36 protein-coding genes and 1 pseudogene (1 of these 37 running past the window's edge) are annotated in these 57,671 nt (G+C 44.3%); 19 read left to right on the forward strand and 18 right to left on the reverse strand.

Going from position 1 to position 57,671, the window contains the following annotated elements; translation table 11 throughout:
- Nucleotides 1-73 precede the first annotated feature (73 nt).
- Nucleotides 74-12,334 (forward strand): annotated as a pseudogene (locus tag R7F64_RS19395) (DUF5801 repeats-in-toxin domain-containing protein); the annotation flags it as partial.
- Nucleotides 12,335-12,518: 184 nt separating this feature from the next.
- On the opposite strand, the gene R7F64_RS19400 reads toward R7F64_RS19395, so the two are convergent.
- From R7F64_RS19400 to yccS, 3 genes are all read right to left on the reverse strand, one after another.
- Nucleotides 12,519-12,821 carry a hypothetical protein gene (locus R7F64_RS19400; RefSeq protein ID WP_017821544.1) on the reverse strand — a complete coding sequence of 101 codons (303 nt, stop codon included), beginning with the start codon at nucleotides 12,819-12,821 and terminating at the stop codon, nucleotides 12,519-12,521.
- A gap of 80 nt (nucleotides 12,822-12,901) precedes the next feature.
- Nucleotides 12,902-13,132 (reverse strand): hypothetical protein, encoded by a 231-nt coding sequence (locus R7F64_RS19405; RefSeq protein ID WP_005376575.1) that lies wholly within the window; start codon nucleotides 13,130-13,132, stop codon nucleotides 12,902-12,904.
- A gap of 189 nt (nucleotides 13,133-13,321) precedes the next feature.
- Nucleotides 13,322-15,475: a YccS family putative transporter gene (yccS, locus tag R7F64_RS19410; protein ID WP_064354722.1), complete on the reverse strand. Its 2,154-nt coding sequence runs from the start codon at nucleotides 15,473-15,475 to the stop codon at nucleotides 13,322-13,324.
- A 324-nt stretch (nucleotides 15,476-15,799) separates the two neighbouring features.
- On the opposite strand from yccS, the gene helD reads away from it, so the two are divergent.
- Nucleotides 15,800-17,869, forward strand: coding sequence for a DNA helicase IV (gene helD, locus R7F64_RS19415; protein ID WP_318072015.1), 2,070 nt, complete (start codon nucleotides 15,800-15,802; stop codon nucleotides 17,867-17,869).
- A 77-nt stretch (nucleotides 17,870-17,946) separates the two neighbouring features.
- Here the strand turns inward: helD and R7F64_RS19420 are convergent, their stop codons facing one another.
- Together R7F64_RS19420 and torT are read right to left on the reverse strand one after the other, a co-directional pair.
- Nucleotides 17,947-18,402, reverse strand: coding sequence for a methylglyoxal synthase (locus R7F64_RS19420; protein WP_005376571.1), 456 nt, complete (start codon nucleotides 18,400-18,402; stop codon nucleotides 17,947-17,949).
- A 64-nt stretch (nucleotides 18,403-18,466) separates the two neighbouring features.
- Complete coding sequence (torT, locus tag R7F64_RS19425; RefSeq protein WP_080960073.1) at nucleotides 18,467-19,516, reverse strand: TMAO reductase system periplasmic protein TorT; 1,050 nt, start codon at nucleotides 19,514-19,516, stop codon at nucleotides 18,467-18,469.
- A gap of 43 nt (nucleotides 19,517-19,559) precedes the next feature.
- Here torT and torS point away from each other — a divergent pair, with 43 nt between their 5' ends.
- Complete coding sequence (gene torS, locus R7F64_RS19430) at nucleotides 19,560-22,523, forward strand: TMAO reductase system sensor histidine kinase/response regulator TorS (protein ID WP_318072016.1); 2,964 nt, start codon at nucleotides 19,560-19,562, stop codon at nucleotides 22,521-22,523.
- A 49-nt stretch (nucleotides 22,524-22,572) separates the two neighbouring features.
- Here the strand turns inward: torS and R7F64_RS19435 are convergent, their stop codons facing one another.
- From R7F64_RS19435 to R7F64_RS19445, 3 genes are all read right to left on the reverse strand, one after another.
- Nucleotides 22,573-22,764, reverse strand: coding sequence for a hypothetical protein (locus R7F64_RS19435; RefSeq protein WP_005376565.1), 192 nt, complete (start codon nucleotides 22,762-22,764; stop codon nucleotides 22,573-22,575).
- A gap of 18 nt (nucleotides 22,765-22,782) precedes the next feature.
- A complete protein-coding gene (locus tag R7F64_RS19440) occupies nucleotides 22,783-25,137 on the reverse strand; it encodes a fatty acid cis/trans isomerase (protein WP_085569084.1) in 2,355 nt (784 codons plus the stop codon).
- A gap of 80 nt (nucleotides 25,138-25,217) precedes the next feature.
- Complete coding sequence (locus R7F64_RS19445; protein ID WP_017635365.1) at nucleotides 25,218-25,604, reverse strand: winged helix-turn-helix domain-containing protein; 387 nt, start codon at nucleotides 25,602-25,604, stop codon at nucleotides 25,218-25,220.
- A gap of 306 nt (nucleotides 25,605-25,910) precedes the next feature.
- Between R7F64_RS19445 and R7F64_RS19450 the strand changes: the two genes are divergently transcribed.
- Nucleotides 25,911-27,458 carry an arylsulfatase gene (locus R7F64_RS19450; protein ID WP_213967547.1) on the forward strand — a complete coding sequence of 516 codons (1,548 nt, stop codon included), beginning with the start codon at nucleotides 25,911-25,913 and terminating at the stop codon, nucleotides 27,456-27,458.
- A 134-nt stretch (nucleotides 27,459-27,592) separates the two neighbouring features.
- Here R7F64_RS19450 and R7F64_RS19455 read toward each other — a convergent pair whose 3' ends face one another.
- Nucleotides 27,593-28,450: a LysR family transcriptional regulator gene (locus R7F64_RS19455; protein ID WP_025767859.1), complete on the reverse strand. Its 858-nt coding sequence runs from the start codon at nucleotides 28,448-28,450 to the stop codon at nucleotides 27,593-27,595.
- 140 nt (nucleotides 28,451-28,590) lie between these two features.
- Between R7F64_RS19455 and R7F64_RS19460 the strand changes: the two genes are divergently transcribed.
- From R7F64_RS19460 to yegS, 11 genes are all read left to right on the forward strand, one after another.
- Complete coding sequence (locus R7F64_RS19460; protein ID WP_167416077.1) at nucleotides 28,591-30,117, forward strand: arylsulfatase; 1,527 nt, start codon at nucleotides 28,591-28,593, stop codon at nucleotides 30,115-30,117.
- A 106-nt stretch (nucleotides 30,118-30,223) separates the two neighbouring features.
- Complete coding sequence (locus R7F64_RS19465; RefSeq protein WP_318072017.1) at nucleotides 30,224-31,525, forward strand: anaerobic sulfatase maturase; 1,302 nt, start codon at nucleotides 30,224-30,226, stop codon at nucleotides 31,523-31,525.
- Nucleotides 31,526-31,610: 85 nt separating this feature from the next.
- The gene (locus R7F64_RS19470) at nucleotides 31,611-32,594 is read left to right on the forward strand and encodes an AAA family ATPase (RefSeq protein WP_005376549.1); all 984 of its coding nucleotides are present in this window, start codon (nucleotides 31,611-31,613) and stop codon (nucleotides 32,592-32,594) included.
- A 12-nt stretch (nucleotides 32,595-32,606) separates the two neighbouring features.
- Complete coding sequence (locus R7F64_RS19475; RefSeq protein WP_318072018.1) at nucleotides 32,607-33,569, forward strand: DUF58 domain-containing protein; 963 nt, start codon at nucleotides 32,607-32,609, stop codon at nucleotides 33,567-33,569.
- Complete coding sequence (locus R7F64_RS19480; RefSeq protein ID WP_167416076.1) at nucleotides 33,570-34,148, forward strand: DUF4381 domain-containing protein; 579 nt, start codon at nucleotides 33,570-33,572, stop codon at nucleotides 34,146-34,148.
- On the forward strand, nucleotides 34,141-35,211 hold the full coding sequence (locus tag R7F64_RS19485) for a vWA domain-containing protein (protein WP_104980600.1): 1,071 nt from the start codon (nucleotides 34,141-34,143) through the stop codon (nucleotides 35,209-35,211). Before R7F64_RS19480 ends, R7F64_RS19485 begins: the two co-directional genes overlap by 8 nt.
- Nucleotides 35,204-36,934, forward strand: coding sequence for a vWA domain-containing protein (locus tag R7F64_RS19490; protein ID WP_167416074.1), 1,731 nt, complete (start codon nucleotides 35,204-35,206; stop codon nucleotides 36,932-36,934). The genes R7F64_RS19485 and R7F64_RS19490 overlap by 8 nt, the downstream gene beginning before the upstream one ends.
- Nucleotides 36,931-38,232 (forward strand): BatD family protein, encoded by a 1,302-nt coding sequence (locus R7F64_RS19495; protein ID WP_213966175.1) that lies wholly within the window; start codon nucleotides 36,931-36,933, stop codon nucleotides 38,230-38,232. Before R7F64_RS19490 ends, R7F64_RS19495 begins: the two co-directional genes overlap by 4 nt.
- A 49-nt stretch (nucleotides 38,233-38,281) precedes the next feature.
- On the forward strand, nucleotides 38,282-38,707 hold the full coding sequence (locus R7F64_RS19500; protein ID WP_318072019.1) for a bifunctional diaminohydroxyphosphoribosylaminopyrimidine deaminase/5-amino-6-(5-phosphoribosylamino)uracil reductase RibD: 426 nt from the start codon (nucleotides 38,282-38,284) through the stop codon (nucleotides 38,705-38,707).
- Nucleotides 38,708-38,879: 172 nt separating this feature from the next.
- Complete coding sequence (locus R7F64_RS19505; RefSeq protein WP_053349403.1) at nucleotides 38,880-39,785, forward strand: LysR family transcriptional regulator; 906 nt, start codon at nucleotides 38,880-38,882, stop codon at nucleotides 39,783-39,785.
- A gap of 8 nt (nucleotides 39,786-39,793) precedes the next feature.
- The gene (yegS, locus tag R7F64_RS19510) at nucleotides 39,794-40,696 is read left to right on the forward strand and encodes a lipid kinase YegS (protein ID WP_005376540.1); all 903 of its coding nucleotides are present in this window, start codon (nucleotides 39,794-39,796) and stop codon (nucleotides 40,694-40,696) included.
- Nucleotides 40,697-40,777: 81 nt separating this feature from the next.
- On the opposite strand, the gene R7F64_RS19515 is transcribed toward yegS, so the two are convergent.
- From R7F64_RS19515 to R7F64_RS19530, 4 genes are all read right to left on the reverse strand, one after another.
- The gene (locus R7F64_RS19515; RefSeq protein WP_262582038.1) at nucleotides 40,778-41,113 is read right to left on the reverse strand and encodes a YgiW/YdeI family stress tolerance OB fold protein; all 336 of its coding nucleotides are present in this window, start codon (nucleotides 41,111-41,113) and stop codon (nucleotides 40,778-40,780) included.
- A 15-nt stretch (nucleotides 41,114-41,128) separates the two neighbouring features.
- Nucleotides 41,129-41,776, reverse strand: a complete 648-nt coding sequence (locus R7F64_RS19520; protein ID WP_262582036.1) for an AcfA family outer membrane beta-barrel protein — start codon at nucleotides 41,774-41,776, stop codon at nucleotides 41,129-41,131.
- A gap of 165 nt (nucleotides 41,777-41,941) precedes the next feature.
- Nucleotides 41,942-43,555, reverse strand: coding sequence for a VRR-NUC domain-containing protein (locus R7F64_RS19525; protein ID WP_238975390.1), 1,614 nt, complete (start codon nucleotides 43,553-43,555; stop codon nucleotides 41,942-41,944).
- Between the two features lie 67 nt (nucleotides 43,556-43,622).
- Nucleotides 43,623-44,855, reverse strand: coding sequence for an OFA family MFS transporter (locus tag R7F64_RS19530; protein ID WP_017635352.1), 1,233 nt, complete (start codon nucleotides 44,853-44,855; stop codon nucleotides 43,623-43,625).
- A 576-nt stretch (nucleotides 44,856-45,431) separates the two neighbouring features.
- Between R7F64_RS19530 and R7F64_RS19535 the strand changes: the two genes are divergently transcribed.
- Nucleotides 45,432-45,788 (forward strand): hypothetical protein, encoded by a 357-nt coding sequence (locus R7F64_RS19535; RefSeq protein ID WP_005376535.1) that lies wholly within the window; start codon nucleotides 45,432-45,434, stop codon nucleotides 45,786-45,788.
- 103 nt (nucleotides 45,789-45,891) lie between these two features.
- Here the strand turns inward: R7F64_RS19535 and dcuC are convergent, their stop codons facing one another.
- Both dcuC and R7F64_RS19545 read right to left on the reverse strand, forming a co-directional pair.
- The gene (gene dcuC, locus R7F64_RS19540) at nucleotides 45,892-47,259 is read right to left on the reverse strand and encodes an anaerobic C4-dicarboxylate transporter DcuC (protein WP_005376528.1); all 1,368 of its coding nucleotides are present in this window, start codon (nucleotides 47,257-47,259) and stop codon (nucleotides 45,892-45,894) included.
- 359 nt (nucleotides 47,260-47,618) lie between these two features.
- On the reverse strand, nucleotides 47,619-48,743 hold the full coding sequence (locus tag R7F64_RS19545; RefSeq protein WP_104976143.1) for an acyl-CoA desaturase: 1,125 nt from the start codon (nucleotides 48,741-48,743) through the stop codon (nucleotides 47,619-47,621).
- A 271-nt stretch (nucleotides 48,744-49,014) separates the two neighbouring features.
- Here R7F64_RS19545 and R7F64_RS19550 point away from each other — a divergent pair, with 271 nt between their 5' ends.
- Nucleotides 49,015-49,563, forward strand: a complete 549-nt coding sequence (locus R7F64_RS19550) for a GNAT family N-acetyltransferase (protein ID WP_005376525.1) — start codon at nucleotides 49,015-49,017, stop codon at nucleotides 49,561-49,563.
- An 89-nt stretch (nucleotides 49,564-49,652) separates the two neighbouring features.
- Here R7F64_RS19550 and R7F64_RS19555 read toward each other — a convergent pair whose 3' ends face one another.
- Nucleotides 49,653-50,270 (reverse strand): HAD family hydrolase, encoded by a 618-nt coding sequence (locus tag R7F64_RS19555; protein ID WP_017635351.1) that lies wholly within the window; start codon nucleotides 50,268-50,270, stop codon nucleotides 49,653-49,655.
- 363 nt (nucleotides 50,271-50,633) lie between these two features.
- Between R7F64_RS19555 and R7F64_RS19560 the strand changes: the two genes are divergently transcribed.
- Nucleotides 50,634-52,679: a response regulator gene (locus R7F64_RS19560; RefSeq protein ID WP_033906489.1), complete on the forward strand. Its 2,046-nt coding sequence runs from the start codon at nucleotides 50,634-50,636 to the stop codon at nucleotides 52,677-52,679.
- 103 nt (nucleotides 52,680-52,782) lie between these two features.
- On the opposite strand, the gene cqsA is transcribed toward R7F64_RS19560, so the two are convergent.
- On the reverse strand, nucleotides 52,783-53,964 hold the full coding sequence (gene cqsA / locus R7F64_RS19565; protein ID WP_017635350.1) for an alpha-hydroxyketone-type quorum-sensing autoinducer synthase: 1,182 nt from the start codon (nucleotides 53,962-53,964) through the stop codon (nucleotides 52,783-52,785).
- A 336-nt stretch (nucleotides 53,965-54,300) separates the two neighbouring features.
- Entirely contained in the window at nucleotides 54,301-55,245 is a 945-nt protein-coding gene (gene ylqF / locus R7F64_RS19570) for a ribosome biogenesis GTPase YlqF (protein WP_005376521.1), read from the reverse strand.
- A 447-nt stretch (nucleotides 55,246-55,692) separates the two neighbouring features.
- Between ylqF and R7F64_RS19575 the strand changes: the two genes are divergently transcribed.
- Nucleotides 55,693-57,671 carry the 5' portion of an ATP-binding protein gene (locus tag R7F64_RS19575; RefSeq protein ID WP_318072020.1) on the forward strand. The gene runs 1,687 nt beyond the window's last position, so only the first 1,979 of its 3,666 coding nucleotides appear in the window; the start codon lies at nucleotides 55,693-55,695; its stop codon lies off the right edge, out of view.

The raw sequence follows: 57,671 nt of genomic DNA on the forward strand, positions 1-57,671 counted from the left end.
TCTTTTCGATAACCGTTGCAGCACAATGGATTATTGATAATTAATCTAACTTCATGTCTAAGTAATAACCAAGGTTATGGCGCTGACATCTCAAGGTGAGGCGATTACCTTGGTGGAAACCGCGAATGGCGACGGCAGCTTTACCTATGTGGCGACCGCTGACGGTAATCCTGTCTTCACGTTGAATGTCGCAACAGATGGTACGTACGACTTTACGCTGCAAGGCCCGATTGACCATGCCGCTAACAGCGACAGCCTGACGATTGATTTCCCAATTATTGCCACCGATTTTGATGGTGATACGACCACGGCAACCATTCCAGTCACCATTACGGATGATGCGCCAATCATCGATAATGTTGTGCCTCTGGCTGTAGACGAAGATGATTTATCAGGTATTGGCTCAGACCAAAGTGACGCTGTGTTTGTTGAAGGCGCGTTCACCACTACCCAAGGTTCAGACCGTGTAGTGAGCTACCAACTTGATTCAACGGCTGATCCTGTCGCAGGTTTAACTTCTCACGGTGAGCCTGTTACTTTGGTAGAGAATGCGAATGCTGATGGCAGCTTCACTTACGTGGCTACCGCGGATGGCAATCCGGTCTTCACCATGAATGTTAATGCTGATGGCACATACAATTTCCGTCTTGAAGGGCCGGTTGATCATGCGTTAAACAGCGATGAATTAGTTCTTAACTTCCCAATCATTGCAACAGACTTTGATGGCGATACGACGACTGCGACCATTCCAGTCACGATTACTGATGACGTTCCAACCATCGATAACGTTGTCCCACTAACAGTAGACGAAGATGACCTTGCCTCAATAGGCTCAGACCAGAACGATGATGCGTTTATGTCGGGCTCTTTCACCACAACTGAAGGCTCGGACAGTGTTGTTAAATACCAGCTTGATGCAACAGCAGATCCAGTAGCAGGGTTGACCTCTCATGGTGAGCCTGTCGTGCTTACTGAAACTGCTAACGGCGACGGTAGTTTTACTTACACAGCCACAGCAGATGGCAATGCCGTATTTGAATTGGTTGTGAAGCCAGATGGCAGCTACACCTTTACTCTGCAAGGTCCACTAGACCATGCGGTGAACAGCGACAGCCTGCAAATCGACTTCCCGATTATCGCAACAGACTTTGATGGCGACACCTCATCGGAGACGTTACCTGTCACTATCGTTGATGATAAGCCAACCATCACTGACGTAGATGCCATCACGGTTGATGAAGATGACTTAACGACGATTGGCTCTGACGGCTCTGACCCAATTTCCATTGATGGCAACTTCACTACAACGCAAGGCTCTGATGGGGTAGTGAGTTACCAATTGGATGCTTCTGCAACGCCAGTTGATGGCCTAACATCGCAAGGTGTGGCAGTGACGCTGACTGAAACTGCAAACGGTGATGGTAGCTACACTTATGAAGCGACAGCAGGAACTGAAGCCGTATTTACGCTGACCATTAATACGGATGGTTCATACAACTTCACGCTGCAAGGTCCAATCGACCATGCGACGGGTAGTGATGAGCTGACGCTGAACTTCCCAATCATCGCGACGGACTTTGATGGTGATACCACCACAGAAATGATCCCAGTCACCATTGTGGATGATAAGCCGACCATTACCGATGTCGATGCGATTACCGTTGATGAAGATGACCTAGGCACGATTGGTTCAGATCAGACTGGCCCGATTTCAATCGATGGCAACTTCACTACCACACAAGGCTCTGACCGAGTAGTGAGCTATCAGCTTGACGCGTCTGCAACACCAGTGGCTGGCCTTACATCACAAGGCGTGGCAGTCACACTGACGGAAACCGCAAATGGTGATGGCAGCTTTACTTACGAGGCGACAGCGGGTACTGAAGCGGTCTTTACTCTGATAGTGAATACTGATGGTAGTTACAACTTCACGCTTGAAGGTCCAATCGACCACGCAGTAGATAGTGATGAGTTGACACTGAACTTCCCAATCATCGCAACAGACTTTGATGGCGATACCTCTGCTGAGACAATTCCTGTCAAGATCGTTGATGACAAGCCGACACTTGGTGGAATCGAAGCAACAAGTGTGCAAACGGTTGATGAGGACGATATCCCAACAATCGGATCTGATGGTACACAGTCGAACAGCATTGCCGGTAACTTCATCGCGACTGATGGTTCTGATGGCATTGTCGAGTACAGCGTTTCTGACCTAACGACGCCAGTACAAGGCCTGACCTCTGGTGGTCAATCTCTGGTTATGGTTGAAGTATCAAACGCAGGTGGCGTTTCAGTTTACGAAGCTCGTATTGATGGCACGACGACACCAGTATTCCGTGTAACCCTCGATGCCTCTGATGACAGCTACACGTTCGATTTGCTCGCTCGTCTCGATCATCCAAATGCTGATGGCCAGAATGAACTGATCATAAATTTACCGATAAACGCGACTGACTTTGATGGAGACGTGTCGAACAACATCACCTTACCAATTACGGTTGTGGATGATGTTCCGACCATTAATGGTTTGCTAGCAGGCAGCGAACAAACCGTTGATGAAGATGACCTACCAGCAGGTACGGATGCTGCAAGTGCAGAAGATACTGTTATTTCAGGTACTTTTGATATCACCGAAGGTGCTGACCAAGTTGCTTCTATTCAGCTGAGTGACCTGACCACGCCAGTTGCGTCACTGACTTCAGATGGTGACGCTATCACCTTAGTTCTGTCTTCTAGCGCAAACGGCGTGAACGTATACCAAGGTGTCGCTGGCAATCCTGCTGAAGTGGTGTTCGAACTGACGTTGGATGCAACGAACAACACCTACGAGTTCGATTTACAGAAGCCGCTTGATCATCCAGATGGTAATCAGCAAAACGAGATTGTTATTAACCTCCCTGTGACGGCGACAGATAATGATGGTGATACTTCACCAGCCTTCACATTGCCAATTACCGTTGTGGACGATGTTCCAGTTGTTACCAATATTGAAAGTCTACGTGTCGACGAAGATGACTTACCTCTTGGTTCTGATGGCACTAAAGAGCCGTTAACGGTATCAGGTGAATTCGAAGTCACTAGCGCAGATGGTATTGATGCTTTCGAATTGGATCTGAGCTCAAATCCTATCCCGAATCTGAAATCGGGTGGAGAAGAGGTAACACTTTCTCAAGACGTTGGTGCTTCAACTGCTGACGCGCTTGTTTACGTGGGACAAACTCCGGGTGGAGTGACGGTCTTCACGTTGACACTTCATCAAGATGGTAAATACGACTTTGAGTTATCTGGTCAGTTAGATCACGCGGTTAACTCTGATGAGATTTTGTTGAATCTACCTGTGAAGATCACGGATGGCGACAACGATACCATCACTGCGACCTTGCCAGTGACCATCGTAGATGACAAACCAACCATTGATGCTATTAGCTCTGGTAGTACCTTGTCTGTGGATGAGGATGATATTCCAAGCCAAGGTTCGGACGACACGCCAGAATCCAATATCATTGGTGGCAACTTTGACGTTACTGATGGTGCCGATTCTATCGTTAGCTTCCAGTTGGATAGTTTAACATCGCCTGTTTCTGGCCTTACTTCAGGTGGTCAACCGCTTGAGTTGGTTGAGTTTTCAAATTCAAACGGTGTGATTGAGTACCGAGCTTATGTACAAGGTACGACGGACACCGTCTTTAAACTGACGCTAAATGGTTCAGCAGACAGTTATGAATTTGAACTGTTGGGTGCACTTGATCATCCTGCGGGTAACGATGAAAACTCGTTAGTCATCAACTTCCCAGTCAACGCGACTGATTTTGATGGCGATGTTTCAAATAATATCACCTTGCCGATCACAGTGGTGGACGATGTTCCTGCGATTGTGAAAGTGACAGACTCTAGCCAACAAACCGTTGATGAAGATGATCTTGCCGGTGGCTCTGACACGACAAGTAATGATTCTACGGTATTGAACGGTGGATTTGAGGTCGTTGCTGGTGCAGACAAGATTGTCAGCTACCAAGTTTCAGACCTCGATGCAGCCGTGTCTGGTTTAACGTCGAATGGCAGCAGCATCGAGTTGAATCTAGTAAGCACGAATGGTGGAGTAACCAGTTACGAAGCGGTTATTACTGGCACATCAACTAAGATCTTCACGCTGTCTCTTGATGCGAATAATGACAGCTACCAATTTGAGCTGTTGGGACCAATCGACCATGACGCTGTTCAAGGTGAAAACAACCTTGTCATTGATATTCCAATTACAGTAACAGACTTTGATGGTGACACGTCATCATCACTGAATCTTCCAATTACCGTAGTTGATGACATTCCCGAAATTAAATCAGCAGATGCTTTGGCTGTTGATGAGGATGACCTTGCCAACGGCTCTCAGGCAACCAACAAAGACAGCCTAGAAGCAACGGGCAATTTCGATACGGTGGAAGGGGCAGATACCGTTGTCTCTTATCAGCTGGATCTTACTTCTAACCCGATACCAGGAGTAACTTCAGGTGGTTTTGCGGTGACGTTAGTTCAAACCGCGGTAAGCAACAACAACTTTACTTATCAAGGTCAAACACCTGATGGTAACTCAGTGTTCACACTAGTTTTGAACGCTGACGGCTCTTACAAGTTTACGCTTGAGGGTGCGCTAGATCACTCAACTCAAGGCGAAGATACACTCATACTTGATCTCCCAGTCTTTGCGACCGATGTCGATGGTGATACGGCAGGTATTAACTTACCAGTGACGATTACCGATGATGTTCCAACCTTGCACGATGCATCTATTTCGCGTGTTGAGGGGCAAGGCAGCCGCACGGTTCGTTTATTCCGAGACCCTGTAGAGGGGGATGATGACCTTGGTGCTGACGGCGCACAAGTGACTTCATTCTCGGCTGATGATTCAGGCATTTACTTTAAGCAAAATGGTGTTGATTCTGATTCTGTCGATTTGAACGGCAGCGACCAAGTCGTATTTGTTCACAAGGTTCTTGACGGAGTGGATACTGAAATCGGTCGTTTGGTTGTTCGAACCGATGGCAGTGTGTCATTCCGTCCGAATGACGACCTTGACCATACCGAAACCGACTCGATTGATTTCACCATCAACGTTGTTGCAACCGATGGTGATGGCGATATCGCAGATGCCGATGTGGATATCTCGATAAGAGACCGCAATGCGCAAATTGACACGTCTACCGTTACTGCGTTCGAAGACCAAGGGCGTGATGGTGTCGTTGTGGGCGTTGACTCTGCAAATACTCAGGACAACTTGTCGACGCTGGATGTTAGCCCTGCGAAAGTCGACTTGGTTATCAATTTACACGATATCGACCGTAACGAGAGCTTAGGTGACATCACTATTCGAGATGCTGATACTCACAACGGTACGTTCTACTACAGAGACGGCAGTGGCAACTACATTGAATTAACATCTGTGGGCAATACGGTTGTTCTCGACGCATCAAATGTTGAGCAGTCATTCAATGGTGAGCTTGTCTCGTTAGATAACTTGTACTTCGTACCAGATCGTCATACATCAACCGATGCTTCTGGTATCGATCCTCGTATCCGCGTGGAAATTCTTAACAATGGTACGCCAGATCATACGATTAATGGTCGTTTAGACATTGAAGTTGCTGCCGTCGCAGATATTGCAACGTGGACGGCAAGCAGCGAATTTAACTACTCGGTTGATGAAGATGGAAACAATGTCGCACTTAACATCACGGCTGAAACCCAAGACACTAGTAACCCAGAAGGCATTGTGTACGAGCTTGTCTTTACACAAGGAGAAGGTAACGCAGAGTTAGTCTATTCAGATGGTAGTGCGATACCAAAATCCGGTGGTGTTTATCTGGTGGATGCAAGCCGAATTGATGAAGTTCAAGTTGATCCGATAGATAACTTCTCGGGCGAAATCAGAATTGATGTCACCGCTATTACGACGGAAAACAACAATCCACTGCTTGGGAAAGATACCGCTCGCTCAGAAACCGAAACCATCATTATTGATGTAAACCCAGTTGCGGATAAAGGTAGTTTTACTGTAAACCGAATTAATGTGTTTGAGGATAATGCTCGAACTCAAAATACGGTAGACCCTGTCACTGATCACGACCCACTCCAATTAAGTGAAGTGATCACCATGAAACCATCAGCGGACTTAGATGGTTCTGAAGCGTTATTTGTGCGCATTTCTAACTTCTCAATTGATGGGGTTACTTTGGTGTGGCTGGACTCAGCAAACCCAAGTCAGATAGTAGAAGTGACCGATTCAGGCGGCAATGTACTTTATTACGAAGTGCCAGAGTCTGAATTAGCGAACGTCGAAGTTCTTCCTCCTTTGCACAGCAATGATGACTTTACTTTCAATGTCGAAGGAATTGTGAAAGACACAGCATCATTGTCTACCGGTACGACAGAAGATGTGTTGTCACTGGGCAGTAAGACCGTCATCGTTGGTGTAAAAGGTGTTGCTGACATACCAGACACGGTATTAATTGACGCGGGGAACGTTTGGAACCGATTCGTAGACGGAGATGTGGCCGGGATAGAGACGACTATTGAAGAGAATGCTGTTGTAAACCTCAACTTCTCGGTTGTATCAGGTGAAGTTGCCGATAGACCACAGGATGATTCAGAAGCCATTACTGTTATCCTGTCCAACATCCCCGACGGTGTTCGTGTCGTAGATTCAGACGGTTCAAGCGTTGACCTCACCTTTGTTGGCTATGATGGTAACGGTCAACCGATTTACGAAGCAAACATCACTGGGCTGAATTTTAATTCCGGTATTCAAATTATTCCGGAAGCCTCTTCAACTGAAAACATTGCGATTACAGGGACGATCATTGTTACCGAGAATGATGGTCATAGTCGTGTGATTGAAAGAGAGGTAAGGATCAAGGTCGAACCCGTTATTGACGCTCAAGATAACTACGTTGTCCGATCGGAGGGAGATGAAGATACGCGCTTTGACATCGATTGGAAACCGACGCTCGTACAAAGCCCTGATACCGATGAATTCTTTAGTGATGTAACCATCTCTGGATTTCCTCCAGGCAGCACGGTCTATGTAGATGGTGTGGCACAAACGCTTGTTTCTGGAACACTAACGCTTTCACCGCAAGCCGGTGAATCAGAACAAGATTTTTCCGCTAAAATCTCTCAAAGTGGCTATGTTCAAGTTCAGTTGGAGCAGGATTCAAGTACTGACTTTGACTTGACCACAACCGTCACTGTGAAAGAGATTGACCATGAATATGTTGACGCTTCGAATCCCGGTGAAGGTATCGCTGAGAAAACCATCAATGGTACGGTGAATGTCCAAGTTAATCCAATCGTTGAGCCAGAGGATAAGACGGGGGCAATAGACGACCAAACCCGTCTGCTTGTCACTGAAAGTGGTGGTGGTGCTACCGATATCGTGAAGTCAGACGATCAAGGTAACATTGACTTTACGATCAACACTTCTATGGGGGGCGAATCTGGCGCTCATATCATTAAATACCAAGAGTTTGATGCGTCTTCAGATGAAGTGGTGACTCAACTTGTTGTTCAATTTCACAATGTGGACCCTGAGATCCTCAACCAATTGGTTATCGTCGGTGCACTAAATGAAGGTGGAGGTCGTTGGACAGTAACTAATGAAGACAACTTCTCAATTAAAGCGCCGTCTGGACTTGATTTAACACCAAACGATGACAGCGACGATGGCGATAACGGTGGTCTCTCTCAAATTGGCTTAACCATTTACGCAGAAGTGAATGATTTGGGCGAAGATTTGGGCAACGAAAAAGATGCGACGGTCGTGCGTCAAACGGATGTGACACTAGAGTTTCCAACCGTCCTCACACCGAAAATGAGTGTAGCGGCAGAGATTCAGGTGGCTGATGATGTTCAAATTCAAGCGTTGGAAGACAATTCTATTAACCTTGGTGCTCAGTTGACGTCGAAAGTCGATGCGATTAATGCAGATGGTGTGGAGGATGTCTTGACTATTATCGTCGACCCGACAGCTCCTGGCATTCCTCCTGGTTTGGTGATCACGGGGACGGATGTTGATTTTGTCAATGGTAAATACGTGTTCCAAGCCCATATCGATGCGAGTGGAAATATTACTGGCCTTGATGGTTTGACGATGCACTTGGCAGAAGATTACGCAGGTGATTTCGAATTGCCAATTCGGTTTGTCACTAAAGACACTGAGTCCGGTGATGAAAAAGAAAATAATGTCCAGTTTCCAGTTCAGGTTTTACCGGTTGCAGACGTTCCGAGTTCAGCCGGGGATCAGCCGTTGGATAGCGATGTCACACCAAATGTAAGAGTAGATATCGTCGGTACTTTCGGCTTGGATGCAAACAAACAACCTGTGACTGATCTAAATAACGACGTTCCCACGGCGGATGGTGTTGGTTACGAAGATGGCTTAATCCAACTTAACTTGAGTGTTGATTTTGCCGATCAATTTAACAACACTCAAGGTGGTCGAGAAACACTAACGAACATCAAGTTAGAGCTTGATGACACAACATTAGGTGAGTTTGTTGATGCCAATGGTAACAGCTTAGGAACCAGTATTGAGTTTAATGAAGCTGAGATTTTAGCTGGTGCGCTTGACAATGTTCTGTTTAAGCCAAAAGAAAATTACCCCGTAGGTGGTGGCCAAAATACCGTCAAGATTAATATCGAGGGAGAAATTACTGATGAAGCTGTGTTTGATCAGTCTATCTTGAATAACTCTGGCGATAATATAGATGTGAGAACCTTCACTGACGATGTCACATTTGAAGTTACGCCAGTCGTTGATGACATTACCATTACAGGTGCCGATCCGACGCAGCCAATCACGGTGATTGGTGACGAAGATACTTTAATTTCGCTGAATCAATCGGGCTCTGGTGTTTCGATCAGCCTGAACGATAATGACGGTTCTGAGAGTTTCGTTTCACTCAAGTTAACGGGGCTTCCTGATGACTTTATCGTTAAATCCAATTCCTCTGATTATGTTGTTAAGAACAACGGTGGGGGCGAATGGAGTATTCAACTAAAAGATCTCACTCAGACGTCCATTGACCTGAGTGACATCCAAATTAAACCGCCAAAACACTTTAGTGGCGAGGCTGAGATAGGTATTACGGTCTTCATTCAAGAGGAGTTGCTACAAGTTCCAACGGAACGAAACAACAACTTTACGCTTATTGTCAATCCTATTGGTGATGATGTTGATGTGAACCCCGACACTTCGGCTGCAGGTAATGAGGGCGAAGACATTGTTATTAATGTAAATGCGTTAGTGGTTGATAACAAAGAGTCCATCGGAGATGGTGCAAACTACCAGGAAAATGATCCAGAGACGCTGAGAGTTGAGGTCTCCAATGTCCCTGATGGGGCGAGTGTTTCATTACCTGATGGGACAGTGTTTACTGACCAAGGCGGCGGCATTTTTGTCTTAGAAATCAATGCTCAAGACTTGGATCAAGTAGTGTTTAATTCTGGGGATCGCAACGATAACTCATGGGATGGTTCGCTGCATTTCAAAGTGCAAGCCGTTGATACTGGGCTCGATGGCAGTCAAAGCTTGGGCTCCGCAGAGGAGTTTGATGTCACTGTTGATGTTGAAGCAGTGAACGATCGTCCAGAGTTCGTCAATACCGTGGATGTGGAAACACCAGAAGATACGCCAATGCTGCTTGATGGTTTCAGCATTACCGATATTGATGCCGTACTCGATGATCCGAATGCTGAATATGTACTCAATGTGAACGTCGACAGCGGTATCTTGGAGCTTAATCCAACGCTCATCGCTACTTACAACCTAACCGTGAGCGGTGATGGTACGGACTCCGTTGAACTGAAAGGTACAGTGGCCGATCTAAACAATGCCATTGCAGACGGTCTGATTGAGTTTAATCCAGACCTGAACTTCTTTGGTGACGTTCAGGTGGACGTGACAGTCGATGACCAAGGTAATGAAGGTATCGTAATTGGTGGGGTAGATGACACCCTAAATACCAACAGCAGCAGCTTCAATATTGAAGTGACAGCGGTGAATGATACCCCAGAAACTACGCCAGTGACGCTACCGGATATTGAAGAAGATAGTGGTGTGTTCTCCATCTCTGAAGCGGATCTTATTGCGAATGCGACAGACGTAGAGAACGATAATCTCACGGTTAGCAATGTTCAGTTAACGGATCCGAATTCGGGCAGCATTATTTTCAACAGTGGCACGGGAGAGTGGGAATTTACCCCTGCACCAGATTACAACGGTCCAGTTGAAATCACGTACACCATTACAGATGATGGCACGACAAATGGTGCATCCGATCCTAAATCGGTTAACGGCAGCGCATCGTTCAACGTAACGGAAGTCAATGATGCTCCAACGACGTCTGAAGTGACACTTTCTGATATCGCAGAAGACAGTACTGCGGTTGATATTACCCAAGCTGATTTGTTGGCGAATGCGTCTGATATTGAAAACGACACCTTGATGGTGAGCAATGTCCAGTTGGTTGATCCAAGCAGCGGCACATTGGATTTCGACAACGTAACAGGTACATGGTCATTTACTCCTGCGCCTGGCTACAACGGCAAGGTCGATCTGACCTACGACATTACCGACAACGGTACAACGAACGGTGTTTCAGATCCTCAAACGGTGTCAGGAACGGCGACCTTCGAAGTCACTGAGGTGAACGATGCACCGGTAACATCAGAGGTAACGTTGAGTAGTACCGAAGAAGATGGTGGTTCGGTAACTATTACGGCTACTGAGTTGCTGAGCAACGCAAGTGATCCTGAGTCAGACAACTTGACCGTCGATAATGTTGCGTTAGTGGACCCAACTTCCGGCACGTTGACTCAAGTGAGTGCGACAGAGTGGACGTTTGAACCCGCAGTAGATTTCTTTGGTGACGTTAATTTCACTTATGAAATCACAGATGACGGAACAACTAACGGCGCTCCAGACCCAATTACAATCGCGGGCACAGCAGTGTTGAATGTTGAAGCGACCAATGACGCACCTGAAATCACTGCAACGTCGGTAACGGATACGATCAACGAAGCCGATGGCCAGAAAATAACGGGTATTAGTGTAAGTGACATCGACTTCACTGGTGCGCAGGCGAATGAAATCATGACGGTGACTCTTACAGTTACCGAGGGCGACCTTCGTGTCGAGCCGCCAGCAGGTAGTGGTGTGACTGTTGGGGCGGGGATGGCTGGTGAAATAACCCTAATGGGCACACCAGATAATATTAACTCCGTTCTTGGAGCAACAGACGCTTCTGAGGGTGTATTTGTGGATGCAGGAGATGTCAACGCAGCTTCAATCACTTTATCGGTGAAAGTCGAAGACAACGGTGTGTACTTCGAAAATGCATCGGGTTCCGCATTGGAGGCGAATCAAGACTTCACTATCAATGTGACACCTGTAGCTGATGCACCTACATTGAATATCAATCCTCAGTTTAATTACATTCGTCAAATTACGGCTAGCCAAACCGCGAGCAGTCAAGGTTTAGCGATTGTCGGAATCATGGCGGCGCTTACTGATATTGACGAGGTGCTGTCTTTGGAGCTAACGGGCGTACCAGCTAGTGCTGAGGTAACAAGTGGCGTTTCTCCATCAGGCATTAGCTTCGATGGTACCACTTGGACAGTACCAAGCGATGAAATTGATACGCTAGAAATTGTCGCAACAGATACTAACAGTGGTATTGATGTCGGTTCTTACGATATTTCGCTTACGGCGATATCAACGGAATCTAATGGCGATGAAGCGCAGTCTTCACCTGTCCAAATTAGTTTGGATGTGAGTAGTGATAGCGACGATATTGACCAGTCAACCGCAGTGGACGACAGCTATTTAGTCGGCGGAGACACAGGTACCAACTTGATTGGTGGAGACGGTGACGACGTTATTCTGGGTGGTGATGGTGATGACGTGCTTATCGGTGGCTTAGGCTCAGATATCTTAACGGGTGGAGACGGCAGCGATATCTTCAAGTGGACGGTAGATTCCGTTGATGAAGGGGCAGTGGATACCATTACTGACTTCACTGTTAACGAAGACAGTATCGATTTACGTGAAGTTATCTCTGATCTCAATAACTCAATGATCGACATGGATGATCTGCTTGGTCACATTTCGGCAGACTACGATGCATCGACGGAAAGTGTTTCTCTGAACATTACGACGGATGCAAATGTTCAACAGACTATTGTCGTGGAAAACTTAGGTACTTCAATCGACTTCAACGGTCTCAGCTCCAACGAAATTGTAGAGTCATTGCTCAACAACGGTGTTATTGATAACGGATAAACCTGTATACAACACAAAAATGGGCGGCTCTGATAAGCCGCCCATTTTTTTCGGGAAAGCTTGATTTTAAACAGGAGATATTTGAATCGAAATAGAAATAAAGAGCGAAGCAAAGGGGTTATCTTGTTACGACGTTATAGTGATAGTTGGAAATTAAAATAGCGATAATTTGACGTTAAATCGCCTAAACGTGGATGTCTAGCAAGCTGCCAATGATTTCATTGTTTTTCTCTATGACAGACGCGCCAACTCGGTTATAACCAGCGGCTTGTGCGAGGTTGATGAGAGATTCAACTTTTTGAGAGGGAAGGCTAGGTGTTGAGGCTGTTATTGCGATATCCGCAACCGCAGCTAAATCGATGTTGTGATCAGAAAGCTCTTCTTTTACCTTACTTACATTATTGCTAATGCCATGTGCAGCTTTCTCGGCCATTTGTTGTGACATCTGAACGATGTGGTGTCCAGATTGAATTCCCGATACAGGCATATCACTACTCCCAACATTATGATAGTGAGAGCATAGGTGGAGTTTATAAAACGTTCAAGTGTTTTATATCAATGACTTGATTAGGCAAACAGTTTGGCAAGCATTTCTCTTTCTTCACCAGATAGAACCGGTTTTTGCGCTTTATTTAGTTTCACGCTGATCTCACCTTGTAATGACTTTAACTGACTTGCCGTTAAATCACTGAGCTTTTGCTTAAGTTCATTAAATTGTTGTGCGTTCATCTCAATACCTTCGTCATGATTCGGTTTATCCGTCGTTGCCCGAAATTCTTCATCCTTTGGATACAACATATTTATTCAACCAAAATAGATTAGAATTTGATCGATTGCTTTTTGTCCGAATATTGTCAAGGTGTGTTAAGTGATACGTCAGATTTTTCCTAAGAAGGTACATAATTACCCACTTTGGGGTAGATGGAAACGTAAAAAGAAAAAGGGAAGCGATATAGCGCTTCCCTCTTACATATGGTTTGAATGTTACTAACTTACCCTGACGGCAAACTTACTAGCAAGTGAATGAAGCTCTGGGAGCATGCGATAGATAAGATGAAGTTGCTGCAATACCATGCGGGCAGAGCTGTCGTCTTCATCGCGCCATTCGTTTAAGCGTTGCTCGAGTCCAGCATCATCAATATTAGATAGGTCACACTCCTCACAATGCTGGTGAAGCTGTTTATGAAGTACATCCAGATGCTGATGAATACAACGGTGAGCATCTAAAACGAGTTTATGAATTGACTCATCTTCGATGCGAGTTCTGTGCGCGCCTAATGCAGAAATATAGTTCAACATTGCGTGATTTAACGTTAGGAAGCGAAAACTTTCATCAACAGCTGCGCGATATTTGCCAGGCTCCGCCAGCATCGTACTAATCGCAGAAGATAGTGAGGCATCATTATTGTGGGCCTGGCGGCGAGCGATACGGTAACTCAAATTGTCTTTCTTGCCGATTCTATACTGACCAATGATCTGATCGAGATACTGCTTGTTCGCCTCTATCGCATCCGACATAACTTTGTGAAGCCTTCTCGACTGCCAGTCGGGCAAAATAACTAATACTGCTCCTACTGCAAGCACACACCCGATGAGGGTATCTGCTAGTCGAGGAAGGACAACTGCGTAACCTTCACCTAGTTGATTAAATAAGAAGAGGACGAGCAGTGTAATAAAACCAGTCGCGTACCCATAGTTGTTCATCCGGAAGGCGAAAAACATCACACCAGAGATAACGATAAATACTAACTGGCTTTCTTGAGAAGGGAAAAAAGTCAGCAATGGTACACCAATCAACAAACCAGCTAATGTACCTATTACTCTTGCCGTCAATTTTTGGCGAGTGGCACTGTAGTTCGGTTGGCATACGAATAAAGTGGTTAAGAGTATCCAGTAACCTCGGTCGATGTTGAATATTTGAATGATTCCATAGCCAATCGTTAAGGCAATTGACATACGTAATGCATGCCGAAACAGCATCGAATCTTTGTGTAAATTTGCTGATATACGCTGCCACATCGCCTTTAGCGTGTGTGGGTTGGTATCGGCGAGGGTATCTTCTTCGAGGCCTTCAACATCTGGGTTGTTAATGTTATTAAGTTGTTTTTCTACCGTCGCTAAGTTGTTGAATAAATATGTTAACTGCATCAGCAGACGTTTCCAGTGCCCTTGCTTTTGTTCTTCTAGATAAGCAAGAGAGTTCTGTACTTCAGCTAATGCCAGAATCGATTGATCGGTATGGGAGTATTCATTTCCTAGCTGAATGGCTAGTGCAATATCACGACACGCTTGGGCTTGAGACTCCAAAAGATATTTAAAACGAAACAGCACATCAGAACGTTCAAATTCGGTCGCTAAATCCTGATAGCGATAATGGCTAGAACTGACTCGTTCGTGAATGTCTTGAGCGATGAAATAAATATTTAAAAATCGGTCACTAGGCCCATCAATGTGACCCCGTTTCGATCGGTTAAGTAATGTGGTTTTACAAGCGTTTAGTGCCGTAACCGTGGCAGCATTGCATTTTGCAGCTTCAATCCGTAGCGGTTGTGGCGTCAAGTTGGTCACAGGATGAAAAAGCTTGGCTTTCGCATCAAGATAATTCGCCATTTGGAAGAACACATTGGCTAGGCTTTGTTGCACCGGTTGAAGGGGCCAAAATATCTGCCAAATCATGGACATGAAGTAATACCAGGCGGCACCGGTTAACAGCAGTAGTGGCTGAAACCAAATGTTGGTGCTTTCATGTGCGCCAAGCATAGTATAAATAGCGATTAGCAACGAACCAAAAGCAATACTCGCGTACTTAGGACCTATCGCCCCAAGAATGATGAAGCCGAAGGTTGAGACAAATAATCCCAACGCAAAAGCCCAAGGGGTATCGAACAAGATTTCAATTGAAAAAGCAGCAAGCGCAAAACAGAGAAAGGTGAGAATCAGAGCCTTGATGCGTCCAGTGAAACTGTCATCACTTTCAGCCAAAGCAGCAGCAATAACGCCTAATATTAATGGCGTTATCAGCGTGTTTTGCTCGAAGTACCAAGTTGGGATAACCACACCCAGTAAGGTAATAAGGATAAGAACGCTGTAATTTATCGTCTTGTTTGCCCAATATAGCCGAAATTTAGAAGTTGCTTGCACAATGCGCCTTATGTTTCCGATGAAGAACAGGGGGAATACTACCAGACCCACTATAGCGCGTTTATGATTTACTTTAAGAAAAATTCGTGGTTGCTGATAAAATCAGCAGGGATGTCATTGACTTATATTAAAACTGCCAGGTCATGTATTGAGGATTGTAAAGCCAGCTTCAAATAACCTCAGCTTTAGGTTATTAAATCGACAGTAATGTGAATTTTATTAAAGAATAGAAGAAGAAGCTTACTTAGGTGCTCGCCGTTGCTACAATTTAGCGCCTTAAAATGATATAAATCGACAACTTCTAAACTAAAAGGCGCACGTTTCATGCAGCTTACTGCCACTAACAAAGCACAGTTTTTTATTCAAAATGAGTACCATCACGTCGAAATAAAAGAGAACAGTGTTTTATTAAGCTCGATAGGCAGTGAAGAACATATTCCTTTTACGATCTGGAATGGCAAAGTTAGCGTAAAGCGTGGGTTATTATGGAGCTCTTTACAGTTTTTTGCTCATGAACACGAAGGCAAACAACAAAGCTGGCTAGTCCAAGGTTTACCGTGGCCACAATGCCGAAAGTTCGCGCTTGAGGCCGTTCGTCAATATCAAGAGTGGCACAACACTCAGTGCCGAAAACTGGCTGAGTATCTACCTAAGTGGGAAGAAGAGCTTTACAAACTAAAGCACTTGCCTGCTTACTTATCGCATTCTCAAGTGGTCTCCTGGGTTGAAAGTCTTAACCAAGAGTTAAGCGAGATGAAAACCACCCTAGAAGAAGCCAAAATGCGAATGCCGAATCGTATGTCGCAAATAGAGCCTTGGCTCATTGATACCTCTGAGGCGCTTGGTGAGCGTAATCGCGATTGGCTAGAAGCAGAACGTCCAAATTGGGAAGTGCTGTTTAATCAAATTGAATCCTCTCCTTTGAATTTATCCCAGCAATATGCGGTATTACTCAACGACGACCACAACTTAGTTCTTGCTGGTGCCGGCTCGGGCAAAACCAGCGTTTTAACCGCACGAGTTGCCTATTTGTTGCAAAGCCATCAAGCTCAAGCAGAAGAGCTTCTCATGTTAGCGTTCGGTCGTGATGCGGCGACTGAAATGAAAGAACGCTTAGTAGATAAAGTGGGCATGGCGGCAGACGGTGTGCGCGTAAACACATTCCATCAGTTGGGTTTGTATATTCTTAAACAAGTCGAAGAGCAACCTGTCGAAATTAGTCCTTTAGCGTTGGACGAAAATCAACGAACAGCATGGTGTGTAGACTGGTTGAAAAAACATTGGATGACACCCACCAACTTTAAACGTTGGCAAAAACATTTAGACAAATGGCCGATTGCGTACCTAAAAGGGGATGATGAGTTAGGAAGCCATTCAGAAAATCCAAAACTGATCGCTTGGCTAGATTCGCAGCTGTCTCATTTAGCGTCGGTAGGGTTGACCAAAAAGCAAGCACAAGAAAAGCTCGTAAACCACCAAGACTATACGCGTTTAAATAGTGAACTCGCCTTATGCTGGCCATGTTTTACAGCGTGGCAGAAAATGCTTAAAGAAAGCAACCAAGTGGATTTCCCAACCATGATCAGTCGTGCGACAGATTATGTGAATAAAGGGAAGTTTGTCTCGCCATGGCGCTTTATTATGGTCGATGAGTATCAAGATATCTCTCCAGATCGTCTGGCATTGATTGAAGCACTGTGTGAATCCACTCAGAAACAAGCAGGTGCCACGTTATTTGCTGTTGGCGACGATTGGCAAGCGATCTATCAGTTTGCAGGAGCGGATGTCGATCTTATCACTGGCTTTAAAGAACGCTTTGCTCACTCTACCGTTCATCACTTAGATACAACTTATCGTTTCAACAATCAGATTGGTGATGTAGCGAATACATTCGTGCAGCAAAACCCATCGCAGTTGCCGAAAACACTAAACAGCCACAAACAACGCAAGCAGAAGAGCGTACATACCGCGCCGAGCAATCAAGTGGAAAAGATCTTGGATCACTTGAATCAACAAGCCAAGCAAACCAAGTCAGTTTTATTGCTAGGACGTAACCATTATCATAAGCCCGATTTGTTCGACGATTGGTTGCGACGTTTCCCTAATCTCGATATTCGCTTTATGACTTGCCATGCGAGTAAAGGACGCGAAGCTGACTTTGTGATTATTCTTTCTGTGGATGAGGGGCAATTCCCCGCTAAGAAGAAGCAAATTCACATTGATGGTGCGTTGACGGAGTCCAAAGACAAATTCCCTTACGCAGAAGAGCGCAGGCTATTTTACGTGGCGATTACACGTGCGAAAGAGAAGGTTTGGATCACGCATACTGGCGCGGGATCTGCATTCGTTCAAGAGCTCGTTAATGGTGACTATCCCATCGTGACTTCCCGTTAAATGCAACGTTTAGAATGTTAAAAACAGCAAGGGCGATACTTGGTATCGCCCTTGCTTTATTTGGTTGGCATCAAAGCTTACATGCGCTCAGCAAGATAGGCTTCGTAATCTGGTACTTCGATGTCTACTTCTTGCTCAAGAAGAGGGGAGTTAAACAGGAACTTAGCGGTGGCTCGGTTCGTTGCTACAGGAATATTCCAAACACTAGCAATACGAAGAAGCGCTTTAACATCTGGGTCGTGAGGTACGGCATTCAGTGGATCCCAAAAGAAAACGAGAACGTCGATTTTGCCTTCTGAAATGAGAGCGCCTAGTTGTTGATCACCGCCCATCGGACCACTGATCATGCTCTTGATCGCAAGTCCAGTTTCTTTACTCAGCATGTGTCCTGTCGTGCCAGTTGCGTAAAGGAAGTGACTCTGTAGCTTTTCTTTGTTTTCTTTTACCCAGCGAAGTAGCTCAGGTTTGCAGTTGTCGTGAGCAACCAAAGCCACATGTTTATGGGTTGGCATGGTACGAATGGTTTTTTGCATCAAGATGTTTCCGTTTGTATGATTTTAAAATTGTTGTGACTCAATAGAACACGTTTTTGGTCTTTCAATCAACAGCCTTAACACGGAATGTCGGCCTATATTCTGACGGAGATAACGATTCTTCGATCGTGTCGTCATGAAGCGTCTTCGGAGTCAGTGGTTTGATGGTTGGTGAGGCATGTTTGTCATAAGCTTCACCTCTTAAGTAATGCGTTGCTTGCATCACGGAAAGCCGACCTTGCTGCACCATTTTATCTGTTGGTGCGAAGAGTACTTTGTTACGTAACAGGCCTCGATATACACCATGACTTAAGTACACAGAAACTAAACCGATCTCCTCAGCTTTGCCTGCACTGCGCAGCTCACTGATGGCCGCTTCAATCGCCACTGCACTGCCAACAATGTAATCTATATTTCCCATATCGATCACACGTTGAACTAGGTTACGTTGTAACTCCTTGTCGTTGTCTGCCCAAAATGAGTCAACAATGTTGATATCACTTCCTTGTATCGCTTCATAAAATCCGGCAGTAACGGGTTTCGTACCACCACGAGTTCGCGGCCCCAAAAGTAAGGCAATGTTGGTTTTTCCTGACCCCTTTGGATGGCGAGCTGCCAAATATTGACCCGCTTCGTATCCCATCCAATGCCAGTCAACACCAACAGTCCCTTTTAGCAACTCACTTTGTTCTTCATCCAAGTCGAGTTGGTTCACAGTAGCAAAAACGGGAGTATTCCCCACCCAATTTTTAAGTGAATGCTCGTAAGCCTGTGGGTCCACGGTCCCAAGGATAACCGCATCTGCTCCCCATTGGTTACACAGTGCGAGTTGTTGTTCTTGACGGGTTTTGTTTGGGTAGCCGCCCGCTTCAAGGACTCGTAGCTCGACACCTTCTCTTTTCGCTTCGGACACCATTCCATAGTTTACTGACAACCAGTATGAATCCTTTAGGTGAGGGTATATTGCACATATTTTCTCTGCGGCAACCGCTGGCAAAGAAGCAACGAGGGTTAAAGTGGCTGCAGAATGTTTGAAAAATGTGCGAAATGCGTGTTGATTTTTAACCATGAAATGAAGTTCGTTGGCATAGATTAAGTAAACACTGCAAAATATAACGTAATATGTCGCTGAACACGAACATTAAGGTCATGAAAATATGCTGCTAGCAACTGCAAGCATCGGTCGTAAACTTTTGTTGTCTTTCATTGCGATGGCAATACTGGTCATGTTATCGGCACTTATTGGTGTGTCTGGATTTTCTTTGGTTGCCAAAACCGAAAGAAATGTCGTGGATTCTGCGATTCCCGCCATGATTGAGGCGAGGCAAGTCTCTGAGTTGAGTACTCGTATTATTTCGTCTGTACAAATGTTGTCGAACGCAAGAAACGAGCAGGAAAGAAAGGAGTCAGGGCGAGTGCTGTTCGAACAGCTCGAGTCTTTACTCACTCACATCAAGGAGCTCGGGAGTGAGTCGTTCGATTCTCAATTGTTAGAAGCTTTAGAGAATAACGTCCAGAACGTTATCGACAATTTGGCAGAACTCGGTGTTTCGGTTGAAAAAAAGCTGTGGCTTGCAAAAGAGATAGATACTCGTGTTGAAGAAATGCGTCTGCTCAGTGAAGAGCTAGAACAACTAACTCGTACGCAAGTTCAGAATACAAGCACCATTGCTGTTGCTAACGTCACGCATATTTATGACTTATTAGAATCGAATAAAAAATCGCAAGTTTATCAGGCGCTAGATGCACTGGTGGAGGTCGATCTTGATCTGACTGAGCGATTGCATGAACTGCACTTGTTGGCCTTTAAAATGTTGAATCAGATTGAAGAGGCTCGGACATTAACGAATATTGAGCGAATTCAACAGGTTCAAAGTGATTTCGATAGCAACCTCAAAATCATGCAACGCCGTGTACTCGCTGTGGAAGATCCTACGCGCTCTAAGCAAATGAGCCAACTGCTCATAGAGCTTGGTAAGCGTCAGGTCGTATTTTCTATACTGATGCAGCAATACGAGAATAACGAACAGTCACAACAACTGATGCAAAAGACATTAGAGTTGTTCTCAGAGCTTAATGGCACGGTCAACAAATTGGTTGATGATTCAAACAAAACCACTACCGTCGCTGTAGACCAATTGACCAGCACACTGAAATTCGCTCAGTGGTCTTTAACCGTTATTTCAATTGTTGGTTTGATTGTATTGGTGCTGATTTTATGGCGTGTGGTGTACCTTTCTGTTGTGAAGCGGTTAGCTGAATATTCCGCTGCGTTGCTGTCTGTGGCGCAGGGTAACTTAGCGGTTGAGTTGGAAGTGAAAGGCAAAGATGAGTTGGCGCATATGGGGCAGGCCATCATCACGGCTCGTAATACCGCGCAAGCACTAAAAGTGGTAGCAGAGGGTGAAGCTCAAGCCAAGCGAGAGCTTGAGGAGCATAAAGAGCATTTAGAAGAGCTCGTTGAGCAGCGCACTTCGCAGTTAAAACAAGCAAACCGCCGTTTGAATGAAGAGGTTTTGAATCACGCTAAAGCTCGCAAGCAAGCAGAGCAAGCGAGCCGAGCAAAATCGGCATTCTTGGCGACGATGAGCCATGAGATAAGAACGCCAATGAACGGAGTGTTGGGGACAGCACGCTTGTTGATTGACTCAGGCCTCAACCCAATTCAAAAGCGTTATGCAGAAATCATTAATCGTAGTGGTAAAACGTTGCTCGCGATCCTTAATGATGTACTGGATTACTCCAAGATTGAAGCGGGGCATTTAGAAATTCGTCACATGGGCTTCGATTTACACCAAATGGTGGAGGACACTTTCCAGTTAATGAACAGTCGAGCACAAGAGAAGAAGCTGCTGTTCTCCTACCATATTGAAAGTGATGTTAGTCGCTACTGGAAAGGGGATGTCACCAGAATCAGTCAGGTGCTGAACAATCTCGTTGGTAACGCGATTAAGTTCACTGACGAAGGAGAAATTGATATCTACGTTAGCCTGAACCCTGAGGACGAGTCGCAAGTCCTGTTTGAAGTATCAGACACTGGAATAGGAATTGCCAAAAAATACCAGAGAACGTTGTTTGATGCCTTCACGCAAGCTGAAGGTGGGATGAGCCAAACTGGAGGCACGGGGCTTGGACTTGCCATCAGTAAGCGAATCATTGAAGCGATGGGCGGTGTTTTAGAAGTCGATTCCGAAGAGGGAAATGGTAGCCGATTCTGGTTCTCTATTCCGTTAGAGGAAAGCGAACCTGTTGAAACAGGAACTGTGGCAACCGCACGTTGCAAAGTGAAAGCAAAGGTCTTGCTGGTAGAAGATAATGAAGTCAACCGAGTGGTCGCGGAAGGTTTTCTAGAAAGCATGGGGCATCAAGTCGTGATGGCAGAAAACGGCTCACAAGCAGAGCAACTGATCAGCACACAAGATTTTGATATCGCTTTGGTCGACATCAACCTCCCTGATTGTGATGGAACTGAGTTGATCCAACGCTTAAAGCGGATTGAGTGTGATAAGCCGGCCAATAAAGCGCTTGCCGTCACGCCAATGATTGCAGTGTCTGCGCACGTTTTTGCGGAAGAAGTTGAGCGCTATCTAGCCGCTGGTTTTGACGGATACTTGCCTAAGCCATTGGCAAAAGAGGCACTCGCGGCATTGATTCAGGATGCGCTAGACGGAAAGCCGTTGTTGTTGCCACAAAATGCCGACTGTACCCCGTTTGATCAAATTTCGCCTCAAGAACAAGAGCTACAATCAAAGGTCGTTCAAGCACCTAAAACAAAGGAACCCGATGTGGTCATCATTAATCCGAGCGTGATTGAGTCCGATATGAAAATCTTGGGCAGAGATAAGATGTTGCACATTATTAATCTGTTTAGAGCCACCAGCACTGATGTATTAAGCAAACTGCAAGCGTCTGCTGAGGACAATGATAGTAAAGAAGTAAAGAACCTTGCCCATAAATTAAAGGGCAGCGCGGGAAGTTTAGGACTAACTGCATTAATGAACGCTTGCCAAGCAATTGAAGCCGCGGCTCAACCTTTAGATACCTATAATGCGACTAAAGATGATTTAGTTTCTCAAGTGTCTGCATCAATTCAAGCTCTGGATGAGTTAATGGCGAAGTAATCCATCGAGCATTGAAAATAAAAAACCTCCGGCTTTCCGGAGGTTTTTTCTATTCGGTCATGTCATCTTCCCACTCGAATCGAGTGTCTAGGGCATAAGGGTCATCATCAAAAGGATGTTCCACTTTGCCACGCAAGTATTCGAGTTGATGCTCAAGCATATTGACCGTTTCGTAGTCTCCCTCAGAACAAGCAACGTAAATCTGTTGTTCAAGAGCGGCAATGTTATCTCGGATACCCATGAGAACCCCCTTAAATCATCATCGATTCTCAAAACGATTATAGTCAAGTAATCCAAATTCGATCGGTTGTTTTGTACGGTACCAATTGTGTAAACGATCGCTAAATGACCAGAATTTTTCTGAGCTTCTACGAATCGCAAAATTATCCAATAACTTAACGTAATCGGACTCGTTTTGGATGGCACTAAATTGATCGACAAAATCTTTTACTTGGTTTTCGTTGATCGAGAAAAATGCCGCAGGGTAGCTTCCCACAACGCCGCGTACAATGGTCATATCGTCGTTAGCAAAGTCACGGTTACTTTCTTCATCAAACAAGCTAGAGATGTTTGTGTGTGCATTGTTGTGAAGTAAGGTGAACAGTTCATCTTCCCCTGATTGACTTCTCACCATAAGCATAGTGATTTGCGGAACGGTTTTTAGGCCTTCACCACGAACGTGGTCAATACGTTTTAGTTGCTTTTCACTACTCGCAGAAAGAGCCGTGCCTTGAATTTCGTAGCGAGGCAGAAGCACATCTGAAACATGTTCGCTCAACAACTCCACCAACTCCGTTTTTGGATCGTCACTCTTATACTGAACGCTGGTTGGTTGGTTAAACGGCTTCACATTTCGTTGTAAAAAGTCACTCAACTGCGGGCTTTGATCTTTATACCAGCTAGATTGAAGTTCATGGCGCATATCGGCGGGTAACAACGAGATAAAGTTACTTTCGCCTTCTAGACGCAAGAAGTCCATAAACATTCGTGTCATGAGCTGATGGCCGAAGTTACCGTAAACGTCAAACCCAGCAACAAGCAAATAGTGGATACGCTCTAGTAGCGCGTAGTCAAGAATCCACACTGTTTTAGGCTGCTCACCAACTAACCCTTGAACAACAGAAGCACTATCAAAATGGCGGAATATCGTTAATGCCGCATTATGGTTGGTGCCATTACCATCCCAAATTACATCGGTGGATAGGTTTTCACCTTCTTTAAACCAGTTATTAGTGAACTCAGATTTAGCCTCTAGGTAGCGAGCTTGTTGACGCGCGTACTTGACCCAGTTGGTAACAGGTAGCGTGTTACTTTCTTGCTCTGCCGGTAGTTTTAGATTATCAGCCTGAGATCTGTAAAACTCATTTACTTCTGGGATGTCTGCTTTATCTGGATCAAGGAAAAACACCCAAAAGCGATCATTGATAACATTCAATGCCAGTTGGCCACGACAAACTGGGCCTTTGATGTATGCCATTATTGTATTTTGTGCATTATCTAGCATGAACTTAAAGCGCGACTTCACTGGAAGGTCGATGAATGATGTCATCGGGTTTGCAGCAACTTCTGGTTCATAACTCGGTAGCTGACTAACCATGTAATCAGCATCAATAAACCAAGTTTTCCAGTTCTCTATGCGTTGCTTGTTTAACGCGAATGGCATGTGAGTTTTATCTACTATGGTCCCTTGCTCTGGAATAATTCGATAAAAAACACGTTCAACCCCTGGATCATCGTACGGGCGACGCGTTGAAATACGTTTGACGGGCTGTCCTGGTGGTGTAGCAGAGCGGACGAGCGTGAAGAATCGGGGATCTTCATCGAGTTCCGAAAAGTAGAGATGAGATAAAAATAAATGCTCATATATATACCTAGCCATCAGCTGATTTTTCAAATCAGAGTGGTTAAGTAATGCTTCGTACTTATCTATTTGCGCTTGCTCTTTCTCACTAACAGGTCGGTGAACGTTCATTATTGCGCCGTTTTCCAACCAAGTCATGAGTGTGTGGTATTCACTGTTTGATAGGTTTGGCATACCAAAAGGCATTCCCCAGGTCGGGTTATCCTTTTCGTATTGCTCGTATTCTTCAATCGTTGGACAGGTTTGCTCTCGGTCTATCGAAAAGTCAAAGCCTTCTAACTGGACTTGGTCAGGCAATGGGTGGCGCTCTTTTTGTTGTAGCAAACGTGCGATAAGGCCTGCATCAATGTTGGCTGCCATGCTTTGATCACGTTCGTTGAGAACCGGATGAAAACCCGCATCGCGCCACTCTTGGGTTGTTTCTGCATCTTCGAATAAGCGTGTTGGTGCTGCGGCTGTGAGTCTTGTTCCTTCATATACCAGTGCTTTACTCGCACCACGGTCAATGCCCTCAACAGAAGAGAGCTTAAGTTGACATGGTGCATCGTAGCACGCGTGGCAGACGACACAGCGGTTATCCATAATGGGTTTAACTTCGCTTTGGAAGAAGTTTGCTTGAGGGGTTTCCACGTCAACTGTGCGTTCACGCACGAGCTGTGGACCAAACAGTTGGTCATAGTTAAGACCAGCATAGGTTGCACAGCCGGCAAACAAAGTAGCAATGCAAAGTGTAAAAATTAAGCGCAAATTCATTGAGTTATTTTACGTGATTCGAATTTGCATTAATTAAAGCAAAATAAGCGGTCAATTACCAAAAGTTGGGCCAATTAGCGTTAATTTTTCTGTTGATTGTCTGAGCGCTTGAAAATGTAACCCTGGCGGTGGACTGTCTGAATTCTGTCTGTTGGAACGCCTTCGTGAACTAGACGCTTTCTCATTCTGCTCATGTGCATATCGAGTGCTCGATCATGTTCAGTAAATTCACGTTTTAGTACTGTTTCGTAAAGAAAATGCTTACTAAGTACTTGATCTTGATGGTGAGTGAGAGTTTGCAGCAGCTTAAATTGAATGCTTGTTAACTGAACAGATTTCTTGTTTGGCAAGTAATTGAGTACCACAGAGTGAGTGCGCTTATCTAGTAATAGCTCCTCATCATTATGGTGAACGCCGTTGTGTTGGCATTGGTAAGTTTTTCCATTTGAAACCTTGGAGTCAAGCACGCGGGCACCTTAATTATTAATGGTAGTAAAACGTATTATCATTAATATTTATATAAAAGCAATCAGGTACTTTATGGGCACTGTGATATGCGTAGACAATCTTAATATTTGAGATTAACAGTAGTGATGAATGGTGCGATGGCGCGCTGAACTAAAGTGCTATTGGAGTGCGTATTAGCTACAAATAACGGTGTAATGTTAGGCGAAGATAGAAAGAATTCTCATTTAGTAAATTCGCTTATCCGCTATTTGTGAACTATACATTCTGTTGCAGGAAGCACTTTTCTAATACACACAGAGGTTTATATGACAGCGAAATATGGCGTTAAACGCCGATTAGCGATTCTTGCCGCCGCTTTAATCGGTGCGACAAGTAGCAGTATCGCAGCAGAGAAACCAAATATTCTCGTCATTTGGGGTGATGATATTGGCCAGTCCAATCTCAGTGCTTACACGTTTGGCTTGATGGGGTACAAAACACCAAATATAGACAGTATCGCCAAAGAAGGCATGATGTTCACTGACTATTACGGTGAGCAATCTTGTACAGCGGGCCGTTCTACTTTCATTACGGGCCAAACCGTTCTTAGAACAGGTTTGAGTAAAGTGGGGCTTCCAGGTGCTGATCTTGGCTTGAAGGAAGAGGACGCAACCATTGCCGAAATGCTGAAGCCGATGGGCTATATGACAGGGCAATTTGGTAAAAACCACTTAGGTGATAAAGATGAGCACCTTCCTACTAATCACGGCTTCGATGAATTTTTTGGCAACCTTTATCACTTGAACGCCGAGGAGGAGCCAGAAAACGTCGATTATCCTAAAGATCCTGAGTTTCGTAAAAAGTTCGGTCCGCGCGGCGTTATCCGTTCGTACGCTGATGGCAAAATTGAGGATACAGGACCTCTAACTCGCAAGCGCATGGAAACCGTGGATGAAGAGACGTTAGATGCGGCACTCGACTTTATGGATCGTGCAGTCAAGGCTGAAAAACCTTTCTTTGTCTGGTGGAACGCAACTCGTATGCACTTCCGTACTCATGTGAAAGAAGAGAACTCTGGAAAAACAGGTATCAGCGAGTATGCAGATGGTATGGTCGAGCATGATAACCATGTAGGTCAGCTACTGAAAAAAGTGGATGATTTGGGTATTAAAGACAACACAATCGTCTTTTACTCCACCGATAATGGCCCACACATGAACTCGTGGCCAGATGCAGGTACAACGCCATTCCGTGGAGAGAAAAATACCAACTGGGAAGGTGCGTACCGAGTTCCTGCGATGGTACGTTGGCCGGGTAAAATTAAAGCTGGCTCTGTTTCGAATGATATCATGCATCACATGGACTGGATGCCAACGTTTGTTGCTGCCGCGGGTGATGACAATATCAAAGAGAAATTGCTCAAAGGTTATAGTACGAATGGTAAGAAATTCAAAGTTCACCTAGACGGCTATAACTTCCTACCATATTTGACTGGTAAAGAGGATAAGGCCCCACGAGAAGAAATTTTTTACTTCTCAGATGATGGAGACTTAACTGCACTTCGCTATAACAAATGGAAGCTGGTCTTTATGGAGCAACGAGCAAAAGGCACGTTGCGTATTTGGGCTGAACCATTCACCACACTTCGTGTTCCTAAGATCTTCAACTTGCGTATGGATCCTTACGAAGTGGCTGATATCACTTCTAACACTTACTACGATTGGATGCTAGACCGTGCTTACATGCTTGTTCCTGCGCAAGCTTACGTAGGCAGATTCCTTGAAACGTTTAAAGAGTTCCCACCAAGGCAAAAAGCAGCAAGCTTCTCGCTCGATCAAGTGATGGAGAAACTAAAAGAGAACCCAAATAAGTAGGAAAAGCTAAGTGAAGTATCACATATAGAAAGAGGCTCATTAACGTGAGCCTCTTTTTTATCTGTAAAATTCTATCTATTCAGGTTTGTAGAAAGCTTGATGACGAAAACGCCTAACGCTTCAATTGACAAGAGTTATAAACAAATTGGTTCGTAGTGGGCTGCCGTTAAGTTGGCTTTGATTTTTTCACGTAGAGCGATGTGGGCTGGGTTGTTTACCTCTCGCTTATGGTAAACGAACTTGTAAGGGATAGAGCGTATCGAAATGGGGCAGGGCAAAATTTGAAGTTTGAGCGCTTTGCTCCACTTGTTTGCAAAAGATTGAGAAACGATCCCTAAACTGTCTCTTTGGGCGACATACAGCGCCATGCCTGCTAGCGAAGATGTGATCAAGTCGACTTTTCTTTCTTGAATTGTTTCCTTTGCTAGTTGCTCGAACCCCGACATGTTGTTCCATTTTCCTGAAAATAAACAGTGAGTTTCCTCATAAAATTGCTCTTTTGTGAGCGTGCCGTGTACACGGGGATGGTTCTCACGACAGATAACCACGGCTTCTTCCTCATAGGCATCTTCAATAATAAACGCTGCATCTTTCGTGATCACCGTATCGATTACTAGATCGACTTTTTGTTGTCTTAACAGCTCAAATAATAGGAACTTTTCGGGTGGTGATTCATAAAAAATAGTGTTCTTTATTGGGTCCATAATGTGCAACAAAATTTCCGAACAACACACTTCAAAATGATTTTTATCAGATATCGCATTGTCAATAATATTAACCGCTTGCTGGAATTGCGGCAGTAATTGATAAGCGGTGGAGGTTAGTGCGATCCCTCGTCCTTTTTTAACGAATAATTGCTTATCTACGACTTGCTCTAAACGCTTTATTGCAGCGCTCACAGCAGGTTGTGTAAGCCCTAATTGTTCCGCGGCTTTTGTATAAGATTGAAACTCCGCAACAACAAGAAAAGTTTGGATCAAATTCAAGTCCATAACGTCACTCATAAATTTAATTTATAGGTTAACTAATTTTGACTGCATTTATCGCCTGAAATTAGTGCTTTATCTTATATCAACAATGGTATTGAAAAGCGAATACCATTTTTACGCACTAGCGAACTCTTGGAGATAATATGAAAAATGCGACCAAAACGAGCAGTAAAAAACTCGTACTTAACGCATGTACGTTAGCTTTGGGCGCTGCATCTGCAGTTGCACATGCAGCGGACAAACCCAACATTCTTGTCATCTTTGGTGATGATGTTGGTTACTGGAACCTTAGTACCTATAACCAAGGCATGATGGCGTACAACACGCCAAACATCGATAGCATTGCTAAAGAAGGTGCGAAGTTCACTAACTTCTACGCACAGCAAAGCTCGACAGCAGGCCGTTCTGCATTCATCACTGGTCAAATGCCAAAACGTACAGGTCTATCAAAAGTGGGCTTACCAGGCGCTCCGGAAGGTATCTCGGAAAAAGATCCGACGATTGCAACCGTGCTTAAACAAATGGGTTACGCAACCGGACAATTTGGTAAGAACCATTTAGGTGACCGAGACGAGCATCTTCCTACCAACCACGGTTTTGATGAATTCTTCGGCAACCTATACCACTTGAACGCAGAAGAAGAGCCAGAGAACGTGGATTACCCTAAAGATCCGGAGTTCAAGAAGAAATTTGGTCCTCGTGGCGTTATCCATTCTTACGCTGACGGTAAAATCGAAGATACCGGTCCACTTACGCGTAAGCGTATGGAAAATGTTGATGGTGAGTTTCTTGATGCCGCAGAAAGCTTCATAGAAAAACAAGTAAAAGCGGACAAGCCGTTCTTTACTTGGTTTAACACCACTCGCATGCACAACTTCACACATGTTCCTGAAGAATACCAAGGTAAAACAGGTGCCGGTTTCTACGCGGATGGTGTTAAGCAGCACGATGACCAAATCGGTCAGCTACTTAACAAGATCAAAGAGTTAGGTGTGGATGACAATACAATCATTGTTTACACCACTGACAACGGCCCTATGGTTGATTTGTGGCCGGATGCAGGGATGACACCGTTCCGCTCAGAGAAAAACACTGGCTGGGAAGGGAGTTTCCGTGTGCCAATGTTGATTAAATGGCCTGGAAAAATTGAGGCAGGTAAAACATTCAACGGCATGATGTCATTAGAGGACTTTTTCCCGACACTAGTTGCTGCGGCAGGTGAGACCAAAGTTAAAGACGAACTACTAAAAGGCAAAAAAGTTGGTGATATGGACTACAAAGTTCACCTAGACGGTTACAACCAATTGCCATATTTAACGGGTAAGTCAGACAAATCCGCACGAAATGAGTTCGTTTACTGGAGCGACGACGGCGATCTTGTGGCATTGCGCCAAGGAAAGTACAAGTTCCACTTTATGATTCAAGAGAATGAAACGGGTATGGATGTATGGCGTAAGCCGTTCACTAAACTTCGTGTGCCACTGATCTTTGACTTGAGCATTGATCCATTTGAACGAGGCGATCAAGGCATGGGTTATTCTCGTTGGATGTACGAGCGTTCATTCTTAATGATGCCAGCAATGGATACAGTGAAAGAGGTGATGGGTACATTCAAAGAATTCCCGCCTCGTATGGAAGCAGGTTCGTTCGTACCTAAGTCTTCTAAGTAAATTAAGATTATATAGCGCTTTTTGGAGCGCTATATACCCAAATAGCTTCACTTTTGCTGTACAGCGCTCACGAGGTTATTTGGGTATATGTAATAGTGAGAAACGTATGAGTAAGATTTCCCCTCGCCATTCTACTACTATGCCTATTGTTCCTCTTAAAACGGCGTCTAAAGCGCCGGTTTTGGGCGCGTATGACCGTCGATTCCATGTGATGGCAAAGCCAGGCGGAGCAAAGTGCAACATCGATTGTCAGTACTGCTTTTATCTGCATAAAGAAAATCTACTGCACCAAGAAAAGCAGCCAAAAATGGACGACGCAACACTGGAAGCGTTCGTGAAAAGCTATATCGAAAGTCAGGATGGCGAAGAAATTGTATTCTCATGGCAGGGCGGGGAGCCGACGCTGCTTGGGTTGGACTATTTCCGCAATGTCGTAGCTTTGCAAAAGAAATATCAGCCGAAAGGCGTTCGCATTGAAAACGACCTTCAGACCAACGGCATTTTGCTAAACGATGAGTGGTGTGCGTTTTTAAAAGAGCACAACTTCCTAGTTGGCTTGTCGATTGATGGACCACGAGAGCTGCACGACAAATATCGCAAAACCCGCAGCGGTAAGCCAACGTTTGATCTCGTGATGAAAGCGGTAGATAAGCTCAAAGCGCATGGCGTGAAATTCAACGCGTTGGTCACGGTGAATCGTCACAATGCGAAATACCCGCTCGAAGTATATCGATTTTTAACCCAAGAATTGGGTGTGACTTATATTCAGTTTGCGCCGGTGGTAGAAGCCAACAACTTCCAAACAACCGCGCCGCAGTTTTGGAACGAACAGATGATCCCAACCAAAGGCAGTGATCTGGCTAAACCGGGGCATCCAATGTCGATTGTAACGGATTGGTCAGTCGATCCTGAAGACTGGGGACGCTTTTTAATGGCGACCTTTGAAGAGTGGGTGAATAACGATCTTGGCCGTGTGCTGGTTAATCTGTTTGAAACCGCGGTGGCGCAAGTAATGGGGAAACCGTCTCAGCTTTGCGTGACGGCGGAGTTTTGTGGCAAAGGGTTGGCGATTGAGCACAATGGCGACGTGTTCAGTTGCGACCACTATGTGTATCCAGAATACAAACTCGCCAACATTCATGAACACTCACTGAATGAAATGGCCTTCTCTACAAGACAATATACTCTTGGCATGGCAAAACGCGATTCATTGCCGACGTATTGTAAGCAATGCCCTTACTTGCCTTATTGTTGGGGTGAGTGCCCAAAAAACCGTTTGATCAAAACGCCGAATGGTGAGAGTGGTCTAAACTATTTGTGTTCGGGAATCAAAATGTTCTTTGATTATGCGTTACCGATGTTGGTTGGTCTTGCACAACTTCTCCAATCTCAAGAACCGCAAAGATAACATAGTGAATATAACCTTAAGTTATTTCATTTGTTCTTATACTTAAATATCGAAAAGACGGCTTAAACCATTGAAAAGGTATCCTATGAACCACGCACAACAAGCGATAAAAGAACTCATCGAACAAACAGAAAAAAGCGTCATTGGACAAAGCCACGTGGTTCGAGCTTTAGTCATCGGGTTATTAACAAATGGGCATATTCTGCTAGAAGGTTTACCGGGAACGGCAAAAACACGTTCCGTAAAATCTTTGGCGAACTTGTTAAACACCAGTTTTGGTCGAATCCAGTTTACGCCGGATCTTTTACCATCTGACGTGACGGGTACTGAGGTTTATCAAGAGCTGGATGGTAAGCCGCAACTCCACTTTCAACCTGGGCCCATTTTTAACAGCATTGTACTTGCTGATGAGGTCAACCGTGCACCTGCCAAAGTACAAGCGGCACTGCTTGAAGCCATGGCCGAAGGCACAATCACGGTAGGCGATAAAACTCACGTATTGCCGGACTTATTTATGGTGCTTGCAACGCAAAACCCAGTAGAGCAAGAGGGCACGTACCCACTGCCAGAAGCGCAAATGGACCGCTTTATCATGAAGGTTACCGTCGATTATCCAGAAGATGACGCCGAACGTGACATCATTCGTTTGGTGCGCAGTGAAGAATTGGGTGCGGAAACCAGCAGCGAAATTATTACGCCAAAACACATTGAGCCAGACGTGGTGCTAGAAGCGCGCCGTCAGTTACCAAACATCGTGGTATCGGACCTAGTGGAAAACTACATCGTTGCGTTAGTGATGGCGACTCGTAAGCCAGAGCGTTATGCCGATTCAAACTTAGCAAAATGGATTGAGATTGGCTCTAGTCCTCGTGCTTCCATCGCACTCGACAAATGCGCTCGTGCGTATGCGTGGATGCAAGGACGTGACCATGTGACTCCTGACGATGTGCGTGCCATGGTTCCGTCTGTATTGGGCCACCGTTTTTCTTTGACCTACGACGCACTAGCAGACGGAGTCGATCACCAACGAGTCGTACAAGAGCTGCTAGATTGTGTAGAAATTGGGTAAGTGGGAGGCATTATGGCTAAGCCAACTCTTGCGCCAAAATCACAGGGGATGGATCCCCGTTTGTACTGCGATTACGCTCGTTTAGTACGTCTGCAAGCACAAGCAGAATCATTCAGTTTACTTCCTCACCTAAAGGCGGGTAGCGTACTCTCTGGCCGACACAATTCGTTGTTTCGCGGTCGTGGATTGAACTTCGAAGAGCTGCGCCATTACCAATTGGGTGACGATATTCGTAACCTTGATTGGAAAGTTACGATGCGTACGGGTAAGCCGCATGTACGCAGTTATACAGAAGAAAAAGATCGCAACGTAATCGTGTGTGTCGACCAGAGAAGCACAATGTTTTTTGCTTCGACGCAAGTAATGAAATCAGTTGTCGCGGCAGAGATCGCAGCGATGTGTGGGTGGCGAGTATTAAAAGATGGCGACCGAGTCGGTTTTGTCATCGCATCCCAGCAGGCGTTGTTTCACAGCAAGGCACAGCGTTCGCAAAACGATCTTCTGGCGCAACTTAAACGTCTCGCTAAAGCCAATCAATCGCTCAATGTGGACTCCCGCAATTCCGAAAAAGCAACGTTCAGTCAATGGATTGAGCTTATTAAACGCATGAAGCTCAAGCAATCCACTTTGATTTTTATCAGCGACTGGAGCGACTGCGAGGAGCACCATCTTGATCACCTTAAACAGCTACAACAGCACAACGATGTTCTTGCAGTGATGGTCATTGACCCATTAGAACAAGCGCTACCAGACGATTTGGCAAAATCGAAATGGGTGGTTGGTGATGGGCAGTATCAACTCAATTTAGACAGCAAAGCAAAGGTAGAAGCTGCGAGCGCAAAGCTTGAGGCTCGAACTAGCTTACAGCGTCAATCACTCTCTCAACTTATGGCGATGAAACACCTTCCGCACATCGAACTCGATACGACAGGTGAGCACATTAAACAATTCCAAAAACTGGTAGGAGGGCGTTAAATGAGTGATCTTCCTACGCCTCCGAGTACCTACATACTCAGAGAGCTGCATGATGTGGCTGTACCACCCAGCGTGAGTTGGTACCCGCAAACTATTGGCTGGAAAATTTTAGCGGCGGTTGTGCTCATTGCATTGGTGTATGTCGTATATCGATTGGCTCGGCAATGGTGGCATAATCGTTACCGAAAAGAAGCTCTACTGGCGATTTCGCAAATCAAATCGAGCGACAAAGACATGCCAAAAGTATTGTTCTCTGTGCTTAAAGTAGTGCTGATTCATATTGATAGCCGCAACGCGAAATTGTTTGATACCGCCTTTCTGCGCAAGCTCGATGCGCTGTATCCGCAAACCGAAGATTCTCAAGCAAACTCGCAAATGGTTTTTAACGATGAGCTTTCAAAGTGCTGGCTACAAAGTATTGTTGACCCAAGCGTTACGCTAACCAACGAAGAGCGAGTAACGCTTATTGCTCGTACGAAAAACTGGGTGAGTGAGCACCGTTGTGATGCTCAAAAAAGCGCGGCAAATAAATCACCACGATTGAAACGCAAAGCACATCAGGGAGGTCAACATGAATGATCTTCTTGCATCGATAACTGGTTTGTCTGGTTTTGAATTTGCTCACCCAATGTGGTTTCTGGTTTTGCCCTTGCCGTTGGTGGTGTACTACTTGGTGCCCGCATATCGCACTAAGCAAATGGCGATCAAAGTGCCGTTTTTTAGTCAGCTGGTGGAAGCGATTGGCGAGACGCCATCAGAAGGTGCAAGCCAGTTGACCCCGAGTTGGTGGCAGCGAGCAACGTTAATTCTTTCATGGCTTTTGGTGGTGTGTGCGATGGCAAAACCCACCGTGTTAGGCGAGCCTCAAGTTCGCGCGAGTTTAGGCCGCGATGTGATGGTGGTGGTGGATCTTTCGGGCTCCATGGCCGAGCCAGATTTCACCTCACGTACAGGCGAAAAAATTTCTCGTCTTGATGCGGCAAAAGAAGTGCTGTCGGAGTTTGTTCAGTCTCGTAAAGGTGACCGATTAGGCTTGGTGCTTTTTGGTGATGCTGCTTTCGTGCAAACGCCATTTACCGCAGACCAAAAAGTGTGGCTCGAACTGCTTAACCAAACCGATGTGGCAATGGCAGGGCAGAGTACCCATCTTGGTGATGCGATTGGCTTAGCGATTAAAGTTTTTGAGCAAAGCGATAAGTCGCGTGGTGCTTTAGAACAAGATCAAAACCGTGAAAAAGTCGCGATTGTATTAACCGATGGTAACGACACGGGCAGTTTTGTTGAACCGATTGATGCGGCGAAAGTTGCGAAAGCCAAAGGCGTGAGAGTACACGTCATTGCGATGGGCGATCCGGAAACGATAGGTGAAACCGCGTTGGATATGGACACGATTCATCGCATTGCGAAAGAATCCGGCGGTGAAGCGTTTGAAGCACTCAACCGTGATGAACTATCGGCTGCCTACGACGAAATTGGCAAACTGGAACCTCAACTTTACGAAAGCACCACATACCGCCCAAAACAAAGCCTTCATCATTACTTGATGGCGTTAGTGGTCATCATGCATTTGCTCGCGTTCAGCGTCGCAACACTTAAAAGAAGGGCTGTTACACGATCATCATTAGGAGAGAGCGATGTTTGATTCTCTTAGTTGGACGCAATTCTTTACGCAGTTTCATTTTATTCGACCACTGTGGTTACTGGCTTTGGTCCCCATGTTTTTCTTGGTGTGGTTACGCTGGCGAGAAGAAAGCAAGCCAAGCTGGAAGGATATTCTGCCCGAACATTTACGCAATGCTTTGACGATAGGTGAGCGAGGCTGGCGTAAGCAACTGCCGCTTAAGCTCTTGATGCTGATTGTGTTCATCGCCATTGTGATTTGTGCAGGCCCAACGTGGCAACGTGAATCTTCCCCCTTTGGCGAAGATAAAGCCTCTCTACTGGTGGTGCTTGATAACAGCGAATCGATGCTGCAAAAAGATCTCCCACCAAGCCGCCTTGAGCGTTCCAAACAGAAAATACGCGATTTGCTAGCCGTGCGAAAAGGCGGAAAAACGGGTTTAGTCGTATTCGCGGGCAGTGCTCATGTCGCGATGCCTATAACTCAAGACAGCAAAGTATTTGACCCGTTTTTGGCGGCCATTACGCCAGAAATTATGCCCGTGCAAGGTAAGCTTGCCGAAAAAGCATTGCAGTTAATTGACCAACAATTGCAAGGTCAACCAGGCTCCACCGTTCTGTTGGTGAGTGATGGCGTGAACCCGGCCACGATTGAGCAATACCAAGCGTATTTCTCGGGCAAACCTTATCAACTGTTAATTCTTGCGGCAGGGAATGCTGACATTGTGAGTAACAACCCAATGGATTTGGATTCTCTACAAAAACTGGCTAGTCAGACTAACGGTCGATTGGTGGAAGTGACCGTCGATAATAGTGATATCGAGCAACTGAATCGATACGTTGAGCGCAATATGCAGCTTAATGGCGAATCTTCAATGCCTTGGAAAGACATGGGGTATCAACTTCTGTTCCCAATCGCGCTGATCATGATGCTGTGGTTTAGAAAAGGGTGGTTAGTGCAGTGGTGCGTGATTGTAATGGTGAGCGGCACGTTATTGATGCCAACAAGTGCATTGGCCGAGAACATTTCAGTTAAAGCCGAGCAGCCACAAGTTGTGCAAAAAGTGACGGCTTTCGACAAGGTGACGCAATGGTGGTGGGATTTGTGGCTAACGCCAGATCAACAAGGACAGCGTTTGTTCAACCAACAAGCGTATTTAGAAGCCGCGAAACACTTTGTCGATCCATTACGCAAAGGGACGGCGTACTACTACGCTAGCGAGTTTGAACTCGCCCACAGTGCGTTTTTGGAAATGCAAAACGACCCGTCCGAAGAGGTTCGAGATTACGGTCTTTATAATGCGGCGAGTGCATTGGCGCGTCAGCGTGAATATTTGGCTGCACGTGACTTGTTAAAATCCCTAGCCAACAAGCCAACGTTAAGCGAGAGGCTAAGACCGGATGTTGAGCATAACTTGAAAGTGATTGGTGGTATTGTAGAGGACATCAACCGGATGAGTGAGAGTCAGGCAGGAACGGAGCAAGAAGCATCAACCGAGCTAGGCGATAACCCTCAAACCGCAGAAGGGGCGGATGAAAAAACGTCAGCGGAGTTGATGATTAAAGAGACGTTAAGTGCAGACGACATCTTAGGTAGCCAAGAATTAGCCGACAAATGGTTAAAGCGAGTCGAAGCGGATCCTAAATACTTCTTAAATGCGAAGTTTCAGATTCAATTGCGTTCAATAGAAACCGGAGAATCAACCTCTACTGCGAACGAAAATACAGAGGAGGCGGTGCAATGATGAAAAGCCACCGTTTTACGCACTTTGCTTTACCCTTGTGGTTAGTTATCTGTTTCGGTTTCCTCCTGAGCAGTAGTGTGTTGGCTCAAGATATTCGTGACGTTCAACGAGAGCATGGTGTTGAGTTACAAGCGTGGGTTGGTCAACAACCAACGGCTGGAGAGAAGCGGAAAACACCAAGTTTTAGCGTCAATGAGCAAGTTATTTTAACCATCGAAGTGGCAACGCCGCGTTGGTTTACGGGTGGTACGAGAATTGGCAATATTGAAATACCCAATGTTATCGCCAAACAGCGTAATCAACTAGCAACCAACTTTACTGAGCAAAAAGAGGGACAAACTTGGTCGCGTCAACGCTGGGAAGTGACTTTGTATCCTCAAGCTTCTGGTGATTTTGTGATTCCACCTGTCGCAGTGGGCGTTCAGGTGTCGGCGCCGGACGGCGAGAAGGTGTCAGGCACACTTTACACGCAGCCGATTAAGTTCAAAACCGTATTGCCATCGGGCCTGCTGAGTGGTGAGACACCTTGGTTTTCTGCAACAGATGTAGAGGTAAAGCAAGAGTGGGATACCTCCACTGAGTCACTCAAAGTTGGGGATGCAATCACGCGTAAAATCACCATTTCGGCTCAAGATTCACTATCTGTATTGCTACCAGACTTGTTGAAAGGAGAATCAACAACCCGTTATCAAGCGTATCCTCAACCCCACCGTTTGACAGATACGCAAACACGTGGTGATTACCAGTCAACACGCACAGAAGAGAGCGTGTACGTGATTCAACAAGGTGGTGAATTAACCCTGCCGGATTATGAGTTCCGTTGGTGGAACAGTAAGACTCAGCAAGTGGAAACGGTGATGTTAGAGGGCAAAACTTTTGCCGCGAAGCACACGTTGAAGTCCTTCATCAGAACGTACTTTGAATGGATTGTTTCCACGCTTGTGTTGCTGGGTTTTGTGATTATTTCATTGGTAGCCATTAAACGTTACTACCGCAACAGACCGACACCAGCATGGCTGACGTTCCACCGTTTGTTAAAGGCTAAACGTTGGTCTGAAGCAAGGACCATATTGTACAAACAATTGCGTTTAAATACGGCCGAGCTAGAAATGACCAAAGCCGATACGAGTGAATCGTGGCAAAAAAGTGCGTCGCGAATGCAAAATGGTGAAAATAGCGCTCATTTACTGAAGTCGATGTGGCGCAAAGTCCAGACCAAACAAAAACGCTTTAAATTCCGTATTCCGCGAGCGTTACCAGAATTGGACAAAGTCATTGGAAGAGATGGCAATGAATAAAACGGGGCGCTAATATAGCGCCTCGTTTTTATTAAAGAATAGAGTTCAAATGAGCCAAGAGTTTATGCGCCGCGCATTGGAAGTGTCCAAAAATGCGCTTCCTGAATGTCAACCCAACCCGCCGGTTGGCTGCGTGTTAGTGAAAGACAATCAAATCGTTTCTGAAGGTCATACTCAAGCGATTGGTGGCAATCACGCGGAAGTGGAAGCGCTGAATGCGTATCAAGGCTCGTTAGAATCGGTGACGGCATACGTTACGCTGGAACCGTGTTCGTTTGTTGGTCGCACGCCAGCTTGCGCGGTGACATTAGTCAAATCCGGCATAAGCAAAGTCGTCGTAGCCATATTGGACCCCGACCCGCGCAACAGTGGTCGAGGTATTGAGATTCTAAAACAAGCAGGTATAGAGGTAGAAATGGGTTTGTGCGGCGAGGAAGTCAGCGAGTTTCTTACCCCTTACCTAGGCAAAGCCTAAGTCAAGCTTTACGTTGCACTATGGTGCCAGTTTATGTGGTGAATGAAGTGCGTCAAAATTGAGTTAAAACTCATTAAAACAAGCGATACCGCCCATTTATTGCACTTGGCTACGTGAAGGATCATGCTGTTAGATTAAAATAGAGAAAGTGACTTTTGAAAAATTTAATAGCATGAAACCGACCGACCTTAATCTTATTCCCATTTTCACTGCCATCTATGAAGAGCGTAACTTGTCTCGGGCGGCGGCGCGTTTAAACATCACCCAGCCTGCGGTGAGTAAAGCGCTTGCAAGGCTACGTGATATCTACGATGACCCATTGTTTCATCGTTGCGTTAAAGGTGTCGAGCCTACCTCGTTTGCGATGGATATTTATCCTGCTCTTCTAGCTTCAGTACAAAATTTCACTTCGACATTATCGGCCTCTAGTGAGTTTGACCCTAAAGTGTCGAATAGAGTGTTTTCTATTGCCTGTGTGTCCGTTGCAAGTTTTGAGTTGCTACCTCAAGTCATGAAACAAATCCGTGTGTCGGCGCCAAATGTTGCATTAGAAGTACATCCGCTTTTTACGGAAGATTTTGAAAGTGATCTGCGGTTACAACGATACGATTTGATCATTGATATCACACCAAGAGCAAGAACGGTGCTAAAACTGGAAACTGTACTTACGGAGCGTTTGGTGGTGGTATGTAGCGAAACGCATCCACGCCTGAATGACGAGATTACGGCTGAACAATTTTTTGAAGAAGAACACGTAGTGGTTTCGCAGTGGCAGAGTCGTAAGAGCTTGTTAAACGCTGATGACATTGTCGACTTGGATAAGAGAAAGATTAAGTATCGAGCCTCAGGCGTACTAGAAATGCTCCCAATTATTTGTGGTAGTGAATACATTGGTTTAATGCCAGAGTCGATGATCAACTTGTTCAATAACACCTATCATGTTAAATCTTTATCAATGCCATTTGATGAACAAATGTATGAGCTTTGCACAATCTGGCATCCTAGTCGCACAAACGACAGCGCCCATCAATGGTTGCGTTCACAGATTAAGCAAGCAGGAAAAGTCATCAACCAATAGGAAGTGCAATGAAAAAGACAATACGTGCCATCCTTAACGGAAAAAAAGCTGGGAATCCAGAGTTAAGAGATGCAATCATGAAAATGAGAGAAAAAGGCATCGACGTACAGGTGCGTGTGACGTGGGAGTCTCAAGACATGCCGCGGCTAGTTAAAGAAGCGGTTGATGAAGGCATTGAACGTATTGTTGTCGCTGGTGGCGATGGGACCGTCAATGAGGCGGCTTCTGCGATTATTCAAATTGACAAAGAAAAACGCCCTGAGTTAGCCATTATTCCCCTTGGTACCGCCAATGACTTTGCTACCGCTATTCAAGTACCTAATTCCATTAAGGCGTCTTTATCTCTTGCTGTTGAGGGGCAGTCCGCTTTGGTCGATTGCGTCAAAGCGAACGATCGCTGCTTTATTAACGTGGCAACAGCAGGGTTTGGCGCAGAAGTTACAGCAGAAACGCCTGTTGAACTCAAAAACTTTCTTGGCGGCGGAGCTTACACGTTAACTGGTGTTATAAAAGCACTTGGCTTTAAACCATATGACGGAACAATAAAGATTGAAGGTGGCGCGTATCAGGGAGAAATGTTGCTCGGTGCGTTTTGTAATGGGCGCCTTGCTGGAGGTGGGCAAGAGTTAGCTCCAAAAGCGATGATTAATGATGGGATGATGGATCTAACATTGGTGCGCCCATTTTTACCTCATGAGCTGCCTAAAGTAATCGACGAGATCAATAATCCGAGTGAGAAAGGAGAGTTTGTGAAGTACACTAAAGCAAGCTGGTTGGAGATAGATTTTCCGAATCCATTGCCTCTTAATTTAGATGGAGAACCTTATCATTCGAGAACCATTAGATTTGATGTTCAGCCTAAGAGTATACGATTAGTCGTACCGCAAGATTGCCCTTGCTTGACTAGCTAAACGAGCGTTTTCCATGATTATTGCGTAACACAGCCACTAAAATGTGGCTGTGTTATTTGTGTTGAGGTATTAGTCAACTTCTTAACGTTTTTGAATGGTCTCAACGTCTATTTGCGTAGTTGTCCAATCTGCGTCAACCTCTCCTCGAATCATTACGGTATCTTTTGGTGTCACTTCTTGACCCATCCAATCTTCGTTGTCGATCTCTACTTCGATCTCACCAGTGTTGTCTTTGAACAAGTAAGTCTCGTTACCAAATGATTGAACAATATGCCCGGTTAGCACTACAGCGCTGTCGTCGGTTGCGTTGCGCGCTTCTTTCACCGTATTGATTGCACTGACTTCTGGACCATTAAACGCGGCGAAAACCGAGCTTGAAAGTAGGGCAAGCATGGATGTTAAAAATACTCTTTTCATTATCCTCTCCTGATATTAGAAGTAATAAGTTGTGCCTACGTTAAAGGATGCAGTGTTTGCGTAGCTGTCTAGTTGGTATTTAGCGTTTGCGCCAATGGTGAGCTTTGGCAACACTTGGTATTCCGCGCCCACAGAGAACATTGCGCCTAACTCGTTGCTTTTCTCCGAGCTATGGAAAAGCGTGTTGCTTATTTCCACATCGTCATTCGCGACAAGCTCATATTCTTGATGTTGAGCAACCTTGGCGTCGTATTGTGTGTAAGTTAAACCCGCTTTGAATTTTGTTGTCCATTTGTCACTTAATGCATAGCTAAACACTGGTGCTAGCGAGACTTGTTTGGCTGTGATAGAGGAATCCCAATCCATTTCATGATTGTAATCTTTGCCATCAATTGTCTTGATACCAAGGTCCTTAGAACGGCCGTCATCAAGGTCAAACTGGCTGTAACCCAGTTCCAATGCCCAGTTGTCATTAAATGCGTAACCGACAAAGCCTGAGAAAATACCGTCTTCAAGCTCAGGGTTGAGTGTTACGTTGTCAGTTGAAAAGTGAGGTTCCAAATCATGGTCAGTGGTGCCTAGTCCATATTCCAGACCTACATAAGGAGCCGCAGATACCGAAACTGAGCAGGTAACAAGTAACGCAAGAAGTGTTTTGTTCATTTTATTTTGCCTCTTCAAATCAACTTAGTGAGTAGAAGCGCATTTTGTGTGAAGAAGCGTGAAGCGATCGTGAAGAAACGAAAAAATGTTTAGAAAAAAGAGCAAGGGGCGATAACCGAGGGGCGGTTTGAGTGAACAAACACCAAGCTCTTTATATAGAGTAAGTTAAGTTGCTGCGACGTAACACACCGCAAACGGGACATTAAGGCGAGTAAACTCTTTGATCCAACGCCATTGGTTATCCTGGAGTTTATCGCCAGGGCCTTTCACTTCAATCCACTCGAACTCGTTTTCTTTAAAAGCAATGAGATCCGGCATCCCATTACGGTAAAGCTTAAGGTCGCTCAATTGTATTTTGAACAGCGCCATCAGCATATTGGTTGGGATAGTGTTGAGTGCTGTTTCGAGTAGCTCTTTACTTATTAAGTTCCAATGTACAAATGGATTACTGATGCCAAACTTCTCATCGTATTTTGTCAATAACATCTGGGTGTTGCCCGCTTCTAGTTCGGCAAAAGCGGTGTCTATCAAAGCTTGGCGCTTGGTAACAAAATCCGAGTGATATAAATCTAAAGGACGGTGTTGATAAGCGTTAATGAATGCCCCTTCAATAGGAGCAAAAATCGCATCCCAAAAAGTGAGACCAAGTAATGCATTAAGCAGTGCATTTTCGGCGTAAAATACAGTCCAGCCTAAGGACTCAAAATACGCTTTGCTGGCGAGTTCGACTCTCTGTTGAGATAAATCCAGTTCAAGGCGGTATTCCGTACAGGTTGGCTTCGTCACTCTTGGCACTTTCTCGCCTTGTTTTCGTTTTAACCGTTGCTCAAGTTTTTGTGCAACTTCGAGCTCAGACACATCGATCGGTGAGTTAAGCATATCTGTGACAATGTCACAAAATAAATCATCATGGTTTAATTTGTCATAGATACGTGCGCGTCGTTCTCGGCTCGGTGTGAGTTGAGTTTGGCCAAATAGAGATAGGGCGGTCTCTAGATCATTAAGCCGTTCGTAATCACGTGCTATGTCATTCAACATGTGCTCGCGTTTACGATCTACGTAACGGTGTTTAACGGGCTGAGGCATTGCCTCAATTAATAAGTCGAGATTGGCTTTGTCTTTTCGGTCAAATTGCCAGTACAGGTTGGCCAACTGGCTCAGTTCAATTAAGCGGTCTATTTGCTCACGTGAATCAAAGAAACGGCGCACTTTACTCAATTGATATTGCTCGAACTGATGCAAACCTAAGTCATCAAGCACAAACTGACTTAAGTCTTGATGGGTGTTGGCAAAAAACAGAGTGAGTAACACGTCGATCATATGAGCAGAATTGAGTTTGACGATCGTAAACTCAAGCCGCTCTATACGATCAAATTCCGTATTACTCAAATGTTCGACAAGGGCGTCTTTCTTGAGTGATTTCGGCAGTTCGGGATAAAGCGTGGAGATTTCTGGTTTGGTCAGTAAATTAGCCGCTAACTCTTGATGAGAAAGGGGTGGGGAAAGGGCTACAAACTCATGCTGACTCAATTCTGCCAGTGCTTCATTGATAGAAGGTATTTCTTGATAACTCAGCTTATCACTTCGAAACCAACATCCCTTTCGGCTGTATAAACGCACCAAAAGGCACTGGGCGTGTTTGCTCAAAGAATCAAACGAGCAAAGCCATGCGTGTTCTTCCTTGGTCAGTAAATCGCTGTACCAAGTTATTGCGTGATGAGTCAGCTTGAAGAAGTTCTCTAGATAGTAGTCTGGTGCAAGTTCGATAGGGCTTTCCATAAACGACCGATAACAAAAAAGGCTTAACCCATAGGTTAAGCCTTTTCGCTATCAAATCAATTCGCAATTATGCGTTTTTTAGCTGTGCTACTTTCGCTTCAGACAATGGCTTAGTGATGAACGCTAGTACGATACATACTGCCATCATTGCTGAAGAAATTGTGTAAGCCAAGGTGTAGCCGTCGCCATTTGTCATCGAGAAACCAACAACCGCTGCGCCGATTGCACCACCGATACCCCATGCTGTGTAAAGCACGCCGTAGTTAGTGCCGTAGTTTTTCAGACCGTAGAACTCAGCCGTTAGAGTAGGGAATACCGCTAGAAGTGTGCCGTAACCTACCGCTGCGATTGCTGTACCGATGATCAGTGTAAACTCAGAGTCGAACGTCGCGAACAGCACCATGTTTACGCCTTGTAGAACGAACGCGAGTAGAAGCGTACGAACACCGCCGATTTTATCTGCAAGCATACCCGCGGCAACACGACCGCCAGAGTTAAATACAGCAAGAATAGACGCTAGGTAAACCGCGTTTGGCAAGTTTGCTTGAACGCTTGCGATTGTCGTGATGTTACCAATGATCATTAGACCAACAGAAGCTGCAAACGCGTACATGATCCATAGAGAGTAGAACTGTGGTGTTTTCAACATTGCTTTCCAAGTTAAGTCATCTGACTTTTTCACCGCTTTAGGTGCTTGGCCTTCTTTTACTTTAGGCTCCGCAGGTGTGTAGTCTGCTGGTGGGTTGTTGATGGTTGCTGCAAGAGGAACCGCAATCGCTAGGATACCAACACCAAGAACCATAAAGCTAGTTTGAATGCCCATGCTGTCTATTAGCGCAGAAGTTACTGGCGCAAGGTAAATAGCCGCTAGACCAAAACCTGCCGCAATAATGCCGTTAACCATACCTTTCTTCGAAGCGTGGAACCACTTCATCGCAGAAGGTGATAGGCATGCGTAACCAAAACCGATACCTGCACCTGTGATCACACCGAAGGTAATGTTCAGCATGAGTGGAGTGTCAACAAAGCCAGACGCGATCATGCCCAGACCTGTAAGAACAGTACCTAGGATAAGGATCATTCGAGGGCCCATGCGGTCTTGAAGAATACCTGCAATAAGAAGACAGATAGAGAAAGTGATGGTTGCAGTTGCGTAAGGTGCAGAAGCTTCTGCAGCACTCCAGCCTGATTCAGTTACCAGTGCCTTGTTGAATACACTCCAAGCATACAGGATGCCAAGACAAAGGTTGATACAGAACCCTGCTAACAGGATGCGCATAGCTTTATCAATCTTGCTCATTTTTATTCTCAGTTTTTCCTCTTATTGGCAATGCCGCAAAGAAGGTTGGTTTAAAGATGTTTTTTCTCAAAATTAGTTTGCGTTTTTCAACGTTTAACGCAATGAGCGCGGATTATAACCAATAAATATGTGATTGGAATCTCTTTTTACGGTTACTGATAAAATAATTTGCAACATTAAAAGTGGATGTGAATTCATGGTTTTGTATGTAGTAAGAACGTTGTAAAAAAGTGATATTTTTTGTTCGCTAATAACGAATGATGAGTCAAGACAGAGAGGTTTTACGCTGTTGAGTGCACAGTTCACATTTCAAATAAAAAATTTCAAAATGTTTCCATGTTAACCATCTGTAACAAAAATGGCGAATTTATCATCTAACTGTCGTAAGTATCAGATGCAAAGGGTTTCTTAATTTTTAATTGTTAACCTTTTGTAATAATTGAAGCTGATTAGCTTTTATGTTCATTAAGTGAGCAAAAAAGTAACTTGTAATTGCTGATTTTAGGCGCAGAATATAGTGAAAAATGAGTTTTCATTTATGAAGGGATGCTTTTTAGATTTGTTGTGAGGTGACTTATGAAACTGTTCCTATTACTCATGGCTTCGGTATCCGCTGGTATCGCATCAGCAGACCACATCCATTCATTTATGTTGGGCTTATCTATTGCTTCTTTAGCGGTAGGTAGCTGTTATTTCTTCGCATTTCGCAGCTCGCGCTTTCCACAGCTTGCTTTATTCCTACTCATTTGCGGTATGCTTTCTAAGTTGACGATAACCGTAGTCGGTGTGATGTGGGGAATGTCCGCGGAATTAATCACGTCTCCAATCGTATTCGCACTTTCATATTTATTCTTTTCGCTTGCCGTTACCTACTTATGGTTTAGCTACAGAGAGAGCATCACTAAGATTCCTGACCGATTTAAGTCAGCGTAAATCAACACATTAGAATAAAAAAAACGCCAGCACATTTGCTGGCGTTTTTAATTAAACGTAATTTTGTTCGGATATTGCTTTTAGTTTGATCGTGGCAATACCGTTAGGCACTCATTGGAACAAGCACCATAGTACCAATAATCACCGTGATAAGGCCTGCTAGAACTGGAACGGATGTGCGTTTTACAACCTCAAACGGGCTGATGTTTGCCATACCTGATGTCGCAACGATTACGCCAGATACTGGTGAGATAGTACGGCCTAGGTTTGATGCTTGAAGCATCGGGATAATTAGGAAAGCAGGGTTTAATCCCATTTTCGCAGCCAAAGATGGTGCTAACTCCACGAACGCATAAAAAGGCGCGTTACCCGAACCCGTTGCAATTGCTGCTGCAACTGTCAATGCAGTTAGAATAAGCATTAAAGCAACGCCGCCTGCACCAGCATTATCTGCTAGATGAAGTAGGTTATCGATAGCTCCGATAGACATCAGACCTTGTGCAAAAACCCCTGCGGCAACCAAAAGCATCACAACGCCTTTGAACGCGTCAGCCATGCCTGCGTAACAAGAATCTAAATCTTCTAGTGATTTCTTACCATCGAACTTATTTACAACATAATGGATCAGAGCTCCAAGGAAAATCGAACCAACCACAATAGTGTAGATGTCTAGACTAAGTCCTGGAATGGTACGACCGTTGAATAGGAAAACGCCGATGATAGGTAGAAAAGGAAGAGCTGCATAAAACGCTGGTGCGTCAGCTTTGATCTCTGATACATCAATTTTTTCCATTGGTGTATTTTCTTTCTTATCTAAGTATTTGTTCCAGAAGAACGCTGCCGCTGCCATGACGATGATTGCGCAAATAGAAACAGGCAACACAGTTTGTACCGCAAACACATCAAGCTCTAAACCAGACTTTTCTGCTGCGATAACAACATCACCAGAAGTAGGAGAAAGGATGATTGCCGCTGGAGAGGCACACACTGCAACGGCTGCTGGACGAGAAATGCCCATCGCGACCATCATTGGGAATAATGTCGCCATTAATAGTACGCCAAGGCCTGTTGCAGAACTTACCGCAAGAGACATTAAACACGCCACAATGTAAGCCGCTACCAAAAGGACGTAAGGAGACTTGATGACAGAAAGCGGTTTAGAGAACTGTTTCACTACCACGTTGTTCGCGCCGATATGAGTCATGTATGACGCAAAACCACAAAGCAGCATGATTTGCATACCAAGACCGCCACCGCGGTATTGAAGCATGTATTTCACGTATTCAAGCGCATCTGTCACCATGTTACCAGTTGAGGTGATTTTTGACGGCAGCACGTCGTGCCCCAAAACGCCAGTCATAAGAAGTAAAGCAATACCAGCTGTCAGTAACACGCCTGCAGCTTTATAGCCTTTGACAATAAAGTAACCCACCGCAATGGTAACCACTAAGCCAATTAAGAGCTCTAACATAGGGATCTCCGAATGTTATGTAAAAAAGAAAGAAACTGTTTCAGTTTATGACAAGGAATTTACAGAATTCTTAGCTGTGGCACGAGACAAATATGGGGCTTGCATGATCTGAGACAAATAATAATTTAATAAATAATTTCGTTAGATTGTATTGTTGGAATTTGGTTTTCTAAGTGTTATGTGCTGGTTTGAAGCTATTTATAGGAAGGAAAATATGACTAGGAAAGTGAATGAATAATGAGTGAATTGATTCACAATAGGAAAAAGACTTTACTCAATAAGCAATTATTGGAAAACACTCTTCACAACAAAAAAGCTTCGCCGAAGCGAAGCTAAGTAATCGTAAGAATGAGGATAAACTATGCGTATCGACGAACCATAAGGTTCCAACTACGCTGCTGCCGTTCGAACTCTGCTTTAATTTGCTGATACTTCATTTTTGTTACAGAGCATTCGTATTTTTTTACCACACTGGCAGTTTTGGCACCGAGTACTTCTTTGCGCATCTCGTAGTATTCCTGCATGTGATGAACTAAAGTATCAAACTCTTGCTGTAGCTGATCGAGGATCGTTTGCGTGTTCGGTTTCGATTCTAGCTTTTCTCTTGCTTTCTTCAAAAGTTGACTCGCACGGGCTTTTTCAATTCTAAATGTAGGCGTTGTGCGCAACTTAGATGTGAGTCCTAGCCAAGAACATGACTTTATCAACCACTTCGTTGGGTCGTAATGCCACCAATACACGCCATTGCGATAGTCATTCTCGAAAATATGATGGAAATTATGGTAACCCTCTCCAAATGTGAAAAAGGCGAGTACACCATTATCGCGAGCAGTGTTTTTGTCTGTGAAAGTTTGCTTACCCCAAATATGTGCGAGGGAGTTAATGAAAAAAGTTGTATGGTGACTCATAAAGAGTCGAGCTGCACCAACGACCAATAACATCCCCCAGATATCACCGTAGATCAGTCCTAGTATGACTGGGAAACCAATATTAGTCAGTAGGGCAAGTGGAACATAATACTTATGCTGCCACATGACGATTTTGTCGCGCTTTAGGTCACGGCAGTTTGTATATTCGTTTTCCTTTGATTTATTGTAATCACGTAACATCCACCCAATGTGAGAATACCAAAAACCCCGCTTGGCTGAGTACGGATCTTTATCGTTATTGTCGACATGTTTGTGATGCACACGATGATCAGAAGACCAATGTAATGCACTATTTTGCAAAGAAAATGCTCCTCCAATCGCAAAAATGGCGCGCAAAATAGGATGAGCTTCGTATGTTTTGTGGCTCCAGAGACGATGATAGCCTGCTGTAATAGAAAGGTTAGTAAAACTAAATGCAATCACTCCCCAAATTAGATGTTCCCAACCCAGTCCAAAATGATATGCATACCAAGGCATTACAATAAAAGTCAGAACAAAACTGGCAGAAAATATTAATGTATTCAACCAGATAACAGGTGGTTTGTTTTGAGTCACAGGTGTATCCCTAACTTTGAGCTAACAACTGTTCGCCAGAATATCAGCGTACACATGTAAGTCAAATTAAAGTTAGACAAATGTGACTATTCCTTTGGGTGTAGATTAAGGAACTTGATGGGATATTTTGCTTTTAATTGAATAATGAGTAGTATTAAAAAATGAGCTCTGGCTTAAGGTGTATAAAATCTGCCAAGAAACAAGTGTTATAAAGGTGGAATATACCGAGACTCTATAAAGAAGCAAAAATGTAAGAAAATAGGAATACGTAATGGATTTACGATTAGCGGAATATAAGGACTACGAGCGCATTGCGCATCTTCATGCGGATAGCTGGAAGCGTCATTACCGTGGCATTCTTAGTGATAACTATCTTGAGAAAGAAGCGATTGACGACAAACTACTGATTTGGCAAACCCGTTTGACCAACCCACCATTCAATCAGCACATTGTCTTGGCGGAGGAGGGAGGTTTGCTACTTGGCTTTGTTTGTGTGTTCGGCAACCATGATTTCGAGCGTGGAACCTTTATTGACGCATTGCATGTTGATGACAGTTACCGTGGTCGTGGGATTGGTAAGCAGCTATTACTTGCTGTCGCAGAATGGCAACAGCAGTACTTTAAAGACACAGGTCTTTATTTAGAAGTTGTGTCGCAAAACATTTCTGCGATTGAATTCTATCGCCACATTGGTGGTCAAGAGGATCAAGAGCGAACTTGGCGCGCACCTGATGGCAAAGAGGTGTTAGAAAAAGTATTCCGTTGGAAGAACGCCCAGTCATTAGTTAGTGGGATTGAGGAAAACGTGATTTACTCCTAACCTAGCGTTCTAAAACATTAGATAAGAGCAGTCTCAACACTGCTCTTTTTTGTTTATGCACCCTAACGTTATGTTTTATTGAAAGCTTTCTAGAAGTTAACCCCCATGGCTTTTAGTTCGAGCTCACATTGCTGAGCATTTTCAAACTGAATAGCAGCCATGCCAACTGCTCGGGCACCTTCAACATTGTAAGGCATGTCATCAAGAAATACTGTCTCTTCGGGGTTAAGCTGATACTTTGAAAGTAGAGTTTGGTAGATCTCCGCTTGTGGTTTTAGTAATTGAACTTCAGAAGAGATGATTGCTCCATCAAACAGTGGCCAAAACTCATAGGTAGTACGAAGATGTTCCACAATTTCGTTGATGTTGTCTGTGAGCGCATATACGCCATATCCGGCTCTTTTTACTCGTTTTAACAGCTCTATACTGCCGTAAAGTAATATTTGAGTGTGTTTTACATAATAAAAGAAGCGGTCCATTTCTTCCGTCGTTACTTGGTGTTCACGTTGATAACGCTGTTTTGCTTCCCTTTCGGAGATCGTCCCTTTATTTAAATCTTTCCAGATTTGTGATGAAAATAGCATCTGAGCCATTTTCTCTGATTCTACGGAACCACCAAATGTTAAGCGAACGATTTCTACTGGAGACCAGCGTACCAACACATTACCTACATCAAAAATGACATTTTTTATCTGGACAGAATTCATAACACACCCCAAGCCAATTGTTCTTCACCACGCTATATGCGGTGAGTGCTGTTTTTGAATCGTTGGAAAGTCGTGCCAAAGGCGCGACTTAAGTTTCTTACACAAAATGAGATTAACATCCAATTGGATACAGAGCGATTATCGCAAAATTGCACTAAACTATATGCAACTTTGTTTATTTGGTTGTAAATCAAGTGTAGCTGTCTTAAAAGATTGAAACTAAAGATAAGTATTGCGAGCTGTTTACGTCATTTCGCGCTGCTTATAAATGATGATTAATATATAATTAGTTAATAATAAAACGATAAAAGTGAATCAAAATCACACTATTGTGCGTCAGGCGGAGTAAGCAAAACAGATTATATGGACTCGATACGTAAGGTTTATCAATATGCAGAACCAAACCTAACTCTCGTTGGCTGGATGGGGTTTCTTGGCTTTCCGCTGTACTACTTTGTCTGGGAGTTTGCCTTTCCACAGGCTTATGAAAATTTACCTCTTAGATTGTTTTGCTCGTTATTGTTTTTCGGCATCATTTTTAGAAACCGCTTATCATCGACTTGGAGAGATTATGTTCCTATTTACTACCAAGTGACGATAACGCTGTGCTTACCGTTTTTCTTTTTTTATATGTTACTGATGAATGACTGGTCCAATGTATGGGTTATGTCGTTTATGTCTGCAATTTTCTTACACATTTTACTGGTTCATGTTACTAGGGTCATGTTTGCTCAAACCTTTGCTGGGATAGGTTTAGCAACATTCTTCGCTTGGGTTGCAAAAGGGTTCCATCTTGACTTGACCATGGATTGGACTCATGTGCCAATCTTTCTGTTTATTTATGTCTTCGGTAATTTGTTCTATTTTCGTAACCAAGTTGAACATGAAGCGAAAGTCTCGCTGGCAAAATCATTCGGGGCAGGGATCGCACATGAAATGCGTAACCCGTTGAGTGGGCTTTGCACTTCAATAGATGTTATCCAGTCGATCTTGCCCAACATGAAAGAGGCAGGAAAAGAGCAGTACGTCATGAGTGTAGAGGATGTCACCTTATTACGTGAAGTGAGTCAGGATGCAATGAACATTATCCAATCGGGTAATGAAACCATCGATTTATTGCTGACTTCGATTGATGAAAATCGAGTTTCTCGTTCTAGCTTCAAAAAATATTCAGTTCACTCGGTCGTTGAACAGGCAATTGAAAGCTTCAGTTATAAACGTGCCACTGATCGATTTGCCATATCGCTGGATGCGAGAAGTGAGTTTGAGTTTCTAGGTAGTGATACATTACTTAAATACGTTATGTATAACCTCTTCAAGAATGCCTTCCATCACCGTAAATCTGAAGATTTTCACATACATGTATCCATGATAAGTTCAGAACGCTTTAATCAAATTGTTGTAACCGATAATGGTGCTGGCATTGCTCCTGATGTTCTACGCAATATCTTTCAAGACTTTTACACCACTGGCAAATCAGGAAGTTATGGTTTGGGTCTACCGTTTTGTAAAAAAGTCATGCGTTCATTTGGGGGGAACATTGAGTGTCAATCTCAGTTAGGGGAGTGGTCTCAATTTACGTTAACTTTCCCACTAACGACATCTGATACCGTTACTGAAATCAAAAACGATCTGACTAAACTCAAAACCATTCTAACGGTGACTAGCCAAGATATCTTGGTGTCTAAAGTAACAGATATTAGCCGTTTTATGGGCTTTGACTCGACGATTTTAGATGCCAACCAAGTACTCAAAAAGAAAGAGTACGAGTTCGAATTCGATCTGATTTTTATCGATCTTGAGAGCTTAGATCCAAGAGCAAACCAATTGGATAGATTAGAATCTCTCTTGTCTTTCACTGAAGCACGCATAGTTTATCTTTTTGAGCATCATCCGACTCAGAGAGCACGTAAGGCTGCATATGAACCTATTTGGATCGAAACGCAAGCCTGGTTATTGAATACTAAACCAACTATTGAGCGTCTCTTATATGATTCAAGCTATGTATCGACACCAACGGCCTCGGTGACGTTAGATAATTCAAATAAGCGCACAATTATGGTCGTGGATGATAATGAATCTTTGCGTAAATTCACGGCAATGTTACTTGAAAAGCAAGGCTTTGAAGTGATTCAGAAAGAAGACGGGCAGCAGGCTCTGGATACACTAGAGCAAGAAGATGTTGATCTCATTCTGATGGATATCGAAATGCCAATTATGGATGGTGTAGAAGCGTCTAGGCGAATTCGAAGCTCGGATAAAAACTATGCGTCGGTACCTATTATTGCACATACAGGGGATAGTTCACCTGTCACGTTGGACAAAATTGGGTCTTCGGGTATGTCTGACTTCATCGTAAAACCGGCGGATAAAAATCGTTTGTTCGATAAAATCGCAAACTGGATCTAATCATTCGCGACTTGTTTTCTTGAGGCGAGTTGCTCACAACGAATAATACGAATAAAGAGCTCAGCAAAACTGTTGAGCTCTTTAGTTTTATCTACACACTAACTTACACAAACTCTAAGTCAGGGTGTGCAAATGCTTGTTGGCAGACAGTGAGTACATGATCAACTTCAGCAGCTGTCATGTCTGCATTGACTGAAAAACGGATGATGTTTTTGTTCCTTCCAGTTGCAGGGCGGCAAAACACTGCGCCGTAAACATTTCGCTCTTCGAGAAAGTCGCGGACTCGCTCAGTGTTTCTCTCGTTACCACATTCTAATGCGATAATTTGTGATTCACTGCGAATAGTAAATCCAATGCGTTTTAAACCAACGGCTAAAGACTTGGCTCTTTCAAACAGAATATCTCGCTTATCATCTGATTTTCTTATGACGTCCAGTGTTTTCTCTAGCCGAATGATCTCTTGCGGTAATACGGTAGAACTAAATATTGCAGGGTACGCCACAAATGGAAGCGTCTTCGCCAGTTTTTCTGGGCCTAAAATCGCGCCAGCACGATAAGCAAATGTCTTGGCAAGACTAACGGTAATAAAATCTACCTTATGAGTTAAGCCAAGACCCTGCAGTATCCCCGCACCTTGTGGACCGTGTGTACCTAAAGAGTGTGATTCATCTACAACCAGGCCGCAGTCAAACTCCTGTGCTATTTCGTAGATATCACGTAGAGGAGCGATGGTCCCGATAGTGCTGTAAACCGAATCCACAACAATGATCCCTGAACCGTGACGTGAAATCTGTTTTCTTAGGTGACTGGTGTTGTTATGCATGAACGGATGAATTTGTGCTCCGGCAATACGTGCGCCTTCCCACAAAGACATATGTGCAAAGAAATCAATGTACACAGGTATGTTCGGTGCACAAATAGTCTGCAATAAACCGACATTCGCAGCCCAACCAGATTGAGAAAGTAGACAACTAGGCATACCAACGAAACTGGCTAGTTGCGTTTCAAATACAGGTTTCGATTCATCGTCTTGTAAGAAAATCGCGGACATCACGACGTTGTCATCGTGCTGGGAAATCGCATCACGATGCGCGTTTTGAATCTCCTTATTATGAGACAGTGCAAGGTAATCATTGCTTTGCAGGACAACGGCATTACACGGTGGGCGTTTACCAAGAACAAGGTGTTTTTTGTTCTCATTCGGTTCGATTAGATCTTGAATATAAAAATCTAGGCGTTCCTCGATAAAGGAGGGAAGTGGTTTGCTTTGTATAGTTTCACTCATAATAAATCTCTTCTTCATATAGAAAAACGCCAGCGCTGACACTTATTCATATTGCGGATTTTGGGGAGAGTGTCACTAACCAGGTTGCATAAGTTTGCAGACCCTTGCAAACTCGACATTTGAGGGTTGGATGGTGGCTGTAACTCTATAGGGGCCCGGGGTCTAAACTAGTTTGTGCTTAAAGTTTATACGGCGATTTTGCGGTGTTTTTTCGTGCTTCATATCTGGATTTTGGATGAGGAATATAAAGTTTGAAAAGTGAAAAAAATGGGCGCATTAGATAACAAAAAAGGCGCGAAAATCGCGCCTTGAAACATGAGTAGATAAAAGACAAGCTTATCGCTTATTACGTAAATAGCGCTTACGACGCTCTTCTTTACGCTTCGCTTTTTCTTCTTCTTTACGGGCGGTCTCAATCTCGACTTCAATCAGCTCTTGAGTGATCATTTCTGGGCGTTCTAATGTAATTTGGCCCAAAGTGCCTTGGCGAAGTTCGTGCAATAAGATCTCTGATACTTTGTGTAAGTCAACACGTCCACCTGCACGTAGTGCACCGCGGCGACGACCAATTTCTTCCATGATCTCGATATCTGATTCTGGAAGCTCTTCAATTTGATAACGCTCTTTAAGTTTGTCTGCATAATGAGCTGCTAGGTATTCAATGGTATAGAATGCGACTTCGTCATATTCCATCGCTGTATCTTTTACCGCGCCAGTAGCCGCAAGGCGGAAGCCACTGTGTGGATTTTCCACTTTTGGCCATAAAATCCCTGGAGTATCAGATAATACGATGCCATTTTGCAGGTTGATACGTTGTTGACGACGTGTAACCGCGGGTTGGTTACCTGTTACAGCGATTGTTCGGCCTGCGAGGGTGTTAATGATCGTCGACTTTCCAACGTTTGGGATACCCATGATCATGGTGCGAATGTTTTTACCAATTTCTTCTCGGTGTGGGGCAAGTTTGCGGCAAAGCTCCATGATTCGATGCACTTCTTGTGGTTCAGAAGTCGTGATCGCCATTGCTTTTACATGTTGCTCTTGCTCCAAGTGCTCAATCCACAGTTGAGTTAACTCTGGATCGGCCAAATCACGTTTGTTCAAAACTTTAACGACAGGTTTGTCACCACGGATTTGAGAAATCAAAGGGTTTTCACTACTGAAAGGAATACGAGCATCCAGTACTTCGATGATCACATCCACTTGAGGGATTGCTTCTTCGATCTCTTTACGTGCTTTGTGCATGTGGCCAGGAAACCACTGGATTGAGTTATTAACCATTTGAATTTAATACCTTAATTTTTCTAATGCTCCAGCGGTTGTAAAAGTAGCAATGTGAGTCTTGAGTAATACAATACTAGAACGCATTTTCTAAAACTGTGTTTACTTCAAGCTGCTCGAAACCGCGGAGTTGAGCTTTCTTTCATGTTAATACGCCAGTTTATCATGGAATGATGATGAATCATTCAAGATGAAAGTAAAAAGCTATGGCGTGCAAACCTAAAAGCACACATCCCTTATGTATACCGACTCGCAGTGAATATCCGTCTGGGTGAGAGACCGAACGCAAACGCTGTGTAGTCAAAGGTGGATTGTGTTGTCAGATTGTTCTGACGAATTTTGGTTTTTTACTTTTATATCAGAGTGTTATTTTTATTTCACTATTGAGCTAAGTTTGACTTTTATCTGACAAAAACTAGTCTGAGCTTCCATTCAGAGGAAGCAGTCATGCTCAGTATTCTTAGAAGTATTACGGTATCGTCCGTCGCCTTAATTTTTTTAGCGAGTTCTTTTTGCTCAACTGCCAAACAGAGTCCTAAACCGAAGGTCATCGTTGGTGTTATTGCGCAAGACGAAGCTAAAGACTCGTTTGACGGTAGCGTTGGTCCTTCGTACGGAATTAGTCTTGAGTATTTGTCTAACATTACTAAAGCTTTGGATTATGAGTTAGAACTTCGGACTTACAAGCATATTCCGTCTTTACTTGCGGATGTCGAAAGCAAGAAGATTGATGGTGCGGTTGGATTTAGTAAAACAGCAGCAAGAGAAAAGCGTTTCTTGTTTTCGATGCCTTTCTTTTCGAGCACTATCGCTGTTTGGTATCGGAATGCCACTTACCGAGATAGTGATGCGCGTGATCTTAAATGGGTGTGTGTTGAGGGCAGTGTGTATTGTGACAACCTCACTGAACGTGGTATCGATAAGATACATTATGTTAAAACACGTTTAGAGGCGTTTAATGAAGTTAAGCGAGGTAAAGCGAACGCGCTGATTTACACTTATGTTGGTATTACCCAATATTTGGATTTGAATGACATTGTAAAAGGGGTTGTCGATATTCCCAGTTGGTTGAAAAACGAAGAGGTGAGTTTTATCGCTTCGTTGGACAAACAGAGTCTGATCGATGACATCAACAAAATCCTTCAGTGGGAGCAAAATGGAAAAAACATTCGCTCCGTCGCCTCGAAAAATCCTTACCATATCAGTGATAAGTTATTGGTAGATTACCGACGTAATCATCAAAACAAACTAGTGATAACTTACAGCAGCAGTGACGAAGCTTATCCGTTTCTCTACCGAGATTCGCAAACGGGCGAGTTAGATGGCTTCTTTCCAGATTTTGTCGACTTATTGCAGTCTCGTACTGGCTTGAGCTTTAAGTATGTGAAGCCGACGTCGAGCCTTTCAAATGGATTAACGGCATTTGATGCCGATATAGTCCCCATCTCTTATGTGGGTGAGCTACCTAAGTCAGATTGGTTGTTCACTAAACCATTCATGCACAGTAATTACGTGGCTATCCAAGCGGAGCAGAGCAAGCGCGATAAATCTGCACTGAAAGAAGCGGGTATTCTGCTCACTTTGAAAAAGCAAGGGTTAGTTCATTTGGGCACTTGGCAGCAAGGCCAAGTTGATCATTATGATGATTTGAAAAAGCTGCTTACCGATTTGAAATCGGGCGTTTTGGATGTGGCTTACATTCCTGACGACATCGTTCACAACATGATTGCACAAGATCAAGTCGATGGCTTGGTGATCAATGCGGAGGACGTTTTGACGTTCTCTAATGCATTTGCGGTTGCAAACCACAATACACAACTTCAACACATGTTGAACAGCATCATCGAAACCATTGATTCTAACGAGATCGAAAAACTGCTGCGTTCTCACCGAAGCTTCAAACTGACTTATGGCTATGACGCGGAGCAGATCGCTACATTTGTTGTTGCTGGTTCATTCATATTCTGTCTCATGTTAATTGCGGCGTATTTCATCTTATCTCACATGCGACTTAAAGTGAGGTTAGCCGAATTTAATGCTGACAATGAGGAAGCGGAAAAGCAATGGCTGATGGACATCATCAAAGAGATCAATAGCTTGGTTTTTATCCATAGTGAAAATAACCATATGGAGATGAGCAATTGTGCCAACTACAACAGTAAACAGTGCCAACAATGTAAGTTGAAAAGTGATTCTGCGCACGCTCCTCTGGTGAATAATTTTGATGAACTGACCACTGTTATCGCTGGAAAGCGTATTTCAGAAGAGGTTGCCTCGTCGGGCTGTGAACTTGATATTAAACATGTATATCGAGAACGCAAAGTCATCGCTTCTCCTAGCGGTAAGAACAAGTTTGTACTGACTGTTATTCAAGATATTACCCAGCAAAAAGAACGTGAGCAGGCGTTAATCGATGCGCAAAAAGA

This window comes from Vibrio sp. Vb1980, from assembly GCF_033338615.1.
GTDB classification, from domain to species: Bacteria; Pseudomonadota; Gammaproteobacteria; order Enterobacterales; family Vibrionaceae; genus Vibrio; species Vibrio alginolyticus.

Excerpts from the sequence above, each read along its gene's own strand:
- R7F64_RS19485 (WP_104980600.1), top strand. The coding sequence starts at position 34,141 with ATGAATGATCTTCTTGCATCGATAACTGGTTTGTCTGGTTTTGAATTT.
- torS (WP_318072016.1), top strand. The coding sequence starts at position 19,560 with ATGCTGCTAGCAACTGCAAGCATCGGTCGTAAACTTTTGTTGTCTTTC.
- R7F64_RS19500 (WP_318072019.1), top strand. The coding sequence starts at position 38,282 with ATGAGCCAAGAGTTTATGCGCCGCGCATTGGAAGTGTCCAAAAATGCG.
- R7F64_RS19455 (WP_025767859.1), bottom strand. The coding sequence starts at position 28,450 with ATGGACTTGAATTTGATCCAAACTTTTCTTGTTGTTGCGGAGTTTCAA.
- R7F64_RS19470 (WP_005376549.1), top strand. The coding sequence starts at position 31,611 with ATGAACCACGCACAACAAGCGATAAAAGAACTCATCGAACAAACAGAA.
- R7F64_RS19460 (WP_167416077.1), top strand. The coding sequence starts at position 28,591 with ATGAAAAATGCGACCAAAACGAGCAGTAAAAAACTCGTACTTAACGCA.
- cqsA (WP_017635350.1), bottom strand. The coding sequence starts at position 53,964 with ATGAGTGAAACTATACAAAGCAAACCACTTCCCTCCTTTATCGAGGAA.
- R7F64_RS19505 (WP_053349403.1), top strand. The coding sequence starts at position 38,880 with ATGAAACCGACCGACCTTAATCTTATTCCCATTTTCACTGCCATCTAT.
- R7F64_RS19450 (WP_213967547.1), top strand. The coding sequence starts at position 25,911 with ATGACAGCGAAATATGGCGTTAAACGCCGATTAGCGATTCTTGCCGCC.
- R7F64_RS19490 (WP_167416074.1), top strand. The coding sequence starts at position 35,204 with ATGTTTGATTCTCTTAGTTGGACGCAATTCTTTACGCAGTTTCATTTT.
- R7F64_RS19465 (WP_318072017.1), top strand. The coding sequence starts at position 30,224 with ATGAGTAAGATTTCCCCTCGCCATTCTACTACTATGCCTATTGTTCCT.
- R7F64_RS19515 (WP_262582038.1), bottom strand. The coding sequence starts at position 41,113 with ATGAAAAGAGTATTTTTAACATCCATGCTTGCCCTACTTTCAAGCTCG.
- R7F64_RS19555 (WP_017635351.1), bottom strand. The coding sequence starts at position 50,270 with ATGAATTCTGTCCAGATAAAAAATGTCATTTTTGATGTAGGTAATGTG.
- R7F64_RS19420 (WP_005376571.1), bottom strand. The coding sequence starts at position 18,402 with ATGCAAAAAACCATTCGTACCATGCCAACCCATAAACATGTGGCTTTG.
- R7F64_RS19475 (WP_318072018.1), top strand. The coding sequence starts at position 32,607 with ATGGCTAAGCCAACTCTTGCGCCAAAATCACAGGGGATGGATCCCCGT.
- R7F64_RS19560 (WP_033906489.1), top strand. The coding sequence starts at position 50,634 with ATGGACTCGATACGTAAGGTTTATCAATATGCAGAACCAAACCTAACT.
- R7F64_RS19405 (WP_005376575.1), bottom strand. The coding sequence starts at position 13,132 with ATGTTGTATCCAAAGGATGAAGAATTTCGGGCAACGACGGATAAACCG.
- R7F64_RS19440 (WP_085569084.1), bottom strand. The coding sequence starts at position 25,137 with ATGAATTTGCGCTTAATTTTTACACTTTGCATTGCTACTTTGTTTGCC.
- R7F64_RS19400 (WP_017821544.1), bottom strand. The coding sequence starts at position 12,821 with ATGCCTGTATCGGGAATTCAATCTGGACACCACATCGTTCAGATGTCA.
- yegS (WP_005376540.1), top strand. The coding sequence starts at position 39,794 with ATGAAAAAGACAATACGTGCCATCCTTAACGGAAAAAAAGCTGGGAAT.
- dcuC (WP_005376528.1), bottom strand. The coding sequence starts at position 47,259 with ATGTTAGAGCTCTTAATTGGCTTAGTGGTTACCATTGCGGTGGGTTAC.
- R7F64_RS19550 (WP_005376525.1), top strand. The coding sequence starts at position 49,015 with ATGGATTTACGATTAGCGGAATATAAGGACTACGAGCGCATTGCGCAT.
- R7F64_RS19495 (WP_213966175.1), top strand. The coding sequence starts at position 36,931 with ATGATGAAAAGCCACCGTTTTACGCACTTTGCTTTACCCTTGTGGTTA.
- R7F64_RS19535 (WP_005376535.1), top strand. The coding sequence starts at position 45,432 with ATGAAACTGTTCCTATTACTCATGGCTTCGGTATCCGCTGGTATCGCA.
- R7F64_RS19525 (WP_238975390.1), bottom strand. The coding sequence starts at position 43,555 with ATGGAAAGCCCTATCGAACTTGCACCAGACTACTATCTAGAGAACTTC.
- R7F64_RS19530 (WP_017635352.1), bottom strand. The coding sequence starts at position 44,855 with ATGAGCAAGATTGATAAAGCTATGCGCATCCTGTTAGCAGGGTTCTGT.
- R7F64_RS19480 (WP_167416076.1), top strand. The coding sequence starts at position 33,570 with ATGAGTGATCTTCCTACGCCTCCGAGTACCTACATACTCAGAGAGCTG.
- ylqF (WP_005376521.1), bottom strand. The coding sequence starts at position 55,245 with ATGGTTAATAACTCAATCCAGTGGTTTCCTGGCCACATGCACAAAGCA.
- R7F64_RS19520 (WP_262582036.1), bottom strand. The coding sequence starts at position 41,776 with ATGAACAAAACACTTCTTGCGTTACTTGTTACCTGCTCAGTTTCGGTA.
- helD (WP_318072015.1), top strand. The coding sequence starts at position 15,800 with ATGCAGCTTACTGCCACTAACAAAGCACAGTTTTTTATTCAAAATGAG.
- R7F64_RS19435 (WP_005376565.1), bottom strand. The coding sequence starts at position 22,764 with ATGGGTATCCGAGATAACATTGCCGCTCTTGAACAACAGATTTACGTT.